This is a genomic window from Mycobacterium angelicum (genome assembly GCF_002086155.1).
In the GTDB taxonomy this organism is placed as follows: Bacteria; Actinomycetota; Actinomycetes; order Mycobacteriales; family Mycobacteriaceae; genus Mycobacterium; species Mycobacterium angelicum.
This window is the reverse complement of record NZ_MVHE01000001.1, coordinates 172265-229935: the sequence shown is the minus strand read 5'-3', so window position 1 is coordinate 229935 and position 57671 is coordinate 172265. Positions and strand designations below refer to the sequence as shown.

Annotated in this window: 48 protein-coding genes; 30 read left to right on the top strand and 18 right to left on the bottom strand. The window is 66.5% G+C overall.

Annotation, left to right across the window (positions count from 1 at the left end):
• Positions 1–112: 112 nt before the first annotated feature.
• The 8 genes from BST12_RS01030 (at position 113) to mddA (ending at position 20314) form a co-directional block, all read left to right on the top strand.
• Positions 113–1648, top strand: coding sequence for a hypothetical protein (locus tag BST12_RS01030; RefSeq protein ID WP_083111121.1), 1536 nt, complete (start codon positions 113–115; stop codon positions 1646–1648).
• Between the two features lie 166 nt (positions 1649–1814).
• Positions 1815–12314: a non-ribosomal peptide synthetase gene (locus tag BST12_RS01025; protein WP_139801426.1), complete on the top strand. Its 10500-nt coding sequence runs from the start codon at positions 1815–1817 to the stop codon at positions 12312–12314.
• Between the two features lie 36 nt (positions 12315–12350).
• Positions 12351–12983, top strand: coding sequence for a ComF family protein (locus tag BST12_RS01020; protein WP_083111119.1), 633 nt, complete (start codon positions 12351–12353; stop codon positions 12981–12983).
• A 325-nt stretch (positions 12984–13308) separates the two neighbouring features.
• Positions 13309–13986, top strand: a complete 678-nt coding sequence (gene hpf / locus BST12_RS01015) for a ribosome hibernation-promoting factor, HPF/YfiA family (protein ID WP_083111118.1) — start codon at positions 13309–13311, stop codon at positions 13984–13986.
• Positions 13987–14209: 223 nt separating this feature from the next.
• Positions 14210–17023: a preprotein translocase subunit SecA gene (gene secA / locus BST12_RS01010; RefSeq protein WP_083111117.1), complete on the top strand. Its 2814-nt coding sequence runs from the start codon at positions 14210–14212 to the stop codon at positions 17021–17023.
• Positions 17024–17187: 164 nt separating this feature from the next.
• The gene (locus BST12_RS01005; RefSeq protein ID WP_083111116.1) at positions 17188–17937 is read left to right on the top strand and encodes an MBL fold metallo-hydrolase; all 750 of its coding nucleotides are present in this window, start codon (positions 17188–17190) and stop codon (positions 17935–17937) included.
• A 7-nt stretch (positions 17938–17944) separates the two neighbouring features.
• Positions 17945–19495, top strand: coding sequence for an HD domain-containing phosphohydrolase (locus BST12_RS01000; RefSeq protein WP_083111228.1), 1551 nt, complete (start codon positions 17945–17947; stop codon positions 19493–19495).
• Positions 19496–19558: 63 nt separating this feature from the next.
• Positions 19559–20314 carry a methanethiol S-methyltransferase gene (gene mddA, locus BST12_RS00995; RefSeq protein WP_083111227.1) on the top strand — a complete coding sequence of 252 codons (756 nt, stop codon included), beginning with the start codon at positions 19559–19561 and terminating at the stop codon, positions 20312–20314.
• Here the strand turns inward: mddA and BST12_RS00990 are convergent.
• Both BST12_RS00990 and BST12_RS00985 read right to left on the bottom strand, forming a co-directional pair.
• Positions 20311–20775 (bottom strand): SRPBCC family protein, encoded by a 465-nt coding sequence (locus tag BST12_RS00990; protein ID WP_083111115.1) that lies wholly within the window; start codon positions 20773–20775, stop codon positions 20311–20313. The two genes, mddA and BST12_RS00990, sit on opposite strands and share 4 nt — an antisense overlap.
• 19 nt (positions 20776–20794) lie before the next feature.
• Positions 20795–21322, bottom strand: coding sequence for an Rv3235 family protein (locus BST12_RS00985; protein WP_372510938.1), 528 nt, complete (start codon positions 21320–21322; stop codon positions 20795–20797).
• Positions 21323–21485: 163 nt separating this feature from the next.
• On the opposite strand from BST12_RS00985, the gene BST12_RS32795 reads away from it, so the two are divergent.
• The 6 genes from BST12_RS32795 to BST12_RS00955 all read left to right on the top strand — a co-directional run bounded on the left by BST12_RS32795 (position 21486) and on the right by BST12_RS00955 (position 28316).
• Positions 21486–22907 (top strand): WS/DGAT/MGAT family O-acyltransferase, encoded by a 1422-nt coding sequence (locus tag BST12_RS32795; protein ID WP_083111114.1) that lies wholly within the window; start codon positions 21486–21488, stop codon positions 22905–22907.
• A 50-nt stretch (positions 22908–22957) separates the two neighbouring features.
• Positions 22958–23794, top strand: coding sequence for a polyphosphate kinase 2 (gene ppk2, locus BST12_RS00975; RefSeq protein WP_372510937.1), 837 nt, complete (start codon positions 22958–22960; stop codon positions 23792–23794).
• Entirely contained in the window at positions 23791–24288 is a 498-nt protein-coding gene (locus tag BST12_RS00970; protein ID WP_139801425.1) for a DUF6912 family protein, read from the top strand. Before ppk2 ends, BST12_RS00970 begins: the two co-directional genes overlap by 4 nt.
• Before the next feature lie 118 nt (positions 24289–24406).
• Positions 24407–25606, top strand: a complete 1200-nt coding sequence (locus tag BST12_RS00965; protein ID WP_083111112.1) for a ferredoxin reductase — start codon at positions 24407–24409, stop codon at positions 25604–25606.
• Between the two features lie 87 nt (positions 25607–25693).
• The gene (locus BST12_RS00960; protein ID WP_083111111.1) at positions 25694–26965 is read left to right on the top strand and encodes a fatty acid desaturase family protein; all 1272 of its coding nucleotides are present in this window, start codon (positions 25694–25696) and stop codon (positions 26963–26965) included.
• Positions 26966–27059: 94 nt separating this feature from the next.
• Positions 27060–28316, top strand: coding sequence for a fatty acid desaturase family protein (locus BST12_RS00955; protein ID WP_083111224.1), 1257 nt, complete (start codon positions 27060–27062; stop codon positions 28314–28316).
• A gap of 8 nt (positions 28317–28324) precedes the next feature.
• On the opposite strand, the gene BST12_RS00950 is transcribed toward BST12_RS00955, so the two are convergent.
• From BST12_RS00950 to BST12_RS00940, 3 genes are read right to left on the bottom strand one after another with little or no spacing between them, the layout of a single operon-like run.
• Positions 28325–28819 (bottom strand): DUF302 domain-containing protein, encoded by a 495-nt coding sequence (locus BST12_RS00950; RefSeq protein ID WP_083111110.1) that lies wholly within the window; start codon positions 28817–28819, stop codon positions 28325–28327.
• Positions 28806–29762, bottom strand: coding sequence for a nitrilase-related carbon-nitrogen hydrolase (locus BST12_RS00945; RefSeq protein ID WP_083111109.1), 957 nt, complete (start codon positions 29760–29762; stop codon positions 28806–28808). Before BST12_RS00945 ends, BST12_RS00950 begins: the two co-directional genes overlap by 14 nt.
• A 14-nt stretch (positions 29763–29776) precedes the next feature.
• Complete coding sequence (locus tag BST12_RS00940; protein ID WP_083111108.1) at positions 29777–30952, bottom strand: thiolase family protein; 1176 nt, start codon at positions 30950–30952, stop codon at positions 29777–29779.
• 88 nt (positions 30953–31040) lie between these two features.
• On the opposite strand from BST12_RS00940, the gene BST12_RS00935 reads away from it, so the two are divergent.
• The gene (locus tag BST12_RS00935) at positions 31041–31532 is read left to right on the top strand and encodes a winged helix-turn-helix transcriptional regulator (RefSeq protein WP_083111223.1); all 492 of its coding nucleotides are present in this window, start codon (positions 31041–31043) and stop codon (positions 31530–31532) included.
• Between the two features lie 53 nt (positions 31533–31585).
• Here BST12_RS00935 and rsgA read toward each other — a convergent pair whose 3' ends face one another.
• Positions 31586–32566 carry a ribosome small subunit-dependent GTPase A gene (gene rsgA / locus BST12_RS00930; protein WP_083111107.1) on the bottom strand — a complete coding sequence of 327 codons (981 nt, stop codon included), beginning with the start codon at positions 32564–32566 and terminating at the stop codon, positions 31586–31588.
• A 3-nt stretch (positions 32567–32569) separates the two neighbouring features.
• Positions 32570–33862, bottom strand: a complete 1293-nt coding sequence (aroA, locus tag BST12_RS00925) for a 3-phosphoshikimate 1-carboxyvinyltransferase (protein WP_139801424.1) — start codon at positions 33860–33862, stop codon at positions 32570–32572.
• 44 nt (positions 33863–33906) lie between these two features.
• On the opposite strand from aroA, the gene BST12_RS00920 reads away from it, so the two are divergent.
• The 5 genes from BST12_RS00920 to BST12_RS00900 all read left to right on the top strand — a co-directional run bounded on the left by BST12_RS00920 (position 33907) and on the right by BST12_RS00900 (position 40279).
• On the top strand, positions 33907–34665 hold the full coding sequence (locus tag BST12_RS00920) for an SOS response-associated peptidase (RefSeq protein ID WP_083111105.1): 759 nt from the start codon (positions 33907–33909) through the stop codon (positions 34663–34665).
• Positions 34666–34688: 23 nt separating this feature from the next.
• Positions 34689–35978, top strand: coding sequence for a PucR family transcriptional regulator (locus tag BST12_RS00915; RefSeq protein ID WP_083111104.1), 1290 nt, complete (start codon positions 34689–34691; stop codon positions 35976–35978).
• Between the two features lie 300 nt (positions 35979–36278).
• Positions 36279–37790 (top strand): long-chain-fatty-acid--CoA ligase, encoded by a 1512-nt coding sequence (locus BST12_RS00910; protein WP_083111222.1) that lies wholly within the window; start codon positions 36279–36281, stop codon positions 37788–37790.
• A 2-nt stretch (positions 37791–37792) separates the two neighbouring features.
• Positions 37793–39484, top strand: coding sequence for a PHA/PHB synthase family protein (locus tag BST12_RS00905; RefSeq protein ID WP_083111103.1), 1692 nt, complete (start codon positions 37793–37795; stop codon positions 39482–39484).
• 3 nt (positions 39485–39487) lie between these two features.
• Positions 39488–40279, top strand: a complete 792-nt coding sequence (locus BST12_RS00900) for an alpha/beta fold hydrolase (protein ID WP_083111102.1) — start codon at positions 39488–39490, stop codon at positions 40277–40279.
• Positions 40280–40291: 12 nt separating this feature from the next.
• Here the strand turns inward: BST12_RS00900 and BST12_RS00895 are convergent, their stop codons facing one another.
• A complete protein-coding gene (locus BST12_RS00895; protein ID WP_083111101.1) occupies positions 40292–41152 on the bottom strand; it encodes an SDR family oxidoreductase in 861 nt (286 codons plus the stop codon).
• Between the two features lie 186 nt (positions 41153–41338).
• Here BST12_RS00895 and BST12_RS00890 point away from each other — a divergent pair, with 186 nt between their 5' ends.
• Together BST12_RS00890 and rsrA are read left to right on the top strand one after the other, a co-directional pair.
• Positions 41339–41989 (top strand): sigma-70 family RNA polymerase sigma factor, encoded by a 651-nt coding sequence (locus BST12_RS00890; protein ID WP_139801440.1) that lies wholly within the window; start codon positions 41339–41341, stop codon positions 41987–41989.
• Positions 41986–42288, top strand: a complete 303-nt coding sequence (rsrA, locus tag BST12_RS00885) for a mycothiol system anti-sigma-R factor (RefSeq protein WP_083111099.1) — start codon at positions 41986–41988, stop codon at positions 42286–42288. The genes BST12_RS00890 and rsrA overlap by 4 nt, the downstream gene beginning before the upstream one ends.
• 5 nt (positions 42289–42293) lie before the next feature.
• On the opposite strand, the gene BST12_RS34775 is transcribed toward rsrA, so the two are convergent.
• Positions 42294–42368: a 50S ribosomal protein bL37 gene (locus tag BST12_RS34775; RefSeq protein WP_011728008.1), complete on the bottom strand. Its 75-nt coding sequence runs from the start codon at positions 42366–42368 to the stop codon at positions 42294–42296.
• A 194-nt stretch (positions 42369–42562) separates the two neighbouring features.
• Between BST12_RS34775 and BST12_RS00880 the strand changes: the two genes are divergently transcribed.
• Together BST12_RS00880 and BST12_RS00875 are read left to right on the top strand one after the other, a co-directional pair.
• Positions 42563–42778, top strand: coding sequence for a biotin/lipoyl-binding carrier protein (locus BST12_RS00880; RefSeq protein WP_073876250.1), 216 nt, complete (start codon positions 42563–42565; stop codon positions 42776–42778).
• A gap of 16 nt (positions 42779–42794) precedes the next feature.
• On the top strand, positions 42795–44297 hold the full coding sequence (locus tag BST12_RS00875; RefSeq protein WP_083111098.1) for a sensor histidine kinase: 1503 nt from the start codon (positions 42795–42797) through the stop codon (positions 44295–44297).
• A 63-nt stretch (positions 44298–44360) separates the two neighbouring features.
• Here the strand turns inward: BST12_RS00875 and whiB1 are convergent, their stop codons facing one another.
• Positions 44361–44615: a transcriptional regulator WhiB1 gene (gene whiB1 / locus BST12_RS00870; protein WP_003874607.1), complete on the bottom strand. Its 255-nt coding sequence runs from the start codon at positions 44613–44615 to the stop codon at positions 44361–44363.
• Between the two features lie 269 nt (positions 44616–44884).
• Positions 44885–45859, bottom strand: a complete 975-nt coding sequence (locus tag BST12_RS00865) for a diacylglycerol/lipid kinase family protein (protein ID WP_083111097.1) — start codon at positions 45857–45859, stop codon at positions 44885–44887.
• A 196-nt stretch (positions 45860–46055) separates the two neighbouring features.
• On the opposite strand from BST12_RS00865, the gene BST12_RS00860 reads away from it, so the two are divergent.
• Positions 46056–46487, top strand: a complete 432-nt coding sequence (locus tag BST12_RS00860) for a hypothetical protein (RefSeq protein WP_083111096.1) — start codon at positions 46056–46058, stop codon at positions 46485–46487.
• Here the strand turns inward: BST12_RS00860 and BST12_RS00855 are convergent.
• The 3 genes from BST12_RS00855 to BST12_RS00845 are packed head-to-tail and all read right to left on the bottom strand — an operon-like array spanning position 46439 to position 48614.
• Positions 46439–46921: a GNAT family N-acetyltransferase gene (locus tag BST12_RS00855; protein ID WP_083111095.1), complete on the bottom strand. Its 483-nt coding sequence runs from the start codon at positions 46919–46921 to the stop codon at positions 46439–46441. The genes BST12_RS00860 and BST12_RS00855 overlap by 49 nt on opposite strands.
• Positions 46918–48018: an isochorismate synthase gene (locus BST12_RS00850; RefSeq protein WP_083111094.1), complete on the bottom strand. Its 1101-nt coding sequence runs from the start codon at positions 48016–48018 to the stop codon at positions 46918–46920. Before BST12_RS00850 ends, BST12_RS00855 begins: the two co-directional genes overlap by 4 nt.
• Positions 48012–48614 (bottom strand): acid phosphatase, encoded by a 603-nt coding sequence (locus BST12_RS00845; RefSeq protein WP_083111221.1) that lies wholly within the window; start codon positions 48612–48614, stop codon positions 48012–48014. The genes BST12_RS00850 and BST12_RS00845 overlap by 7 nt, the downstream gene beginning before the upstream one ends.
• 136 nt (positions 48615–48750) lie before the next feature.
• Here BST12_RS00845 and BST12_RS00840 point away from each other — a divergent pair, with 136 nt between their 5' ends.
• Positions 48751–49551, top strand: coding sequence for a ParA family protein (locus BST12_RS00840; RefSeq protein WP_083111093.1), 801 nt, complete (start codon positions 48751–48753; stop codon positions 49549–49551).
• Positions 49552–49556: 5 nt separating this feature from the next.
• On the opposite strand, the gene BST12_RS00835 is transcribed toward BST12_RS00840, so the two are convergent.
• On the bottom strand, positions 49557–50771 hold the full coding sequence (locus BST12_RS00835; protein WP_083111092.1) for an Rv3212 family protein: 1215 nt from the start codon (positions 50769–50771) through the stop codon (positions 49557–49559).
• A 27-nt stretch (positions 50772–50798) separates the two neighbouring features.
• Positions 50799–52301, bottom strand: a complete 1503-nt coding sequence (locus tag BST12_RS00830; RefSeq protein WP_083111091.1) for a DEAD/DEAH box helicase — start codon at positions 52299–52301, stop codon at positions 50799–50801.
• 255 nt (positions 52302–52556) lie between these two features.
• Between BST12_RS00830 and BST12_RS00825 the strand changes: the two genes are divergently transcribed.
• Positions 52557–53252, top strand: coding sequence for a ferritin-like fold-containing protein (locus BST12_RS00825; protein ID WP_083111090.1), 696 nt, complete (start codon positions 52557–52559; stop codon positions 53250–53252).
• A gap of 4 nt (positions 53253–53256) precedes the next feature.
• Here BST12_RS00825 and BST12_RS00820 read toward each other — a convergent pair whose 3' ends face one another.
• Positions 53257–54012 (bottom strand): hypothetical protein, encoded by a 756-nt coding sequence (locus BST12_RS00820; protein ID WP_083111089.1) that lies wholly within the window; start codon positions 54010–54012, stop codon positions 53257–53259.
• Between the two features lie 205 nt (positions 54013–54217).
• On the opposite strand from BST12_RS00820, the gene BST12_RS00815 reads away from it, so the two are divergent.
• Entirely contained in the window at positions 54218–54475 is a 258-nt protein-coding gene (locus BST12_RS00815) for a DUF3107 domain-containing protein (RefSeq protein WP_083111088.1), read from the top strand.
• Here BST12_RS00815 and fasR read toward each other — a convergent pair.
• Positions 54462–55148, bottom strand: coding sequence for an HTH-type transcriptional activator FasR (gene fasR / locus BST12_RS00810; RefSeq protein WP_083111087.1), 687 nt, complete (start codon positions 55146–55148; stop codon positions 54462–54464). The genes BST12_RS00815 and fasR overlap by 14 nt on opposite strands.
• 177 nt (positions 55149–55325) lie before the next feature.
• Between fasR and BST12_RS00805 the strand changes: the two genes are divergently transcribed.
• Together BST12_RS00805 and moeZ are read left to right on the top strand one after the other, a co-directional pair.
• Positions 55326–56339 carry a DUF3152 domain-containing protein gene (locus BST12_RS00805; RefSeq protein WP_083111086.1) on the top strand — a complete coding sequence of 338 codons (1014 nt, stop codon included), beginning with the start codon at positions 55326–55328 and terminating at the stop codon, positions 56337–56339.
• A 94-nt stretch (positions 56340–56433) separates the two neighbouring features.
• A complete protein-coding gene (gene moeZ, locus BST12_RS00800) occupies positions 56434–57627 on the top strand; it encodes an adenylyltransferase/sulfurtransferase MoeZ (RefSeq protein ID WP_083111085.1) in 1194 nt (397 codons plus the stop codon).
• Positions 57628–57671: the final 44 nt, after the last annotated feature.

The following is a 57671-nucleotide window of genomic DNA, read 5'->3' as shown; positions in this document are numbered from 1 at the left end:
CCGCGATTTGACAAGTGCGGAGCGGGTGCTCCACGATTACCGGCCGGAGGCTCTGGAGCGCGCGCTCCATATGGGTCTTCGCTCGTCCAAGCCTCCCGATACAGGAGACACGTTGGAGCCGACGACCGCCGCGGGCGCCGTGGAGCGCCGGGTTGTGCTGGGGCTGCGGGTAGCCGCGCCGGCGATGATCATTGGCCTGTACCTCTGGCGGATCTTTGCCATCCGCGATCCCGCGCTGCGCTTCTTCGACGACTTCTTCTACTACCTGGTACCGGCCGAACACTGGGTCGACGGCGCCGGCTCGACGTTCTTCCCCGGCGAGTCCACCAACGGCTACCACCCGCTGTGGTTCCTGTGGGTCGCGCTGCTTTATCTGGCGTGCGGCGGCGACGGCGGGATTTTCTTCGCTTTGGTGGATCTGAGCCTGATGGCGCTGATGGTCGGGTTTTACCTGCTGTTCGAGCGGTTCCTGGTCCGGGTCACCAATGATCGCCTGGCCGCCGCACTGGGTGCCTGTGTTGCCGCGGTGCCGCTTGCGGTGACCGCCCGCGCGGGCGTCGAGACGGCGCTGACGGTGTTCGTCGCGGCGCTGGTGTTGGTCCGGTTGAGCGCCAAGCCACTGGCCGAACAGGGCGTGCGTGACGCGGCGGTGCTGGGCGCGCTGGCGGCGCTGCTGGTCATGTCGCGGCTGGACGCCCCGGCGCTGCTGTTCGGCCTAGCGGTGGTCGTGGTGCCGTGCTGGGACCGAAAGCGGTTGGCGGCCATGGCGATTGGCGCGCTTCCCCTGTATCTGTATCTGGGTGTCAACCTGTGCGCATTCGGCCATCTCGCCACGTCCTCGATGACGGCCAAGACGCTCGACTTTTTCTTGCCGCCCAACTGGTACTTCCTGCAGCAGCCGTCGGCGGCCGCGGGCATCAGCATGCTGGCGATGCCGGTGATTCTTTTCCTCATGCTGTCCCGGGTGCCGGGCGGCGATGTCCGCAGGATCGCGCTGGCGCTGGCCGCCGCGCCGCTGCTGCAGTTCGCCGCGCAGGCGCTGGGCAGCGGCTGGATGGTGTTTGCCTGGTATGAGTACTTCGTCTTCATGGGCTTGGGCCTGGCGGCGGCCCTGTTGGTGGTGCGGCTGCGGACCCGGCACACGCTGCGGCTCGTCGTCTGCATTCCACTCGGTGTCGCAATGCCCGTCATCGTGGTGCTGGGCATCGGATACGCCCTCAAGCCGGACAGCTACCAAGTCGACATAGCCGCGGTGGCCCGACGGCTGCAGGCGTTTTCGGTCGATCATCCAGGCGTCTACGCCATGGGCGATGCAGCTGGCACGCCCGGATGGATGGTCAAACGGCCCATCGTGCAACTGGAGGGCCTGATGATGTCGCACGCGTTCGTCGACCGCATCCGGCATCGACAGCCACTGAGTCAGGTGTTCCGCGACTATCACGTCGACTACTACATCGCCACCGCCCCGGCCGGCACCGGCAAAGACGGCTGCGCAGAGTTCATGGAACCTGACCCGGGGCTGAGCTCCCCGCGCGCACCACACATGGCAACCACGAGCTGCGTCGCCCCGGTCGCGGTGATCGAGCCGGGAACACGCCGTCAGGCCCGGGTCTATCGAATCGACCCGAGTACGGGCCGGCCGGGCTGACGTTTTCCCCCGCCGAATACCGCCGGCTGCGCAAGTGTGCACGTTGTCGATTTGACGCACGCCTGCGAGTGCTTGTGCCTATGGCCGCAGCTATTACGCACTGCATATTCTTTTTCCGCCGGCAGCCCGACTGCTCTGAAATTGGCGTGTATAGAAGGTGCTGCGTATGGAAAAGTTGCTCCCACTAACTCGCGGACAGCTTGGCATTTGGTTGTCCCAGGAAATAGACGGATTGAAAACAGAATGGCAGGTCAGTCAGTTCGTCGTCATCAATGGCAACGTCGACGTTGGCCTGCTCAAAAAATCGATATGTCAGGCCGTGGCGGAGGCCGAGCCGGCCAGCGCCGTATTTTTTGAGGCCGACGGCGAAGTCCTGCAGAAAACAGCCAAGTACCCCGACGTCGAATTTCCCATTTTCGACTTGACCGATCTGCACGATCCCGTGCCGGAGGCTTTTCGGTTGGGTTCATCCATACAGCGGACACCGATGTCGTTTGCCGAACCGCTCTTCCGATTCGCGTTGTTTCGCACCCGGGCCGACCAATCCTATCTATTCATCTGTTGCCACCACCTAGTGGTTGACGGATTCGGCTCGGTGCTGTGGGCCAATCGGATCGCGGCCGTCTACACCGCGATGGCCTCGGGGACGCCGGCGCCGCCGCCGCTCTTCGGCTCACTGCAAGACATGGTCGATTGCGAGCTGGAGTACGAGGGATCCGAGGAATACCACCAGGATGAGGTCTATTGGCGGGCGAACCTGCCGACGGAGACCGGGTCGGTTCACCGACTGCCGAATGTCGAGGACTGCGATCCGTGCACGGCTTCGGCTCCGATTCGGCTGGACCCCGCCGTGGTGCGACAAGTCGACGAATTCGCCGGGGAGTTGGGTATTCGTCGATCGTCGGTCATCACGGCGGCCTGCGCGCTTATCGTCCGGGCCTGGGCTGGGGGCGGATCAGAAGTGGTGCTCGATTTCCCGGTCAGCCGGCGCACCAGTCCGCAATTAATGACCTTTCCCGGAACAATTGCCGGGATAGTGCCATTGGTGTTGACGGCTCCGGCGGAATCGGCGATCGGCGTTTTTTGCCGGCACGTACACGCGCGGATACGTGAGGCAATGCAACATCAACGCTTTCCGGTGCAATTTATGCAGCCGGCGGTCAATCGAGTGGCCATTAATTTCCTGCCCAGCACGACTATCATGCCTTTTGACGGGGCTCCGGCGCAGGCGGTGTATCGGACTTTCGGCTGGGTGAGCCATTTCGGCTTCTTCTTCGTCCGAGACGGTGACCACCTCTTTTTGAGTACCGTCGGCGCGGGCCGGCCATTTGCGGATTTCGATAGCGCTGATCTGGTGAAGCGGATCGAGCGGGTGTTAATGGCGGTGACCGCCGATCCGGCTCACCGGTTGTCGTCGCTGGATCTGCTCGGTGCGGCAAACCGCGCCCGACTCGACGAGGCGGGCAACAGCGCGGTACTGACCGCCACACCGCCGGCGGCGGCGTCGATCCCGGCATTGTTCGCCGCCCAGGTCGCGCAGCGCCCGGAGGCGACGGCACTGGTGTGCAACGCTGACCAGTGGAGCTATCGCCGCCTGGATGAGGCCGCCAACCGGGTCGCCCATCTGCTGACTGGGCACGGGGTGGGCCCGGGCGACGTGGTGGCGCTGTTGTTGGAGCGCTCGGCCCAAACGGTCTTCGCGATCCTGGCGGTGCTCAAGACCGGAGCGGCGTATCTGCCGGTGGATCCCGCCTACCCGGCTGCCCGCATCTCGTTGCTGCTCGACGATGCGCAACCGAAAATCGGGCTGAGCACCGCTACCCTCGCCGCGCGACTACAGGCACCAGGCCTTGCGGTGCTCGACGTCAATGCCGTCGGCAGCCAGCCCTGCACGGGCCCGTCTTATCCGGACCCGGACGACGTCGCCTACCTGATCTACACCTCGGGCACCACCGGAACCCCCAAAGGCGTGGCGATCACCCACCGCAACGTCACCCAGCTATTCACCGCTGTGCGCGGCCAGCTGGCGCCGGCGCCGGGGCAGGTCTGGAGCCACTGGCATTCCTACGCCTTCGACGTATCGGTCTGGGAGATCTGGGGGGCGCTGCTGCACGGCGGCCGGCTGGTGGTGGTCCCCGAAGCCATCACCCGATCCCCCTCGGACCTGCTTGGTCTATTGGCGGCCGAACGGGTCAACGTGCTGAGCCAGACGCCGTCGGCGTTTTATGCCCTGCTGGCTGCGGATGCGGGACAGCCAGAGCTGCGAGGTCAACTGGCGCTGGACACCGTCGTATTCGGGGGCGAGGCGCTGCAGCCGCAACGGATCGCGGCGTGGCTGGACGAGCGGCCGGGCCGGCCGCGGCTGATCAACATGTACGGCACCACCGAGACCACGGTGCACGCATCCATGCGGGAGATCGTCGCCGGCGACGTGCGCAGCGGCGTCAGTCCGCTCGGCCTGCCGTTGGCGACTCTGGGTTTCTTCGTACTCGATGACTGGCTGCGGCCGGTACCCGCCGGGGTGGTGGGCGAGTTGTATGTGGCCGGCGCGGGGGTGGGATGTGGGTATTGGCGGCGGCCGGGTTTGACGGCGTCTCGGTTCGTGGCATGCCCGGACGGGGCGCCCGGGATGCGTATGTACCGCACCGGCGACGTGGTGCGGCGTGATGCCGACGGCCAGCTGGATTTCCTGGGCCGGGCCGACGAGCAGGTCAAGATCCGCGGATATCGCATCGAGCCCGGCGAGGTCACCGCGGCATTGGCCGAACTCGACGGGGTGGGGCAGGCGGTGGTGGTCGCCCGCGAGGACCGCGCGGGGGACAAGCGGTTGGTGGGTTATGTCACCGGGGTGGTGGATACCGCGGCGGTGCGTGCGCAGTTGGCGCAGCGGTTGCCGCACTTCATGGTTCCCGCGGCGGTCGTGGTGGTGGGTGAATTGCCGTTGACGGTCAACGGGAAGTTGGACGCGCGCGCGTTGCCGGCTCCCGAGTATGGCGAGGTGGGGCGGTATCGCGGACCGGCCAATGCCGTGGAGGAGGTGCTGGCCGGGATTTTCGCCCAGGTTTTGGGCCTGGCGCGGGTGGGGGTGGAGGAGTCGTTCTTCGATCTGGGCGGCGACAGCATTTCCTCGATGCAGGTGGTGGCGCGGGCGCGCGAGGCCGGGGTGGTGTGCCGGCCGCGCGATGTGTTCACCGAACGCACGGTGGCCGGGCTGGCGCGGGTGGCGCGGATCGGGGTGGCCGCGGTGGCCGACGCCGGCACCGGGGCGGTGGCCAGGACACCGATCATCGGGTGGTGGCTGGGCTTGACGGGTTTGGTGGAGCAGTTCAACCAGGCGATGGTGTTGCAGGCCCCGGCGCGAGTGGGATGGCCCGAGGTGCTGGCGTCGGTGCAGGCGTTGCTCGATCGCCACGCCATGTTGCGGGCGCGGCTGGTTTCAGATGGTTCGCTGTGGGTGGCTGAGGCGGGCTCGGTGCATGCCGGTGCGTGTGTGCAGTCGGTGCCGACGTGGTGCGATGCGGCGTTGGTGGCTGCACGTCGTCGGCTGAATCCGGCTGCCGGGGTGATGGTCAGCGGGTTGTGGGTGTGCTCGACGGCTCAGCTGGTCTTGGTGATTCACCATCTGGCCGTCGACGGGGTGTCCTGGCGGATTCTGCTGGATGATCTCAACACCGCGTGGGCGCAGCAGCGGGCCGGGCAGCCGGTGCGATTGCCATTGCAGGGCACCTCTTTTCAGCGCTGGGCCGCGGTGCTGGCCGAGCACGCACGCAGCACGGACGTGGCCAAGCAGCTGGACGCCTGGCGGCGCATTCAGCAGGTGCAGCCGGCTCTACCGGCCCCGCAGCCGGAAACGGACACGTTTGTCACCGCCGGCCAGCTGTCGGTGTCGCTGGATGCCGAGACGACGCGCATGTTGCTGGGCGCGGTGCCCGAGGCGTTCCACAGCGGGGTGCACGACATTCTGTTGATCGCGTTCGCGTTGGCGTGGCGCGAATTCCTCGGCAGCACTGAGCCTTTCGCTATCGATGTCGAGGCTCACGGCCGCCACGAAGACCTGGCACCCGACGTCGATCTGGCATCGACGGTCGGCTGGTTCACCGCCAAATATCCCGTCGCGCTGGTGATCGATCCGCCGCAGTGGCCCGCCGTGCGCGACGGCGGGTCACGGCTGGAGACGGTGGTCAAAGAGCTCAAGGAGCAGCTTCGAGCCCTTCCGGACGGACTGAGTTACGGTTTGCTGCGCTACCTCAACCCCGAGGCGGAGCTGGGTGGACCGGACCCGTCGATCGGATTCAACTATCTGGGCCGGCTCGGGGCTCCGGGCAACGGTGACAGCTGGCAGATCGCGAGCCCGGTGCCGGGTGCGGCGGCGCCAATCGTGTTGCCGCACACCGTAGAAGTCAATGCGCTGACCCTCGACACCGACGCCGGCCCGGAGCTGGTCGCCAACTGGACCTGGGCGGCCTCGGTGCTTGACGAAGCGGCCATCCGGCGGGTCAGCACGCTGTGGTTTCAGGCCCTGGGCGGGATCTGCGCGCAGGTTCGCCGGGGCGGCGGCGGCTTCACCCCGTCCGACCTGACCCCCCTGCGCTTGACGCAACAGCAAATCGACGACTTCGACCGCCGGTACGCGATCGCCGACATCCTGCCGCTGTCCGCCCTGCAGCACGGATTGTTGTTCCACGCCGGCAGCGCAGCCGGGCCCGACGATGCCTATGCGGTGCAGGTCGACGTCGGCCTCGCCGGGGAGATCGAACCGAAGCGGTTACGCGACGCGGTCCAGGCGGTGCTGCGCCGCCATCCGAACCTGGCGGCCGGGTTCGTCACCGACGGGCTTGGCGAGCCGGTGCAGATCATCCCGGCGGACCCGCAACTGCCATGGCGCTATCTGCGGCTCAGCCATGACGAGCAGCTACAGCAGCTGGCCGCCGAAGAACGGGCCGCGGTGCTGGATCTGGCTGTCGGAACTCCGTTCAGGGCCGCGCTGATTCGCATCGCCGACGGCCGGCACCGGTTCGTCCTGACCAACCACCACATCGTGCTGGGCGGCTGGTCGCTGGCGGTGGTGTTGCGCGAGATCCTGGCCGGCTACGACGGGCAGCCGCTGCCCGTTCCGGTGCCCTACCGCCGGTTTGTGTCGTGGCTGAACGCCCAGGATCGCCACAGCGCCCACACCGCCTGGCGGGCCGTGCTGGAGGGCCTGACCGCGCCGACGCTGGTCGGCCCGCCTGACACGGTTGGAGTGGGCGACAAGCGGGTGCGGACGTTCACGCTGCCGGTGGCCACCACCGAGGCCTTGACCCGGTTGGCGCGGGCGCAGCAGACCACGGTCAGCACCGTGCTGCAGGCGGCGTGGGCGCAGCTGCTGGCCTGGTGGACCGGCCGGCACGATGTGGTGTTCGGCAGTGTGGTCGCGCTGCGCCCGGCCGAGCTGGCCGGGGTCGAGTCGATGGTGGGCTTGTTGGTCAATACCGTCGCGGTACGCGCTCGGCTGACCGCGGCCAGCACCACCGCCGGACTGCTTGACCAACTGCAATCGGCATACACCGCAACCGTGGACCATCAACACCTGGCGCTGAGTGAGGTTCACCGAATCAGCGGACATGCCAAGCTATTCGACACATTGCTGGTCTACGAGAACTATCCGATTGACACCTCATCGGGCGTCCCATCGGTCGCCATCACCGACATCGACGGATACGAATTCACCCACTATCCGCTGGTGCTCGTCGTCGCGCCCGGACCGCGGCTGCGGCTGCGGCTCGAATACGCCACCGACGTGTTTGACGCGGCCGGCGTCGACACCCTCATCGATGGCCTGAACCGCGTCCTGGCCGCCATGACCGCCGATCCCGCCGGGCGGTTGTCGTCGATCGAGCTGCTCGACGAGCAAGCCCAGGCGCACCTCGATCAGATCAGCAACCGGGCCGCGCTGGCGGCCGTCCCCGCCGCGCCGGTATCGATTCCGGAGCTGTTCGCCGCGCAAGTGGCACGCACTCCCGACGCGATCGCCGTGGTGTTCGAGCGGAACCGGATTAGCTATCGCGACCTTGACTGCGCGGCAAACCGGTTGGCGCACAGACTGATTGGGCACGGCGTCGGCCCAGGTGCGATGGTTGCGCTGCTCGCCCCACGTTCGGCTCGGGCCGTCGCCGCGATCTTGGCGGTGCTCAAGACCGGCGCCGGATATCTACCCATCGACCCCGCGCAGCCGGAGGCTCGGATGGCGTTCATGCTCGAAGACGCCGCCCCGGTAGCCGCGCTCACCACCGCCGACCTACGCTCCCGGCTGACCGGACACGACATGGCGGTGATCGATATCGACGACCCGCAACTGGCCGCCCAGCCCACCCACGCACCGCCGGCGCCGCACCCCGACAACGTCGCCCACGTCATCTACACCTCAGGCACGACCGGTATCCCGAAGGGCGTAGCGGTCAACCATCGCAACATCATTCAATTGTTCGGCGCGCTGCCCGCCGGCCTCACCCCCGCGGCCCGACAGGTATGGAGCCAATGTCATTCGTATGCCTTCGATTTCTCGTCCTGGGAGATCTGGGGTGCGCTGCTGCACGGCGGACAGCTCGTGGTGGTACCCGCAACAGTCACTCGCTCCCCGGCCGACCTCCACGCACTGCTGATCTCCGAGCGCGTCAGCGTGCTGAGCCAAACCCCTTCGGCCGCAGCGGCATTGCCCGCGCACGGCCTGGAGTCGGCCACGCTGGTGGTGGCCGGGGAGACGTGTCCTGCCGAAGTGGTGGACCGGTGGGCCGGCGCGCGATCGATGGTCAATGCGTACGGCCCAACCGAGACCACCATTTATGCCTCGATGAGCGCCCCGCTCCGACCCGGATCCGGTGCGCCGGCGATCGGGTCACCGCTGTCGGGGACGGCGCTGTTCGCGCTGGACGGCTGGTTGCGGCCGGTCCCCGTCGGCGTCGCCGCCGAACTGTACGTCGCCGGCGCGGGGGTGGGCTATGGCTACTGGCAGCGATTGGGATTGACTGCGGCACGGTTTGTGGCCTGCCCGTTCGGCGCAGCGGGCAGCCGAATGTATCGCACCGGCGATCTGGTGCGCTGGCGAGCCGACGGGCAACTGGAATTCCTCGGGCGCGCCGACGAACAGGTCAAGATCCGCGGGTATCGCATCGAGTTGGGCGAAATCAGGTCGGCACTGGCCGGCCTTGCCGGCGTGGACCAGGCCGCCGTGATCGTCCGCGAAGATCGCCCGGGCGACAAAAGGTTGGTCGGGTATGCCACGGGCACAATCGATCCGGCGGCGGCGCGCCACGCCCTGTCCGCCCGGCTGCCGGACTACATGATGCCCGCCGCGGTGGTGATGGTTCCCGAACTGCCGTTGACCGCCAACGGCAAACTCGACACCCGCGCCCTGCAGGCACCCAGCTACGGCCGCACCGATTACCGTGCGCCCGGCAGCGCAGCCGAAACCATCCTGGCCGCTATATACACCGAAGTGCTTGGCGTCGAACGGGTGTCGGTCGACGACTCGTTCTTCGAGCTTGGCGGGGACAGCATTTCGGCTATCCAGGTTGCCGCGCGGGCGCGTGCCGCCGGTGTGGTGTGCAGACCGCACGACGTCTTCGCGGCGCGGACGGTGGCCGCGCTTGCTCGAGGCGCCGGCGTCGTGGGTGCCGAGCAGGACCCGACCGACGACGCCGCCGGGGAGGTGACCGCGACACCAATCATGCACTGGCTGCACGGGCTGCAAGGCTCGCTTGAACAGTTCAGTCAAACGGTCCTGATCCGCGCTCCGGCCGGGGTGTGTGACGCCGACGTGGTCGAGTTGGTGCGGGCATTGCTGGATCGCCATGCCATGTTGCGGGCGCGGGTGACCAATCAGCCCGGCGGCAGCGGATGGTCGCTGTCGGTGCCCGAACCGGGTTCGGTGCATGCACAAGCTTGTGTGCAGCAGGTCGCGATGATTTCCGACAATGCGCTGCTAGCGGCCCGGCGCCGGCTGGATCCGGGCGCCGGCGTGATGGTGAGTGCGGTGTGGGCGTCGGCGACGGCGGAACTGGTTTTGGTGGTCCATCATCTGGCCGTAGACGGGGTGTCGTGGCGGATCCTGTTGGACGACCTCAACGCCGCGTGGAATCAGCGCCGCGCCGGCCACCGCCCCGTGCTGGCGCCGCAGGGCACGTCGTTTCGTCGGTGGGCTTCGCTGCTGTGCGCGCACGCCCACAGCGCCGGCGTCGTCGATCAGGCCGCGACGTGGCGGCGCATTGCAGCGGTCCGGCCGGTGCTGCCGCCGCTCGACCCAACGGCGGACACATTTGCCAGCGCACAACACCTTTCGCTGACCCTGGATGCCGCCACCACCCGCTCGCTCATCGGCGAAGTCCCCGCGGCATTTCACGCCAGGGTCCAAGATATTCTGCTCATCGCATTCGCGATGGCGTGGACGCAGTTCCTGAATTGTGCGGGTACGCCGGTGTGCATCGACGTCGAGAGTCACGGCCGCGACGAAGGGTTGGCGGACGAGGTCGATCTGTCCCAGACGGTCGGGTGGTTCACCGCCAAATACCCGGTTGCTCTGCTCGTGGAAAACCTGGAATGGCAACAGGTTCGAGACGGCGCAGCGGCGTTGGCCGCGGTGACCAAGGACCTCAAAGAGCAACTGCGCGCGGTCCCGGACGGGCTCAGCTACGGTTTGCTGCGCTACCTGAACACCGATGTCGAGCTCGCCGGCTGTGACCCGTCGATCGGCTTCAACTACCTGGGCCGGCTGGGCACTGCGGACCCGGCCGCACCCGCGCAAGCATGGCAAATGACAAGTGGTGAAACGCTTTTCAGCGATTCCGCTCGCGCGGCGCTGCCCATGCAACTCATGCACAGCGTCGGCCTCAACGCGGCGACCATCGACAGCCCCGCCGGCCCCGTGCTGCACGCCAACTGGACGTGGGCGCCGTCGTCGGGCCTTGACGGCGCCCAGATCGCTGCGGTCAACCAACTCTGGTTCGACGCGCTGGCTGGCATCTGCGCCGTCGTACGACGCGGCGGGGGCGGGCTGACTCCCACTGACGTGCCCCTGACCGGCCTCAACCAGCAGCAGATCGACCGTCTCGAGATGCGGTATGAGCTGGCCGATATTCTGCCGCTGACCGCGCTGCAGCAGGGTTTCTTGTTCCACACCAGCGCCGGGCACCAATACGGACTGGGCCAGGCCGATCCGTACGTGGTACAGATCAACATCGGCCTATCCGGTCGGCTGGACCCCCGGCGGTTGCATGCCGCCGTGCAAGCGCTCCTTGATCGCCACCCCAACCTGGCGGCCAGGTTCGTTGTCGACCGGTCCCACCCGCCGGTGCAAGTCATCCTGGCTGACGCCGGACTGCCGTGGCACTGCATCGATCTGGCCGGCGAACCCGGACAGGACAGCAGGATCGAGCAGATCTGTGCCGGCGAACGTCGCGAGGTCGTGGACCTCGCCCGCTGCTGCCCGGTGCGGGCGACCCTGATCCGCACGGGTGCAGAGCAATATCGGCTCGTGCTGACCAACCACCACATCGTGTTCGACGGCTGGTCGCTGCCGATCATGTTGCGGGAGATATTCGCCGGTTACGACTCGCTGCCGTTGCCCACGCCCGCGCCCTATCGGGGCTTTCTGTCCTGGTTGGCCGCCCAAGATCGCGACGCCGCTCAAGCGGCGTGGGGCCGGCTGCTGACCGGGCTGACAACCCCCACACTGGTTGGCAAGGCCGATGTGTTCGGGTTGACCGACAAAGACGCGAAGACCTTTTCCCTGTCCAAGACCACCACCGCTGCGCTCACGAGCCTGGCGCGCGCACACCACACCACGGTCAGCACCGTGTTGCAGGCCGCCTGGGCGTGCCTGCTGAGCTGGCTGACCGGGCAGCAAGACGTGGTGTTCGGCATGACCGTCTCGGGGAGGCCGGCCGATCTGGCCGAAATGCAGTCGATGGTGGGCCTGTTCATCAACACCGTTCCGGTGCGCGCCACCTTCACCGCGCAAACCACCCCTGCACAGCTACTTGACCAACTGCAAATCGCCCATAGCGCCATCCACGAACACCAACACCTGCCACTGGTGGACATACACCGCGTCACCGGTCATGCCAGGCTGTTCGACACGCTGTTTCGCTACCAGAACTATCCCTACGACACCGGTACCCAGCCCGACGGCCGGGAGCTGACTGTCACCGGCAGCACCGGCTACGAGTTCACCCACTACCCACTGAACCTGATCGCCCTTCCAGGCCCCGAACTCGTGCTGCGGGTCGAATTCGCCACCGACATTTTCGGGGTGGAGGACATTCGAACGCTGATCGATCAGTTGACGCGGGTGCTGGACGCAATGGTTGCCGACCCGGACCGGCCGTTGTCGTCGACTGCGCGCGCCGACGGCGAGCGCACCCCGGTCGATGGTCGAGCGGCACCGATCCCGCGCTACCGGGCGCCGGCGAGCCGCACCCAGGAGATTCTGGCCGGCATCTACGCCGAGGTGCTGGCCGCGGGCCCGGTCGGCGTCGATGACTCCTTCTTCGACCTGGGTGGTGATTCCATTTCGGCGCTGCGGGTAGTCGCTGCGATCAATGCGTCCCTCGACGCCCGGCTGACTGTGCGCGAATTGTTCGAGGCCCCCTCGGTACGAGATCTGGATTCGCTCGTGCACACACCCGGCTGACCACAATTTGTCAGGGGTGCCCGCCACACTGCACATGTGCTGGACCTCGTTCTTCCATTGGCATGCGGCGGCTGCGGAGCGCCGTCGACCCGCTGGTGCGCGGTGTGCGCCGCGGAGCTGTCGGCGGCAGCCGCCGAACCGCGCGTGGTGACTCCCCGCATCGACCCGCAGGTGCCGGTATTCGCGCTGGGCCGCTACGTCGGCGCGCGGCGCCAGGCGATCCTGGCGTTGAAGGAACATGGCCGCGCCGACCTCGTCGTACCGCTGGCCCACGCCCTGGCCCTCGGTCTCCACCGGTTGCTGTGCTGGGGCATGCTCGACGCCCCGCTGACGATCGTGCCGGCACCGACGCGGCGATCGGCGGCGCGGCGGCGCGGTGGCGATCCCGTCGCCCGCATCGCGGCGACGGCGGTCGCAGACCACCCGGAGATCGCGGTCGTCCGGGCGCTGCGCATGCGGGCGCAGGCTCGCGATTCGGTGGGCCTGGACACCTCGGACCGGGAGCGCAACATCGCCGGGCGGGTGCTGCTGCGCGGCCGGCGACCGCGCCACGAAGTGATGCTCATCGACGACATCGTGACCACCGGGGCGACGGCGCGCGAGTCGGTGCGGGTGCTGGGCGCCGCCGGTATTCGGGTCGCCGCGGTGCTGGCGATCGCGGCGGCATGAACGGAGCAGCATGAACCAAAAAACGAGAACCAAAGAAGTTGCCAAGAGAACGCCAAGAACTGCAAACAGGTGTGCCAAATTGGTGGCACGGTGAGGCGAACACGAGCTAACGTCGGAAACAACATTTACTGACTCACGGTCGCGATTTCGCAGGTTGCAGTACAAGTTGACGTACACCCGCGCAAGGAGGTGAGTATTCGAAATCTTGCTCCGGCGGGCAGCCTCGGCGGTGGCATCGCAGCACCGCTCCAACCCCGTCGGCGCGTAGTTCAACGCCGTGCACGCAGGGCGCGTGTGACGTGAGAAGAGAAACGAGTAGTCACGTATGTCAAGACTTTCCGTGGGCTCCGGGCAGGCTCTGGACCAAGAACCGGCCGATTCTGAAGCGACGCCCAATGCCGAGGTCGTCGTCAAAGGCCGCAACGTCGAGATCCCCGACCACTACCGCGTTTACGTCTCCCAAAAACTCGCCCGGCTGGAGCGGTTCGACCGAACTATTTACCTGTTCGACGTCGAACTCGATCACGAACGCAACCGACGTCAGCGCAAGTCCTGTCAGCACGTGGAGATCACCGCTCGCGGCCGCGGGCCGGTGGTCCGCGGCGAAGGCTGCGCCAACAGCTTCTACGCCGCATTCGAGTCGGCGGTCGCCAAACTGGAAAGACGGCTGCGCCGCGTCAAGGATCGGCGCAAAGTGCACTACGGCGACAAGACTCCGGTATCCCTGGCCGCCGCCACCGCGGTGGTGCCGCCCCTGGAAAAGGCGTTCGACACCAACAGTGCCGAGCCCGGCGAACACGACGGTGCCGATGTGGACCACGAGCCGGGGCGCATCGTGCGAACCAAGGAACACCCGGCCAAGCCGATGACCGTCGACGACGCGCTCTACGAAATGGAGCTGGTCGGGCACGACTTCTTCCTGTTCCACGACAAGGACAGCGACCGGCCGTCGGTGGTCTACCGCAGGCACGCCTACGACTACGGCTTGATTCGCTTGGCTTAGCGGGCCGTCACCTACCATTTGGTCGCGACCCGTCCCCCGCAAGCGGGAGGTGCCCCCAGCGCCCGGCTACGCCGGGCTAGCGATCGCTCCTAGCCCATTTGGTCGCGACCCGCCGCGCCCGGCTACGCCGGGCTAGCGATCGCTCCTAGGATGGGGGGCGCTTACTAAAGAAGAAGAAGAAGACTCCTACCCACAAGGGAACATCCCAAAAGGGGACAACACTGTGCTGTCGAAGTTGCTGCGCCTTGGTGAAGGTCGCATGGTCAAGCGCCTCCGGAAGGTCGCCGACTACGTCAACACGTTGTCTGACGACGTCGAGAAGCTCACCGACGATGAGCTGAGGGCCAAGACCGGAGAGTTCAAGAAGCGCCTGGAAGACGGCGAGGATCTCGACGATCTGCTGCCCGAGGCGTTTGCCGTGGCCCGCGAGGCCGCCTGGCGGGTGCTCGACCAGCGCCCGTTCGACGTTCAGGTGATGGGCGCCGCGGCGCTGCACCTGGGCAACGTCGCCGAGATGAAGACCGGTGAGGGTAAGACCCTGACCTGCGTGTTGCCGGCCTACCTCAATGCGCTGGCCGGCAAGGGCGTGCACGTCGTCACCGTCAACGACTACCTGGCCAAACGCGACAGCGAATGGATGGGCCGGGTGCACCGGTTCCTGGGCCTGGACGTCGGCGTCATCCTCGCGCAGATGACGCCCGAGCAGCGGCGCGCCGCCTACAACGCCGACATCACCTACGGCACCAACAACGAGTTCGGCTTCGACTATCTGCGCGACAACATGGCCCACTCGCTCGAAGAGCTGGTGCAGCGCGGGCACAACTTCGCCGTCGTCGACGAGGTCGACTCCATCCTGATCGACGAGGCCCGCACCCCGCTGATCATTTCCGGCCCCGCCGACGGCGCCTCCAACTGGTACACCGAATTCGCCCGACTGGCGCCGCTGATGGAAAAGGACCTGCACTACGAGGTTGACCTGCGCAAACGCACCGTCGGCGTGCACGAAAAAGGAGTGGAGTTCGTCGAGGACCAGCTCGGCATCGACAACCTCTATGAGGCGGCCAACTCACCGCTGGTCAGCTACCTCAACAACGCGCTGAAGGCCAAGGAGCTGTTCAGCCGCGACAAGGACTACATCGTCCGCGACGGCGAGGTGCTGATCGTCGACGAGTTCACCGGTCGCGTGCTGATCGGCCGCCGTTACAACGAGGGCATGCACCAGGCCATCGAGGCCAAGGAGCACGTCGAGATCAAGGCCGAGAACCAGACGCTGGCCACCATCACGCTGCAAAACTACTTCCGGCTCTACGACAAGCTGGCCGGCATGACGGGCACCGCCCAGACCGAGGCGGCCGAGCTGCACGAGATCTACAAGCTGGGCGTGGTCTCCATTCCGACCAACAAGCCGATGGTCCGCGAAGACCAGTCCGACCTCATCTACAAGACCGAGGAAGCCAAGTACATCGCGGTGGTCGACGACGTCTCCGAGCGCTACGAGCAGGGCCAGCCGGTCCTGATCGGCACCACCAGCGTGGAGCGCTCGGAGTATCTGTCGCGGCAGTTCACCAAGCGGCGCATCCCGCACAACGTGCTCAACGCCAAGTACCACGAGCAGGAGGCCGGCATCATCGCCGTGGCGGGCCGGCGCGGCGGCATCACCGTGGCCACCAACATGGCCGGCCGCGGCACCGACATCGTGCTGGGCGGCAACGTCGACTTCCTCACCGACAAGCGGCTGCGCGAGCGCGGCCTGGACCCGGTGGAAACGCCGGAAGAGTACGAGCAGGCCTGGCACGAGGAACTGCCGATCGTCAAAGAGGAAGCCGGCAAGGAGGCCGAGGAGGTCATCGAGGCCGGCGGACTTTACGTCCTCGGCACCGAACGCCACGAGTCCCGGCGCATCGACAACCAGCTGCGCGGCCGGTCCGGCCGCCAGGGCGACCCGGGCGAGTCGCGCTTCTACCTGTCGCTGGGCGACGAGCTGATGCGCCGGTTCAACGGCGCTGCCTTGGAAACCTTGTTGACCAGGCTTAACCTGCCCGACGACGTGCCGATCGAGGCAAAGATGGTCACCCGCGCCATCAAGAGCGCCCAGACCCAGGTCGAGCAGCAGAACTTCGAGGTCCGAAAGAACGTCCTCAAGTACGACGAGGTGATGAACCAGCAGCGCAAGGTCATCTACGCCGAACGCCGCCGCATCCTCGAGGGCGAGGACCTGCAGAAGCAGGCCACCGACATGCTCGTCGACGTCATCACCGCCTACGTCGACGGCGCGACCAGCGAGGGCTATGCCGAGGACTGGGACCTCGACGCGTTGTGGACGGCGCTCAAGACTCTGTACCCGGTCGGAATCTCCCACGAGACGCTGATCCGCCACGACGACGACTCCGAGCGCGACGACCTCACCCGGGACGAGTTGCTCGACGCGCTGCTCAAAGACGCCGAACGTGCTTATGCCGCAAGGGAAGCCGAGCTGGAGGAAATCGGCGGCGAGGGCGCGATGCGTCAGCTGGAACGCAACGTGTTGCTCAACGTCATCGACCGAAAGTGGCGCGAGCACCTCTACGAGATGGACTACCTCAAAGAGGGCATCGGGTTGCGCGCGATGGCCCAGCGCGATCCGCTGGTCGAGTACCAGCGCGAGGGCTATGACATGTTCATGGCAATGCTCGACGGCATGAAAGAGGAATCCGTCGGCTTTCTGTTCAACGTCACCGTGGAAGCGGTTCCGGCTCCGCAGGTCGACGTCGCCCCGGTGGAAGCGCCCGAAGGTCTCGCCGAGCTGGCGAATGCGGCCCCGGCTGAAACCAAACGCGAAGAGGCGCCAAGCACCTTGCGCGCCAAGGGAATCGATGACGAAGCGCCTGCGCTCACCTACTCCGGTCCGTCGGAGGACGGTTCGGCGCAGCTGCAGCGCAACGGTGGCGCCAAGACGCCGGCCGGCGTGGCCGGCGGCGGCAGCCGGCGTGAACGGCGCGCGGCGGCCCGGCAACAAGGTCGCGGCGCCAAGCCGCCGAAGTCGGTGAAGAAGCGCTAGGTAGCTTTTCAGCGCCGAACGTGAAGCCAGCTTCACGTTGAGCGTCGAGCGTGAGGCTGGCTTCACGCTCGGGCGGGTGTGCGGCCCCGGCGCTAGGGCCGACTCGCAGAATTTGAGGCACCCGCCTCATGTGCGGGAGGGCGCCAGGCGCGCACCCTTTCCGCATGACCAAGTTCCGCACCCCCCTCGACGCCGTCACCGCCGTCCTGCAAAACCCCGTGTTGCCCGATGGAGCCGACGAACGGTTCGTCGGCTTCGGGGTGATGGGCCTGCCCTTCGCCAGCGGGCACTACCTCGCCCTGCGGGATTTTCCGGCGGCCTCCTTCGCGCCGGCCTATCGATCGGTCTGGCACCGCGATCCGAACGGCAGCTGGACGTTCTACGCGACGACGCCAGGGCCGCAGAGCTGCTCGCGCTACTTCAGCACGGTCACGCCCAACGCCGCCGTCCAGTGCGATATCGACGTCGCGTGGGTAACGCCGTGGTCGCTGTTCGTGGGCATCGCGGGGCTGCTCGAGTGGGAGATCGACATCCGCGCCACGGCTTCGACGCGGCTGATGACCGCGCTCGGTGGATGGCTGCCGGCCAGCGCCTGGACGAACCGGCTCGTGCTGGGTGCGCTGGGCCGGGCGGCCGGGCCGACGCTGCATGCGGGACAACTCCGCCTCGCCGGAACCGCGCCCAACGGCCAGCGCTTCATGATCGCGCCCAGCCGGGTGTGGTCGGTGGCGGGCTCACGCGCCGTGCTGGGCGACGTGGACCTCGGACCGGTGGCACCGCTGCCACAGCAGCCGCGGCTCGCCGGGTTCCGGCCGCCGCAGCGTGGTCTGTTCGTGGTGGGCTCGGGACACTTCGAGAATTTCGACGCGGCTCGTCATCATGCCGTCGACCGCACTGTCAGCTGGGCACAATAGGTTGGTGATGTCCGGCACTTCAGAGTTGCCCACGCGCGCCGAGTTGCTCGCGGCGCTGTCGGTGGCGATCGATCTGGGGTTGGGACAGCCTGCCGAACACATGCTGCGCTCCGCGCTCATCGCGACCCGGCTCGCCGATCGACTGGGGCTGAACCGAGAGCAGCGTGATTGCGCGTACTACACGACGCTGATCATGTGGATCGGATGTCACGCCGATTCCCATGAATACGCGCGATGGTTCGGCGATGACATCGCCGTGCGGCATGACTCCTACCTGATCGATTGGTCCGGGCTGCCGTACTGGCGCTTCCTGGCCGGCAATGTCGGCCGTGGGCAGTCGCTGATGCAGCGGCTCAACGTCATGGCAACGCTGTTCGTCAACGCGCGCGGCCAGCTGTCCCAGATGATCCACTCGCACTGTATGTCGGCGGCACTGCTGGCCGATCGAATTGGCTTGGGCCCCAACGTACAAGCCGCGCTGGCCTTCACCTTCGAGCGCTACGACGGCGGCGGCCTGCCCACCGGCGCGCGCGGCGATGCGATCCCCGTTCAGATGCGGGTCGCGCAACTGGCGGAGATGGCCGAGGTGCACCACCGCACATACGGGGTGGCGGGCGCCGTCGCGATGGTGCGCGGCCGCCGCGGCGGGCAGTTCGATCCTGCGGTGGCCGACACGTTTCTCACCGACCCCGAAGCCATCTTGGCCGGCCCGCTGACCGGCGACGCGTGGGCCGCGGCTCTGCAGGCCGCCCCCGATTACCGCCATCGCCTCGACGACAAGTCGCTGGACGCACTGCTCGTCGCACTCGGCGACTTCGTGGACCTCAAGTGCCCATTCACCCTCGGGCATGCGCGCGGTGTGGCACGCCTGGCCGGTGATGCGGCCTCGGCAGCGGGGCTTGACCACGATGCGGCGGCTCTGACCAGGCGTGCCGGCCATGTGCACGACCTGGGTCGCATCGGGGTATCGAATCAAATCTGGTCCAGGCCAGGGGGACTGACGGCGGCCGAGTTCGAGCGCGTCCGTCTGCACCCGTATTTCACCGTGCGGATCCTCAATCAGGTTCCGGGGCTGCGGAAGCTCGCCGAGGTCGCCGGTAATCATCATGAGTGCCTCGACGGGTCGGGATACCCGCGCGGTCTGGCCGGCACCGCGTTGAGCCTGCCCGACCGCATCCTGGCCGCCGCCGTGAGCTACCAATCCGGTTGCGAGCCAAGGCCATACCGCCAACAACTGACGCCGGACTCCGCGGCGCGGCGGCTTCGGGCGCGGGCGCAGGCGGGCGAGCTCGACTCGGCCGCCGTCGAGGCGGTACTGCATGCCGCGGGACATCGCGCGCCGCGGCCGAAGCTGCGTCCGGACGGGCTCACTCCCCGAGAGCTGGAGGTGCTGTGCCTGGTTGCCCGCGGCGCGTCCAACAAACAGATCGCGGGACAACTGGTGATCAGCGAAAAGACCGCGCGCAACCACGTCGAGCGAACCTACGCCAAGATCGGCGTCTCCAACCGCATCGGAGCCAGCATGTACGCGCTCGCCAATGGCCTAGTTAGTGCGTAACTCGTCCTGAATTGAGGCATCCGCCCCATGTTCGGAGGGGGCTTTCCGGCGGACAATCGCACCATGAAGCGCTACTTGACAATCGGCTACGGCGCGGCGGCCTATCTGATCTTCGTCGTCTCCTTCCTGTATGCAATCGGTTTCGTGAGCGGCGTCGCGGTGCCGCGCACCCTCGACCACGGGATCGCCGGCCCACTGTGGCAGGCGGTCCTGATCAACACCGCGCTGCTTGGCGTCTTCGCAGTCCAGCACAGTGTGATGGCCAGACCGGGATTCAAGAAGTGGTGGACGCGATTGGTGCCGACCCAGATCGAGCGCAGCACCTACGTGCTGTTGTCGAGCCTGGCGCTGCTGCTGCTGTATTGGCAGTGGCGAACGATGCCGGCGCTCATCTGGGACGTGCGCCAGCCATTCGGCCGCTGGGCCATGTGGGTGCTGTTCTGGCTGGGCTGGGCGATAGCATTCGGCACCACGTTCATGATCAACCATTTCGACCTGTTCGGTCTGCGCCAGGTGTACCTGGCTGGGCGCGGAAAGCCTTACACCGAACTGCATTTCAGCAGCCACCTGCTGTACCGCCTGGTGCGCCATCCGCTGATGCTCGGTTTCCTGATCGCGTTCTGGGCCACACCCACGATGACGGGCGGGCACCTGTTCTTCTCGATCGGCATCACCGCGTACATCCTGATCGCCCTGCAATTGGAGGAGCGCGATCTGGTGACTCAGCTGGGCGACAACTACCGCGCCTACCGCCGCGACGTGCCGATGCTGGTTCCCATGCCGCGCCGGCACAGCGCCGAAACGGTTGGCAACAACTAACTTTCGAGCAGGGCAGCGATGCGGTCCAGGGTGGCACGCATGCCGTTGGCGGTCAGCTCGGGCATCGAGCCGCTGGTGATCAACCACTTCTGCTTGTCCTGCGACACATCCCAGGTCTCGCGAACCAGCGTGCCCCCGTCGACGGCCTGCAGTTCATATCGCCAGATCCGGCCGCCCACAAAGCCACCCATCCCGACGGTCTGCCACGCGATGCGGCGGTCCGGTTCGAATTCGATGACGGTGTTGGTGGTTCGGTAGGGGATGAACAGGGTCTCCTTGCGGCCCCGCATGGCCATCCCGAATTTCGCGCCCTTCGACAGGGGCACCGACGCTGCGGAAGCGTGATTCACCGAATCCGAACCGTCGAAGCTGGCGTGTTTCCCCGCGTCGGCCAGCAACGCGAAGATCTGGTCGGGGGCGGCTTTGATGACGCGTTCGACGCTGACTGTGTTGCCTTCCATCGGCTCACCGTATCCCTCTTCAGCCGATGTGCAGGGCGACGACCAGCCATCCGCCGGCCGCCGTTTGCTCCACGCGGCAGGCGATCGCGTGTATCCGGCCGCCGCGGCTATAGGTGCCGCAGACCTCGGCCGCGTTGTCGCCTACCTCGCATCCGGCCGGCTGTAGCCGCATCCGGCGCAGCGTCGCCGTGCCTGTCGAGGCTGTCATTGCGCGGCTGACCGAGCGCACCGAGTCGACGAGACTGGGTGCCAGCACCGCGCGCAATTGAGCCGCCGGACGGCGACGGTCGATGACTTCCAGAACCCGGCGCAGGGCGGCGTCGGAGAACATCGCCGCCTGGCGCATCTGCACCGACCGCACCGTCTCGGCCGGGGCCACCGGCGGCCGGGGAGAAAGTTGGCGAACACTGGGAGTGTGCAACCGCGCCGGCGCGTGGGATGATGGCCCGCACTGCGGGAGGTTTCGCGTCGGGGGTTCGTAGTCGACCACGGGCATGACGGCGCGGGTCTTGCGGCGGGGCGGGCCCACGATGGGAGCAGTGGTCACCGGGCACTCTCCAAACTTCACTACCGGGACGGGGAAGGCTGCTGGAGAGTGGCAGACGGTTGTTGTTCAGGGTTTCCTGACCGCGGGAAATCATTGCACAAATGTGGCCGGCGTGTTTTCGCGCCGGAACAGTCGATGAATTGACAAGGAGGACAGCACCGTAATGGTGACCCGGTTGTCCCCGGCGGACGCGTCCTTCTATCGGCTGGAGAACACCGCCACCCCAATGTACGTGGGATCGTTGTCGATCCTGCGCCGCCCGCGCGCCGGCTTGAGCTATGAGACGCTGCTGGCCACTGTCGAACAGCGGCTACCGCAGATACCGCGCTACCGGCAGAAGGTCCGCCAAGTCAAGATCGGCTACCCGGTTCACCTGGCCCGGCCGGTCTGGCTCGACGATCCCGACTTCGACATCACCTATCACGTCCGGCGATCGGCGCTGCCCTCGCCCGGCAGCGACGAGCAACTGCACGAGCTGATCGCGCGGCTGGCCGCACGACCGCTCGACAAGTCGCGGCCGCTGTGGGAGATGTACCTCGTCGAGGGCCTGGCCAAAAACCGCGTCGCCCTCTACACCAAGTCACACCAGGCGTTGATCAACGGCATGAGCGCGCTGGAGATCGGCCACGTCATCGCCGATCGGACCCGGCGCCCACCGGCCTTCCCCGAAGACATCTGGATACCGGAACGCGATCCCGGCGACACGCGGTTGGTGCTCGGCGCGATCGGCGACTGGGTGGTGGGGCCGGGCGCGCAACTGCAGGCCGTCGGCTCCGCGGTCGCGGGAGTGGCCACCAGCTACAGCCAGCTCGTCGACGCCGGGCGGCGGGTCCTCGACGTCGCGCGCACGGTGGCGCGCGGCACCGCCCCCAGCAGTCCGCTCAATGCCACCGTGTCGCGCAATCGGCGGTTCACGGTCGCCCGCGGACGGCTCGAGGACTATCGGGCGGTGCGGGCTCGCTATGACTGCGACATCAACGATGTGGTGCTGGCGGTGGTGGCCGGGGCGCTGAGCAATTGGCTGATGTCGCGCGGTGAAGCGCTGGCCCCGACGGCGACGGTGCGGGCAATGGCGCCGCTGTCGGTCTATGCCGATGACCAACTGGACTCCACCGGACCGGGGCAGGCGATCAGTCAGGTCACCCCGTTCCTGGTCGACCTGCCGGTGGGGGAGGGTAACGCAGTGGTGCGGCTGTCGCAGATCGCGCACGCCACCGAGTCGAACCCGACGGCCGCCAGCCTGGTCGATGCCAGGACGATCGTCACGTTGTCCGGGTTTGCGCCACCCACCCTGCATGCCATGGGGATCCGGGTGGCCACGACTTTTTCGGCGCGATTGTTCAACCTGCTGATCACCAATGCGCCTGGAGCGCAGTCGCAGATGTACGTCGCCGGTACCAAGTTGCTCGAGACCTATGCCGTGCCGCCGTTGTTGCACAACCAGGCTTTGGCCATCAGCGTGACGTCCTATAACGGCATGCTCTATTACGGGATCAATGCCGACCGCGACGCGATGAGTGATGTCGATCTGTTGCCGGGGCTGCTGAACCAAGCACTGGAAGAGCTTCTCGAAGGTACCCGGTAGCTTCCCGGTAGCGGCGTGAAAACCGCTGCGTGCGGATAACATCCGTTGATGTGAGCACGGCGAAGAAAACGAAACCAGGCCGATCCGAGATACCCAAGATCTCCAATAGCGTGTATGCAGCCGAATTGTTCCGGCTCCAAACGGAATTCGTGAAGCTGCAGGAGTGGGCGCGGACTACCGGCGCGCGCATCGTCATCATCTTTGAGGGCCGTGACGCGGCCGGCAAGGGCGGTGCCATCAAACGGATCACCGAATATCTCAGCCCGCGCAGCGCCCAAATCGCCGCCCTGCCGGTGCCCACCGATCGCGAACGCGGCCAGTGGTACTACCAGCGCTATATCGCCCACCTGCCCGCCAGGGGCGAAATCGTGCTCTTCGACCGGTCCTGGTACAACCGCGCCGGGATCGAAAAGGTCATGGGATTCTGTACGCCGCAAGAGTATGTGCTGTTCTTGCGGCAGACGCCGCTCTTCGAGCAGATGCTGATCGACGACGGCATCCTGTTGCGCAAGTACTGGTTCTCAGTGTCTGAAGCCGAACAGCTGCGCCGATTCAAGGCCAGGCGCAATGACCCTGTCCGGCAATGGAAACTCAGCACGATGGACTTGGAATCGGTGTATCGGTGGGAGGACTATTCACGCGCCAAGGACGAGATGATGGTGCACACCGATACGCCCGTCAGCCCCTGGTACATCGTGGAATCCGATATCAAGAAGCATGCGCGGCTGAATATGATGTCCCACTTGCTGTCCACGATCGACTACTGCGAAGTGAAAACGCCGGAGGTCAAGTTGCCCGAACGACCGGTCGCCAGCGGTAACTACCAGCGGCCGCCCCGGGAGCTGTCGAACTACGTCGTCGACTACGCGGCAACGTTGATCAGATGATGCAGGTGTACATTCCGGCCACCCTGGCGATGCTGCAACAGCTCGTCGCCGAGGGATCGTTGTGGCCGGTCAACGGCACCGCGTTTGCGGTCACACCGGCATTGCGCGAGTCCTACGCCGAGGGCGACGACGACGAACTCGCCGAGGTGGCGCTGCATGAGGCGGCGCTCGCGTCGTTGCGTCTGCTGGCCGGTCAGGAAGGTGAGGCGCTGCCGCGGCGCGCGGTCGTGGCCGCCGAGGTCGACGAGGCCAAATACCGACCCGACCTCGACGACGCCGTCGTCAGGTTAAGCGCACCGGTGGCGATGGACCGGGTTGTGGCCGCCTATGTCGACAACGTCGGCGCAGAGCCGGCGGTGACGGCGGCTATCGCGGTCATCGATGACGCGGACCTGGGCGACGAGGACGCCGAGCTGGTGGTCGGTGACGCCCAGGACCACGACCTGGCCTGGTATGCCACCCAGGAACTGCCCTTCCTGCTCGACCTGCTCTGACTGCGCCGTGTGACGCATTCTCAGCATTTCGGTCTAGATACGCCACCGTAAGTTACGGTACCGTAGCTTTGTTGGAAGGGCGTAAAACTCGCCCCCGAGCTGGGCGGAAGCCGAACCTATGAGCAAAAAGTCCACGGCGGTCAACGCCAACGTCGTCGATACCAAGCGACCCACCGTCGTCGGGGCGGACAAGCACCCGGGCTGGCACGCGCTGCGCAAACTCGCCGCGCGCATCACCACCCCGCTATTGCCCGACGACTACCTGCACCTGGCCAATCCGCTGTGGTCCGCCAGGGAATTGCGCGGCCGCATCCTGGAAGTCCGCCGCGAGACCGAAGACTCCGCGACGCTGGTCATCAAACCGGGCTGGGGCTTCAGCTTCGACTACCAGCCCGGCCAATACATGGGCATCGGCCTGCTGATCGACGGACGCTGGCGCTGGCGGTCGTACTCGTTGACGTCCAGCCCGGCGACGGCGAGCGCCGGTACGGCGCGAGTAAGGAGCCGGGCAATCAGATCCAGCCCCGCGACATCGGGCAGCGACCGCACCGTCACCATCACCGTCAAGGCGATGCCCGAGGGTTTCTTGTCCACCCACCTGGTGGGCGGCGTCGCACCTGGAACCATCGTGCGGCTGGCCGCGCCGCAGGGCAATTTCGTGTTGCCCGACCCGGCGCCGGCGTCGGTCCTGTTCCTGACCGCCGGATCCGGGATCACCCCGGTGATGTCGATGCTGCGAACGTTGGTGCGCCGCAACCAGATAACCGACATCACCCACGTGCATTCGGCGCCCACCGCGACGGACGTCATGTTCGCCGACGAGCTGGCCGCGTTGGCGCAGGATCACCCCGGCTATCGCTTGGCGGTGCGAGAGACCCGCGCCGAGGGCCGCCTCGAACTGTCCCAGATCGGCCAGCTGGTGGGGGACTGGCGGGAACGCCAGACCTGGGCCTGCGGGCCCGAGGGCATGCTCAACCAGGCCGAGAAGGTGTGGTCGTCGGCGGGCATCAGCGACCGGTTGCACCTGGAGCGGTTTGCGGTGACCAAGGCGGCGCCGGCGGGGGCCGGTGGCACGGTCACTTTCGCCCGCAGTGGCCGGCGCGTGGCCGCTGACGCCGCGACGTCGGTAATGGACGCGGGCGAGAGCGCCGGCGTGCAGATGCCCTTCGGTTGCCGGATGGGGATCTGTCAATCCTGTGTGGTCGAGCTGGTCGAGGGCCATGTCCGTGACCTGCGCACGGGCCAGGAGCACGACCCCGGCACCCGGGTGCAGACCTGCATTTCGGCGGCCTCGGGCGACTGTGTGGTCGACATTTAAGGTTACTCACAGGTAACCTACGGAGTCGTAGGTTACGATGGCGTAGGTCAGTAGAAATCAACGACCGTACGACGCGAGGAGAGCATCATGGCGATCACAGACGTCGACGTATTCGCTCATCTGACGGACACCGACATCGAAAATCTGGCCGTAGAGCTGGACGCCATCCGTCAGGACATCGAAGACTCCCGCGGTGAGCGCGACGCCCGCTATATCCGTCGCACCATCGCCGCACAACGCGCCCTCGAGGTGAGTGGCCGGCTGATGCTGGCCGCGGGCTCCCGGCGCTCGGCGTGGTGGGCAGGGGCCGCGACCCTGGGCGTGGCCAAGATCATCGAGAACATGGAGATCGGCCACAACGTCATGCACGGCCAGTGGGACTGGATGAACGACCCCGAGATTCACTCCTCGAGCTGGGAGTGGGACATGAGCGGGTCGTCCAAGCACTGGCGCTACACCCACAACTTCGTGCACCACAAATACACCAACATTCTCGGCATGGACGACGACGTGGGCTACGGCATGCTGCGCGTCACCCGGGACCAGCGCTGGAAGCGCTACAACATCTTCAACCTGGTGTGGAACACGCTGCTCGCCCTGCTGTTCGAGTGGGGAGTTGCGCTGCAGCACTTGGAGATTGGCAAGATCATCAAGGGCCGGCTGGCCCGTGACGAGGCCCGTGCCCGGCTGCGCGAATTCTCCGGCAAGGCCGGTCGCCAGGTGGTCAAGGACTACATCGCCTATCCCGCGCTGACCTCGTTGTCCCCGGGTGCGACCTACCGGTCCACCGTCACGGCCAACGCGCTGGCCAACGTGATCCGCAACGTGTGGTCCAACGCCGTGATCTTCTGCGGTCACTTCCCCGACGGCGCCGAGAAGTTCACCAAGACCGACATGGTCGGCGAGACCAAGGGGCAGTGGTACCTGCGTCAGATGCTGGGCAGCGCCAACTTCGAGGCCGGCCCCGCGCTGCGGTTCATGAGCGGCAACCTGTGCCACCAGATCGAGCACCACCTGTACCCCGACCTGCCGAGCAACCGGCTTGCCGAGATCTCGGTGCGGGTGCGCGAGTTGTGCGACAAGTACGACCTGCCGTACACCACCGGCTCGTTTTTGGTGCAGTACGGCAAGACCTGGCGCACCCTGGCCAAGCTGTCGTTGCCGAACAAGTACCTGCGCTATGACACCGACAACGCGCCGGAGACCCGCAGCGAGCGGATGTTCGCCGACCTGGGGCCGGGTTTTGCGGGCACCGACCCGCAGACCGGGCGCCGGCGCGGGCTGAAGACCGCGATCGCGGCCGTGCGGGGTTGGCGGCGCGACCGGACGGCGAGCCGGCCAGAGGACCTGGCGGCCTAGCGCGGCTACTGTTTCATAGGCGCTCAACAAAAATTCATGGCATCGTCGTTACCGTCTGTTGCGGTCAATGGCTGCACTGCAGGAAGGTAAGACGATGGCGATCACCGACGTCGACGTGTTCGCTCACTTGACGAGCGCCGACATCGACGCACTGGCCGTCGAGCTGGACGCCATCCGCCGCGACGTCGAAGAGTCGCGCGGTGAACGGGACGCCCGCTACATCCGCCGCACCATCGCTGCGCAGCGTGGACTGGAGGTGGCGGCCCGGGTGCTGCTGGGCGCCAGCTCGCGGCGCTGGGCGTGGTGGACCGGCTCGGTGACACTGGCGCTGGCCAAGATCATCGAGAACATGGAGATCGGCCACAACGTCATGCACGGCCAGTGGGACTGGATGAACGATCCCGAGATTCACTCCTCCACCTGGGAGTGGGACATGCTGTCCACGTCCAGACACTGGCGCTACACCCACAACTTCGTGCACCACAAGTACACCAACATCCTCGACATGGACCACGACGTCGGCTACGACATGGTCCGGGTGACCCGAGACCAGCCCTGGAGGCGGCGCAACGGTTTCAACCTGGTGATCAACACCGTGCTGGCGCTCGCCTTCGAACTGGGAATCGCGTTGCGGCACTTGGAAGTCCACGAGGTCTTCCGGAAGGATCCCACCGAGCGCGACGCGGCTCGGGCGCGGCTGCGGGAGTTCTCCGGCAAGGCCGGCCGCCAGCTGGCCAAGGACTATGTCGCGTTCCCGGCGCTGACCTCGCTGTCACCCGGCGCGACGTACCGGTCCACGATGAAGGCCAATGCGATGGCCAATGTGATTCGCAACGTGTGGTCCAACGCGGTGATCTTCTGTGGCCACTTCCCCGACGGCGCCGAGAAGTTCACCAAGACGGACATGGTGGGCGAGACCAAGGGGCAGTGGTATCTGCGCCAGATGCTGGGCAGTGCCAACTTCAACGCCGGCCCCGCATTGCGCTTCATGAGTGGCACCCTGTCTCATCAGATCGAGCATCACTTGTACCCGGACCTGCCGAGTAACCGGCTTGCCGAGATCTCGGTGCGGGTGCGCGAGTTGTGCGACAAGTACGACCTGCCGTACACCACCGGCTCGTTTTTGGTGCAGTACGGCAAGACCTGGCGCACCCTGGCCAAGCTGTCGTTGCCGGACAAGTACCTGCGCGACGGCGCTGACGACGCGCCGGAGACCCGCAGCGAGCGGATGTTCGCCGACCTGGGGCCGGCTTTTGCAGGCACCGACCCGGCGACCGGGCGCCGGCGCGGGTTGAAGACCGCGATCGTCACCGTGCGCGGTTGGCGGCGCGCCAGGCGCGCCTCGGTCTAAGGTTTGGTCTAAGCCGTCACCTTCTCGGCCAGCGCGGCCAACTTGGCGTCGAGTTGCTGTGCGGCACTGAGCAATTCGGGATTTTCTTCGACAATCATGAGCGACGACGGCTTGACGTAGGTCAAGCTGCTGTGCCCGTCGGCTTGGTCGAGAAGCAGCAGCTCGACGGGGGCGAACAGGCCGGCGCTTACATCGTGGCGCAACATGGTGATTGCGATCAACGGATTACCGAGGATGACGCGCAACGCCTTGCGGTCGATGCCGGCTTTGTTGATCCACCCGCCATGCTCTATCAGGCCGAACAGCATGAAACCGCTTGGCCCTACATAAGATTCAACCTTGCCGCGGTAGGACTCCCAATCGTCGGTGGCCGCCGCGACGTCGTTGATGGGAATCGGCTTTTCGCCGATGTCGGCCAGCAGCGCGGCGACGAGTTCGGGGTAGCTCTTGGCGCTGTCGTAGCGCACCCGTACGCCGTCAAAGCGGGTTTCAGACGCTGACATGCTCGGCTTCTTCATCGACGGTTTCGTGTACATGAGCCGCCGGGATGCGATCCACCCGCAGGCTCAGCAACTCGGGCCGGCTGTAGTGACCACTGGCGTCCATCAGGATCTTGCGTGCGTCGATCAATGAGAAGTCGAGGTCGGCGATCACCTCACCCTCGCCGGAACGCAGCGGCTCGCCCAGGTATTCGCCCTGCGGTGTGATGATCGCGGTAAAAAAGCCGCCGGAGATCGGCTTGATAGGGCCCCCGGTGTCGGCGGCGATCTGCGCCTGCTGATCGGCGTCCAGCCACGCGGTGGCGTTGACGACGAAGGCGCCAGACTCCAGCGCGTGGTTGCGCGCGCTGATCTCGGTTTGCTCAGCGAAGAGGTCACCGCCGAAAGACCCGGGAAACATTGCGGAGTGGATCTGCTCGCCGTCGGCGATCAGGGCGTAGCGGGCCAGCGGGTTGTAGTGCTCCCAGCAGGCCAACTGCCCGATTCGCCCGACCGCGCTGTCGACGGCCCGCAGCCCGCTGCCGTCGCCCTGACCCCACACCATCCGTTCGTGGTAGGTCGGTGTGGTCTTGCGCCGGCGCGCAATCAGGGTGCCGTCGGCGTCGAAGAGCAACTGCGTGTTGTACAGGGACCCGCCGTCGCGTTCGGTCACTCCTATCGACACCACCATGTTGGCCGCGCGTGCCGCCGCACCGATCGCGTCGACCTCGGGCGACGGTATGGTGACCGCCTGATCCATGAGCTGCAGGTGTTGCGAGCGCATCTCGAACGGGCGCTGGACAAACGAGAAGTACGGATAATACGGAATCACCGTCTCTGGAAAGGTCGCGAACTGGACGCCCCGGGCGCCCAGCTGCGCGATCTTGGCAATCACCTTCTGGATCGTGCCCTCGCGGCTGTATAGCACCGGACTGAGTTGCACTGCGGCGGCACGGATTACGGTCATTACCCTGTCCTTCGCTAGTTCAGCCGCTCGATGATGGTGGCATTGGCCATACCGCCGCCCTCGCACATCGTCTGCAACCCATAGCGTCCTCCGCGTTGATGCAAGGCGTTCACCAGGGTGGTCATGATGCGTGCCCCGCTGGCGCCCAGCGGGTGGCCGATCGCGATGGCGCCGCCGTTGACGTTGGTCTTAGCCAGATCGGCGCCGACGTCCTGAGCCCAGGCCAGCACGACCGGCGCGAACGCCTCGTTCACCTCGAACAGGTCGATATCGGCCAACGTCAGTCCGGCGCGCCGGAGCACCTTCTCGGTGGCCGGAATGACCCCGGTCAGCATGTAGAGCGGGTCGGAGCCCACCACGGTCGTGGTGTGAATGCGGGCCAGCGGGCGCAGCCCCAGCTTCCTGGCCACCTCGCTGGTGGTGATCATGACCGCCGCGCTGCCGTCGGACAGCGGCGACGAGTTGCCTGGCGTGATCGACCAATTGATCTGCGGGAAGCGCTCTTTCATCGCCTCGCTGTAGAAGGCCGGCTGCAACGCGGACAGGGTCTCGACGGTGGTGCCGGACCGGACGATCTCGTCGGTGTTAAGCCCGGCAATCGGCGCTAGCTCGTTGTCGAAGAGACCGTCTTTGGTGGCGCGCGCCGCCTTGTCATGGCTGGCCGCGGAGAACTCGTCGAGCTGGGCGCGCGAGAACCCCCAACGCGCGGCGATCAGCTCGGCGCTGATCCCCTGGGGCACCAGGCCCTCGGGATAGCGCTGGCTCATGTCCGCGCCGAACGGGTTGCTGCCCGGCAGCACGGAGGTCCCCATCGGGACGCGGCCCATTGATTCCACACCGGCGGCCACGACGATGTCATAGGCGCCGGCGAGCACGCCCTGGGCGGCGAAGCTGATCGCCTGCTGGCTGCTGCCGCACTGCCGGTCGATGGTGACGCCGGGCACCGACTCCGGAAACCCGGCTCCCAGCAACGCATTACGGGCGATGTTGATCGCCTGGTCACCGACCTGGGTGACGGCGCCGGCAATGACGTCGTCGATGTGGACCGGGTCGACGCCGGTGCGGTTCACGACTTCGCGCAGGCTGTGTGCCAGCAGGTCGGCGGGCAGCACCTCGTGCAGGGCACCGCTGGTCTTGCCCTTGCCGATGGGTGTGCGCACAGCGCCGACGATCACGGCGTCACGTGTCATGGCTCCTCCTTGATCTGGGTATCTATCGCTATACCCAGCTATAACACCTAGGTATAGTGAAAGCAACCCAGACCGGGAGGTGATTTCGATGACAATGCTTCAGGGGCGACTCGCCGATCGCGAGGCCTGGTCGGCGGTCGGCGAGTGTGCGATCGAGAAGACCATGGCGGTGGTCGGCACCAAATCCGCGATGCTGATCATGCGCGAGGCCTACTACGGCACCACCCGATTCGACGATTTCGCTCGCCGGGTGGGCATCACCAAAGCAGCCACCTCGGCGCGGCTGGCCGAATTGGTCGACCTCGGGTTGCTGACCCGCCGGCCCTACCAGGAGCCCGGGCAGCGCAGTCGCGACGAATATGTGCTCACCAACGCCGGCGTGGAATTCATGCCGGTGGTGTGGGCGATGTTCCAGTGGGGCCGGCGCCATCTGCCGGGCCGCGACCGGCTGCGGCTGACCCATTTGGGCTGCGGCGCCGACGCCGAAGTCGAAATGCGCTGCAGTAAAGGCCATTTAGTCCCGCCCGACGAACTCGGCATGCGGCTGGCGCCCACACCCACCCGGCGCGAGCGTGCGTAGATGTACACAATTAGCGGCGTGTCGCTGTGCCGACACGCACGCTCGGCGGGGCCTTAGGTCTCTCTGAGGGTTGCGAGCAACCGCCGGGCGGCGGCCACGCGTCGCAGGGCCGTGCCGCTCAACGTGTCCAGCGCGCATTCGGGATCGGCGGGTGGCCCCATGTGCCCGCAGCCGCGCGGACAGCCTTCCGTGGCCTCGGCCAGGTCGGAGAATGCCATCAGTACGTCGTCGGCGTGGATATGCGCCAGCCCGAACGACCGGATGCCGGGCGTGTCGATCACCCAGCCGCCCGAGTCCAACGGCAGCGCGACAGATTGCGTGGAGGTGTGCCGTCCGCGTCCGATGTCGGTCACCTCACCGACCGCCCGATCCGCTTCGGGCACCAGGCGATTGACCAGTGTCGACTTGCCGACGCCGGAATGCCCAAGCAGTACTGTGATCTTGCCGTCGAGCAGATCGGCCACCGCGAGCAGCGGATCGTCGACGCCGGCGGCGATCACGGTCAGGTCCAGGTCGACGAACTGCTCGGCGAAGGGCTCGGGTGGGGCGAGATCGGTCTTGGTCAGACACAGGATCGGGGACAGCCCGCCGGCATAGGCAGCGATCAGCGCGCGGTCCACCAGGCCGGTGCGCGGCGGAGGATCGGCGAGTGCCACCACGATCAGCAGTTGATCGGCGTTGGCCACCACCACCCGCTCGGTGGGGTCGGTGTCATCGGCCGTGCGCCGCAACACAGTTCGCCGCGGCGCCCGTCGCACGATACGGGCCAGCGTATCCACTCGGCCGGACAGATCACCGACCACGTCAACGTCGTCGCCGACCACGATCGGGGTGCGGCCCAATTCGCGCGCCCGCATGGCGGTAACCCGCCGGTCGACGCGTCCGTCCAACACACAGCCCCAGCGGCCGCGGTCCACGCTGACCACCATGGCGGCCTCGGCGTCGGCGTGCTGGGGGCGGGTCTTGGTCCGCGGTCGCGAACCTCGCCCGGAACGGACCTTGACGTGTGACTCGTCGTAGTCGCCGGGTCGCAACCGCTAAGCCCCTTTCACCATGTCGGCCCAGAGCTGTGGGAACTCGGGCAGCGTCTTGGTGGTGGCGGCGATGTCGTCGACCTCGACCCCGGCTACCCGCAGCCCGACGATCGCGCCGGCCATCGCCATCCGGTGATCGGCATAGGCGCGCCACCTGCCGGGCCGTAGCGGTGTCGCGGTAATCACCAGGCCGTCGGATATCTCCTGGCAGTCACCGCCCAGCCGGTTGATCTCGGTGCTCAGCGCGGCCAGCCGATCGGTTTCGTGGCCGCGCAGGTGCGCGATGCCGGTCAGCCGGGACACCGCTCCCGGGGCGGCCAGTGCCGCGAGCGCCGCGACCGACGGCGTGAGCTCGCCGACGGCGCTCAGGTCGACGTCGAACCCGCCATAGCCCGCCGAACCCTGCACCTTTAGAGACGAATCGAACTGGCGCACAACGGCATTCAGCGTATCCAAGATGCTCAGAATGTGTTCGGCCGGTTGCACGCTGTCCGCCGGCCAGCCGGTGATCCGTACCGTGCCACCGGTCACCACCGCGGCTGCCAGAAACGCGACCGCATTGGTCAGATCCGGTTCGACCTCCCAGTGCCGCGCCTTGACCGCACCCGGGCGCACCTGCCAGCGATACGGGACCGAATCGTCGACGTCCACGCCGGCTTGGCGCAGCATCGCCACCGTCATCTCGATGTGCGGCGCCGACGGCAGCGTCGAGCCGGTGTGCTGCACCGTCAGACCGTCGCGCAGCGCGGCCCCGGACAGCAGCAGGCCCGAAACGAACTGCGACGAGGCCGACGCGTCGATGGCGACGGTGCCGCCGGCAACCGATCCGGTGCCCTGCACCCGAAACGGCAGCCCGGTGCCGTCCCCCTCACTTTCGACGGGGACGCCGAGCCCACGCAGCGCATCCAGCAGGGGCGCGATGGGCCGGGCCCGCGCCTGCTCATCGCCGTCGAAGGTCACCGGCACGGCGCTCAGCGCGGCCAGCGGCGGAACGAACCGCAGCACTGTGCCCGCCAGGCCGCAGTCCACCCGCGCGTCGGGCCCAGGTTGGATGTGCCCGCTCACCGTCAGTTCCGGGCCGTCCCCGTCGACCTGCAGGCCCAGCGTGCGCAGCGCTCCGATCATGAGGTCGGTATCGCGGCTGCGCAGCGCTCCGGCGATGGTTGAGTTGCCCTGTCCCTGCGCGGCTGCCAGCGCGGCCAGCACCAGGGTGCGGTTGGTCTGCGATTTCGAGCCCGGAACGGTCACGGTCGCGTGCACCGGTGTCGGTGCGAAGGGGGCCGGCCATGCGTTCACCGGTCCATCATTGCCTGTCGCATGGTTCTGCCACCATGGGAGTTATGTGCGGACGGTTTGCGGTCACTACCGACCCGGCCTTGCTGGCCGAGAAGATCAAGGCGATCGACGAGGCCACCGGCACCGACGGCGCGTCGGCGCCCAACTACAACGTGGCTCCCACCAACACGATCGCCACCGTCGTCAGCCGCCACAGCGAGCCCGACGACGCGGCCACCCGCCGGGTTCGCCTGATGCGCTGGGGACTGGTCCCGTCCTGGGTCAAGGCCGGACCCGACGGTGCCCCGGATACCAAAGGGCCGTTGCTGATCAACGCCCGGGCCGACAAAGTCGCCACCTCGCCGGCCTTCCGGAATTCTGCCAAGAGCAAGCGTTGCCTGGTGCCGATGGACGGCTGGTACGAGTGGCGCGCCAACGAGGCCGGCCCCGGCAAGAAGGCCGCCAAGACGCCGTTCTTCATGCACCGCGACGACGGCGGCCTGGTGTGCATGGCCGGGCTGTGGTCGGTGTGGAAGCCCGCCAAAGACGCCGATCCGCTGCTGAGCTGCACCATCATCACCACCGACGCGGTGGGCGAGTTGGCCGCCATCCACGACCGGATGCCGTTGCTGCTGGCCGAAGAGAACTGGGATGCCTGGCTGAATCCGGACGCCGCGCTGGATGAGGAGCTGTTGGCCCGCCCGCCGGATGTGCACGGCATCGAGCTACGTCCGGTGTCAACGCTGGTGAACAGCGTGCGCAACAACGGACCCGAGCTGCTCGCCCCGGCCGAGCCCGAGCCTGAACAGATCACGCTGCTCTAGGGTGAGCGGCTAACGTCTAGTCCGTGGAAAAGCCGCGCCTCGCCAGCGGAGTCGAGGTGAAGCACTACGCCGCCGAGGTCGCCACCCGGCTACATGAGCGGCTGTCTGCCGTCACGGCCGAGATCAATCGTGCGCTCGAGGAACAGATCCCTGATTTACGCCGCGATCCGCGAATCCTGGAGCTGCTCTGGCCCAGCATCAAGGACAACGTGGACACCATGCTGCAGGCGTTGCGCTACGACATCCCCGTCGAGCGGGTCGAGGCGCCCACCACGGCATTGGATTACGCCCGTCGGCTGGCTCAGCACGGCGTGCCCGTCCACGCGCTGGTGCGCGCCTATCGGCTTGGCCAGCGCCGGATCAACGAGCTGATCTTCGCCGAATTGCGAGCTGCCGACATCCCCGATGCGACGCGGGTGGCGCTGATCGAGGCGATGAGCGCCGCGATCTTCGAGTACATCGACTGGATGTCGCAGCAAGTTGTCACCGTCTACGAGGACGAACGCGAACGCTGGCTGGAAGCCCAGAACAGTCTGCGCGGGGTACGGGTGCGCGAGATCCTGGTCGCGGCCAAGGCAATCGACGTCGATGCGGCAACCACGTCGATCCGCTATCCACTGCGGTGGCACCACGTGGCGCTGGTCATCTGGAACCCCGACCAGGCCGCCGACGGCGACGAACTCGCTTGGCTGCAAAGCTTTCTGCGCGAGCTGGCAGACGCCGCCGGTGCCGATGCGAGCCCGCTTTTCGTCGCCGCCGACCGTAGCTGCGGATGGGGTTGGCTGCCATTTCGTGCCGCGGCCGAGGACGTGGTGGCGCGAGTTCGCCAGTTTGCGGTGAACCGCAGGGATTCGCCAAGCGTGGCCATCGGAACGATGGCTAACGGTGTCGACGGCTTTCGTCGCTCACACCGGGAGGCCCAGGGCGCGCGCGGCGTCGCGATTCTCGGCAATCGCAGCGGACCGTCGGTGATCGCCGCCAGTGACCCGGGCCTATCCATAGCGGCCCGGCTGGGCGGCTCGCCAAGCTCAGTGGCCGGCACCCGCGATTGGGTGGCCAGAGTGCTCGGAGACCTCGCCTGCGACGACGAAAACGACGCGCGCCTGCGCGAGACGTTGCGGGTGTATCTGAGTTGCGGCTCCAGCTACAAGCAGGCCGCCGAGCAACTCAATATGCATTTCAACTCGGTGAAGTACCGAGTCGGCCGCGCCGTCGCCCGGCGTGGTCGGGAGATCGGCAGCGACCGGCTCGAGGTCGAACTCGCGCTGCTCGCCTGTCACTGGTACGGCAGTGCGGTTCTGCAGCCGAGCTAGCTCACTCGGTAATGCGGTGCACGACGGTGATGATCACCGGTAGCAGTATCGGCGTCAGCATCAGCATCAGAATTAGGGTAATTGCCAACATGTTTCGTCTCGATTTCTCCGAATAACCGGCACGGTGGTGGGGAAGCGCCACGCTGCGCTTGCCGGAAAAAGTAGCGGTGGAGCTCTGCGACGAGCATGTCTGCGGGCAATCAACTTCGGGCGCAGTTTTGTTTTCCGGAGACAAAAGATCTGCAGATAGCGCCCGGCATCATGGGTCCAGACGTCCCGACCACACCCTTGGAGCAGCCCGTGACCGCTTTGAGTGCCAACCTCGTCGCATCGAGGGACCGCCACCCCGACCGCATTGCGCTGCGCTGTGACGACGTGGCGCTCTCGTTCGCCGAACTCGATGCCGCGGCCGCCCGGGTGGCGACGCTGCTGGAGCGGGCCGGAGTCGATCCCGGTGACCGGGTCGGAATCATGTTGCCCAACACCCCCGCGTTCGTCATCGCATATTTCGGGATCATGTATCGCGGCGCCGTCGCGGTTCCGATGAACCCGTTGCTCAAGTCCCGCGAGGTGGCGTACTACCTGTCCAACAGCGGCGCCAAGGCATTGTTCGCGACACCCGCCTTCGCCGAAGAGGCCACTGCCGGCGCCGATGAGGTGGGCGCCCAGTGCTGGCTGGTGGATGACGCCGGGCTGGCTGAGCTGATCGCCGACCTGCCCGGCCAGGATGCGCCGCAGGACCGCGCCGACGACGATGTCGCGATCATCCTGCACACCTCCGGGACCACCGGAAAACCCAAGGGCGCCATGCTCACTCACGGGAATATGAGGCGCAACGCCGACGTGAGCGTGCGCACCCTGATCCAGACAGGGCCCGACGACGTCGTGATGGGCTGCCTGCCGCTCTTCCACGTCTTCGGCCTGACTTGCGGGCTCAACTGCTCGATCCTGGCCGGTGCGACCCTGACGCTGATACCCCGGTTCGACCCGCGCAAAGCGCTCGAAGTGATCCAACGGGATGCCGTCACGGTGTTCCAGGGGGTCCCGACGATGTACTCGGCGTTGCTCGGTTTGGCCGACGAAGCAGCGCCGGGCGCCACCGACACCCTGCGGACCTGCACTTCCGGCGGCGCGTCGCTGCCGGTACAGGTTCTCAACGACTTTGAGAACGCCTTCGGCTGCGTGGTCCTGGAGGGCTACGGGCTGTCGGAGACCTCGCCGGTGGCCTCGTTCAATCATCCCGACCGGCCGCGCAAGGCAGGCTCGATCGGGACGCCGGTCGAAGGCGTGGAGATGCGGGTGGTGGACCCCAACGGTGCTGAAGTCCCGCCGGGCGAGCCCGGCGAGATCCAGATCCGCGGCCACAACGTGATGAAGGGCTACTGGAATCTGCCGGAAGCCACCAAGTCCACCATCTCTGAGGACGGCTGGCTGTCGACCGGAGACGTCGGCCGCGTCGACGAGGACGGCTACTTCTACATCGTCGACCGCACCAAGGACATGATCATTCGCGGCGGCTACAACGTGTACCCCCGCGAGATCGAGGAAGTGCTCTACGAGCACCCCGCTGTGGCCGAAGCCGCCGTGGTCGGCATGCCGCACGACTCACTGGGCGAAGAAGTCGGCGCCGCGGTCGCCCTCAAGAAGAACGCGACCGCCGATCCCGACGAACTGCGCGACTACGTCAAGGCCAGAGTGGCCGCCTACAAATACCCCCGCCGGATCTGGCTGGTCGACGCTCTGCCCAAGGGGCCGACCGGCAAGGTTCTCAAGCGCGAAATCACCGTTCCGACAACCGAAAGCACCCCGTAGCAATGGCAACCCAGACGACCAAACCAGACGAACTCGCAGCACCCCTGGACCTGCTGCTGACCAGCGCAACCCGGCCGTTCGTCAGCCGGATGATGCCCGACGCCACCTGGAGCCGCGTCGGCGCGAACCTTGCCAAGCGGCCGGGCGCGCTGGCCAACCGCGCGGGCGTCCTGACCCGCGAGCTCGGCAGCATCGTCGCGGGCACGTCACACCGCGTGCCGGGGCGAGGCGATAAGCGCTTCGCCGACCCAGCGTGGCAGCAGAATCCGTTGCTGCACCGCATCATGCAGGCCTACCTGGCGGCGGCCGAAACTGCCGACGGGTTGCTTGCCGACGCCGAACTCGACTGGCGCGATGCGGAGAAGATGCAGTTTGTCGTCGACAACATTGTCGAGGGCCTGGCGCCCAGCAACAACCCGCTGATCAGCCCGCTGGGCTGGAAGGCGCTGATCGACACCGGCGGCCTGAGCGCGGTCCGTGGCGCCAAAGCCTTTGCCCGGGACATGCTTTCGCAACCCAGGGTGCCGGCGATGGTCGAGCCCGACGCGTTCGCGGTGGGGGAGACCGTCGCCGTCAGCAAGGGTGCGGTGGTTTTCCAGACGTCGATGTTCGAACTGATCCAGTACGCACCGCAGACGTCGAAGGTCCGCGCGGTTCCGCTGCTCATGGTGCCGCCGGTGATCAATAAGTACTACATCATGGACATCGCGCCGGGGCGCAGCATGATCGAATATTTCGTCGGGCAGGGCCAGCAGGTGTTCGTCATCTCCTGGCGCAATCCGCAAGCCCGGCATCGCGATTGGGGATTCGATGCCTACGGCGCAGCGCTTATCGAGGCGCTGGACACGGTGCAGAAAATCGCCGGGACCGACAGCGCGCAGCTGTTCGCCACCTGCTCGGGCGGGATTCTCGCGGCCATGACGGCCGCCCATCTCGCCGAGATCGGCGAATCCGACCGGATCGCGGGCCTATCGATGGGGGTCACTGTGCTCGACGAGAACCGGGCCGGCTTCGCGGCTGCGGCTATGAGCGACCGCGCCGCGCAGGCGGCGATCCGGGTGTCGAGCAAGAAGGGCTACCTCGACGGGCGTGCCATGGCCGAAATGTTCGCCTGGTTGCGGCCCACTGACCTGGTCTGGCGGTACTGGGTGAACAACTATGTGCAGGGCAGGCGTCCGGCGGCGTTCGACGTGCTGTTCTGGAACGCCGACACCACCCGGATGACCGCCGCGCTGCACCGCGACATGGTCTTGATGGGATTGCGAAATGCTCTGGTCACTCCCGGCGCGGTCAGCATGCTGGGCACCCCGGTGGATCTGTCCAAGGTCACCAACGACGCGTACGTCATTGGTGGCGTCGCCGACCACATCTCGCCGTGGCAGGCCACCTATCGCAGCGCGCGTCTGCTGGGCGGCAAGGACAACCGCTACGTGCTTTCCACCAGCGGCCACATCGCCGCACTGGTCAACCCGCCCGGCAACGCGAAGGCTTCGTACCGAACCGGCCCGGTCGACGTCGACGACCCCGGACAGTGGCTGGATTCCGCCCAGAAGTTCACCGATTCGTGGTGGCCGGACTACGTGGACTGGCTGGCCGAACGCAGCGGACCGGAGATCGACGCACCTAAACTGCTTGGCGGGGAGGGATTTCCGCCCTTAGGTCCGGCGCCGGGCAGCTACGTCATGGAGAAGTGAGCCATGCGCTACGTCTGCACCGGAGGGCAGCGCATCCGGGTGGACGTGCGCCCCGGATCCGGTGTGCCACTGGTGCTGTGCAACGGCATCGGCGCCAGCCTGGAGGTGCTCGATCCGCTGGTGGAGCAGTTGGATTGCCCGGTCATCAGATTCGATGTGCCCGGCACCGGTGGATCGCCGACTTCGGTTCTGCCGTATGGCTTCCCGTATCTGGCCTGGTTACTGGGCCGGGTGCTGTCCAAACTCGATGTCGGCGTGGTGGATGTACTCGGTCTCTCCTGGGGTGGCGCACTTGCCCAGCAATTCGCCTTCCAGAATCCGCGGCGGTGCCGCCGGCTAGTGTTGGTGGCCACCGGCACCGGTGCGCTGATGGTGCCGGCGCATCCTCGGGTACTGGCGAAAATGGTTACCCCACGCAGGTTTTCGGATCCGAACTACGCCGCATCGATCGCCGGCGAGCTGTACGGCGGCACGGTCCGCGCGCACGGCGAGGACGTGGCGCAGCTGTTCGTGCGGCAATTGCACGCCGGGTCGAGGAGGGGTTATCTGCATCAGCTGCTCGCCGGTTCGGTGTGGACCAGCCTTTTTGCCTTGCCCGCGGTGCGTCAGCAGACATTGATCGTGGCGGGCACCGACGACCCGATCATCCCGGTAGTCAACGCCCACATCATGAACGCGTTGCTACCGCACTCCCACCTGTACCTGCACGACGGCGGGCACATCGACCTGGTGCACAACGCCGTCGAACTCGCGCCCGTTATCGAGGGATTCCTCGCCCGGCCGAATCCGCCGTGATCGCAGCCGCGCTCAGGGCTGAACGTATCCCGGTGGGTTGACGCCGTCCACCCAGAAGTCGACGCCCAGCTGCCCACCGGGCACGCAGTCGTACACCGACAAGTCGGTGACGCCGGATTCCAGCAGCACGTCCTCACACAACAACGTGTTGCCCGTGTACTCGCGGGAGTTCTTGGTGAGGATCACATAGGCCGCGTCGGAGTACACCTCGGGTTTGCGCGCCCGCCCCATCGCCTCGTCGCCGCCCAACAGGTTCTGCACCGCGGCGGTGGCCACCAGGGTGCGCGGCCACAACGTGTTAGACGCGATGCCGTCGGCGCGCAGTTCCTCGGCAATCCCCAACGCGCACAACGTCATTCCGTACTTCGCCATCATGTAGGCCGTCGGCTTCAGCCACTTCTTCTCCAGCAGCACCGGCGGCGACAGCGTGAGGATATGCGGGTTCTCCCGGCCCTTCAGGTGCGGTATGCACGCTTGCGACACCGCGTATGTGCCGCGCACCTGAATGCCGTTCATCAGGTCGAAACGCTTCATCGGCACGTCGCTGATCGATCCCAGGTTGATCGCCGAGGCGTTGTTGACGCAGATGTCTATACCGCCGAATTGCTCGACGGTCTTGGCCACCGCGGACTCGACGGACTCCGGATCGCGGACGTCCCCCACGATCGGCAGCGCCTGACCGCCGGCTTCCTCGAGCTCCTTGGCCGCGGTGTAAACCGTCCCCGGCAGTTTGGGATGCGGCTCGGCCGTCTTGGCGATCAACGCGATGTTGGCGCCGTCCTGCGCGGCGCGCTTGGCGATCGCCAGGCCGATACCGCGGCTGGCGCCGGAGATGAACATGGTCTTGCCCTGGAGGGAGGTGGCATGGGACATGGCGTCACACTAACGCAGGCGTCCCGGGAAATAGCGCGCTGGCCGATGCTGTTGATTGGTGCGGTTTCTACTGTCGGTTTCAGCCTCTATGTTGGGAGGAGGGGTCAGGTGTCAGCGACTAGCCTGCTAGCCGAGCAGCGGTTGGCGTTCGTCGACACCGCAACCGAAGGGACCGTGTTAATCGAGATGGCCGACATCGACGGTGTGACCGGGTCGGACGGGTCCGAGCCTGGGCCGCCTGGCGAGACGGACGAGGAACTGACGGCGCGCTTCGAGCGCGACGCGATTCCCCTGCTGGATCAGCTCTACGGCGGTGCGCTGCGCATGACCCGCAATCCCGCCGACGCCGAGGACCTGGTCCAGGAAACGATGGTGAAGGCCTATGCCGGGTTCCGCTCGTTCCGGGAAGGCACCAACCTCAAGGCGTGGCTGTACCGGATTCTGACCAACACCTACATCAACGGCTACCGCAAGAAGCAGCGGCAACCGGCGGAGTATCCGACCGAGGAGATTACCGACTGGCAGCTGGCCTCCAACGCCGAGCATTCCTCCAGCGGCCTGCGGTCGGCGGAGGTCGAGGCCCTCGAGGCGCTGCCGGATACCGAGATCAAAGAGGCGCTGCAGGCGTTGCCCGAAGAGTTCCGGATGGCCGTTTACTACGCCGACGTCGAAGGTTTCCCCTATAAGGAGATCGCCGAGATCATGGACACGCCGATCGGCACGGTCATGTCCCGGCTGCATCGCGGCCGGCGTCAGCTGCGTGGTCTGCTGGCCGACGTGGCAAAGGACCGGGGTTTTGTTCGCGGCGAGCAGACGCACGAGGAGGTGTCGTCATGAGCGAGTTGTCCGGCCAGTCCGGTTCGTGCCCGGACGGCAGCGACCTCGGGTACTACGGGTGCGCGGAGGTCATCGCCGAGGTGTGGACCCTGCTTGACGGTGAGTGCACCCCGGCGACCCGGGAAAAGCTGCGCCGCCACCTCGAGGCGTGCCCCGGGTGCTTGAAGCATTACGGACTCGAGGAGCGGATCAAGGCGCTCATCGCGACCAAGTGCCAAGGCGAAAAGGCCCCGGAGGGCCTACGGGAGCGGCTCCGGCTGGAGATCCGCCGGACCACCATCATCCGTGGTGGGCCGTAACGGTGCTAAGCGTTGGGCCGCTTGCCGTGGTTGGCTTTGCTGTGCTTGCGGTCACGCTTCTTGCGGCCACGCTTGGCCATGTCAAAACCTCCGTAGGTCGTCATACGCGGGGCGGTTAGCGTCCACCCGATTGCTGAACAGTGTCTCACGCGACCCGTTCGGCGCCCTCGGTAGCCCGCATGCCGCTGTACCGGGCAGTCTTGTGGTTCGATATATGGCAGCCTGATGGACCAGCAGTCAGCGTGCGCCAGTGGTCGAAACGAGTGGGGTGAAGATGGCCGAGGATGTTCGAGCCGAGATCGTGGCCAGCGTGCTCGAAGTTGTCGTCAGCGAAGGCGATCAAATCGGCAAGGGCGACGTCGTGGTGCTGCTGGAATCGATGAAGATGGAGATTCCCGTGCTGGCCGAAGTCGACGGCACCGTCAGCAAGGTCAGCGTCTCGGTGGGTGACGTCATTCAGGCCGGCGACCTCATCGCTGTGATCAGCTAGGGTCTTTCCCACCTGCATGTCGACTCTGGGTAACCTGCTGGCCGAACACACGGTGCTGCCGGGCAACGCGGTCGACCATCTGCACGCGGTGGTGGGGGAGTGGCAGCTGCTGGCCGACCTGTCGTTCGCCGATTACTTGATGTGGGTTCGCCGCGACGACGGGGTGCTGGTGTGTGTCGCCCAATGCCGGCCCAATACCGCGCCGACGGTGCTGCAGACCGACGCGGTGGGCAGCGTCGTCACCGCCGAACGGCTGCCCCTGGTAGCCGAGACCTTCGCCGCCGGTGCAGCCAGGCGGGAAAACGATGGGGGCCAAGGGCATTCGTGGCAACTGCCCGGCCCCAATGTCGAGTCTTCCCCGGTGCGCTACCGCGAGCAGGTGGTGGCGGTGCTGACCCGGCATCAGACCGAAGTCGCTGCCCGTCGCAGTTCGGGAGGACTCGAGACGGCCTACCGCGAGTGCGCCACCGACCTGCTGCACATGCTGGCCGAGGGCACCTTTCCCGACGTGGGTGACGTGGCCATGTCCCGATCCACTCCGCGGGCCGGCGACGGCTTCATTCGCCTCGACGTCGACGGCGTGGTCGCCTACGCCAGCCCCAACGCGCTGTCGGCCTACCACCGGATGGGGCTGACCAGCGAATTGGAAGGCCACAACTTCATCAGGGTGACCAGGCCGCTGATCTCCGACCCGTTCGAGGCGCAGGAGGTGGCCGAGCATGTGCTCGACCTGCTGGCCGGCGGGGCCAGCATGCGCATGGAGGTCGACGCCGGTGATGCGACTGTGCTGCTCAGAACGCTGCCACTGGTGGTCCATAAGGCCAACGCGGGCGCGGCGATCCTGATCCGCGACGTCACCGAGGTCAAGCGGCGCGACCGCGCCCTGATCTCCAAGGACGCCACCATCCGGGAGATCCACCACCGGGTGAAGAACAACCTGCAGACGGTGGCGGCGCTGCTGCGGCTACAGGCCCGGCGGACGGCCAACGCCGAAGGCCGCGAGGCCCTGATTGAGTCGGTACGCCGGGTGTCCTCGATCGCGTTGGTTCACGACGCGCTGTCGATGTCGGTGGACGAGCAGGTCAACCTCGACGAGGTCATCGACCGGATCCTGCCGATCATGAACGACGTGGCGTCGGTGGACAGACCGATCCGGATCAACCGGGTGGGCGACCTGGGCGTGCTGGACTCCGACCGGGCGACCGCGCTGATCATGGTGATCACCGAGCTGGTGCAGAACGCCATCGAGCACGCCTTCGATCCGTCGGCCGCAGGCGGATCTGTGACTATTCGGGCCGAGCGTTCGGCTCGCTGGCTTGATGTCGTGGTGCACGACAACGGGCGTGGGCTGCCCGAAGGATTCAGTCTGGAGAAGTCCGACAGCCTGGGCCTGCAGATCGTGCGGACCCTGGTGTCGGCCGAGCTGGACGGCTCGCTGGGCATGCGGGAAGCGCCCGATCGCGGCACCGACGTGGTGCTACGGGTACCGATCGGCCGGCGCGGACGGTTGGTGTTGTGAAGCCGTACACAACAGTGCGGCCCCGACCATGGTCGGGGCCGCACTGTGCGGAGATTGAGTTGTTCAGACTCCGCTTCGGGCCTTCGTCCGGGCGTTGCGACGCTTGAGTGCGCGCCGCTCGTCTTCGCTCATGCCGCCCCAGACACCCGAGTCCTGGCCGGTGTTCAGAGCCCAGCCGAGACACTCTGTGGTCACCGGACACCGATTACAGACCAGTTTCGCGTCAGCGATCTGCGCGAGCGCCGGACCGCTGTTCCCAACCGGGAAGAACAGTTCGGGATCCTCGTCACGGCAGACCGCCTTGTGGCGCCAATCCATTAGTAGTTACTCCTCACTATGTGCGCAGCAGTGCGCACGGGCGATTTCTCTTGGCGTGTTAACGCGTGCACAAGAAAGGTTTCCGTACCTCTACATTTCTGCATGCAACCTTTTGATCGTTTCACAGGCTCATCGGATGTCAATAGTGTTACGGGAGCCCGTGGGCTATCTCACTTTCACGATCTGTTCCCGAACCCCTTACTCCGTTGTACTACACTCCCGGCTGAATTGCGCCCTACATTTGCGTCGCAAGCTTGTCACAGCTCGGATTACCCCTGGTCGGAGACACTTTTTGCGAGCGGGGCGACGACCGGTAGCACGTCCGGAACCGCGCGGAAAGTCATGGTCTCGCGCTGGCCCAGGTAGTCCCCGTCGAACTGGCAGGCGGCTGGACCGGCCGTGGCGGTAACCCGCACCCAAGGTACGTCGTCGTCTGTTACCAGATGTTTGAACTCGAACCGCGGCCGCTTGGCGAACATCTGCCGGACGATTCGCAGGGTGGGGATCAGCTTCATGGTGGTCGGGGCGAAGACTCCCAGTCCCCGTTCGAAGGAACAGGTGGGGTTGGTCCACACCGGGCGTTCGTTCGCGTATGTCCACGGGCTCGCGTTGGATACGAAAACGAAGCTCACGCCCGTAATCGGCTCTCGTCCAGGAAGTTCCAGTGTGAGAGCGGGTTCGCGGCGGGTGTACCCGTACACGAGGGGCACGGCGGTGCGGATGTAGCGCCACGCTGACACCTTGCCGCCTTTGTCGCGCTCCGCCTCGACTCCGGCGACCACCTCGGCATCCACGCCCATCCCGGTATTGAACACGGCCCAGCGCTCGCCGCAGTCGATCAACCCGATCCGGCGCCATTGCCGGTGCTGGTCGTAGTCGTCGAGCAGCCCGATGAGCTGGTTGGTGGCGGCAATCGGGTCGCGAGCGATCCCCAGGACTCTGGCCAGCACATTCGCCGAGCCACCCGGCACGATCGCCACCGCCGGTATGGGTCCTTGCGGAGGGGTGGCGGGGCTGCCGAGCATGCCGTTGACGACTCCGCTCACGGTGCCGTCGCCACCGTGCACGACCACCAGGTCCACTCCGTCGGCAACGGCTGCCTGGCCGAGTTCAGCGCCGTGGCCACGGTGTTTGGTGTGTTCGATGGTGAGTTGGACGCGGCTCTTAAGCGCGTGTGCCACCAGGTCGCGGGCGGCCGGCGTGATGGTGGTGGCGGTGGGGTTCACGATCAGCACGGCACGCATGAGCCATGAGCTTAGGCGGGATGCTTCAGTGCGCCACGCAGCGGCGTAAGCCACGGCCCGTCGAGTGTGTGCCGGCGCGGCATCGAGTGTGTTTGCAGGGCGGGCAGATCGCGATATGACAGCCCAGACGACACAGTCAAAGCCGCCGGCGCACACTCCACGGGCCGTCACCGGCTGCCCTGACTACTCTGACGCTGTGACTGTTAGCGCCCCGAGGACCGTACGTGCCGCGGGAGTGATCGTCGCTGTTGAGGGCGCGGCGGCCCTGGGGATCGCCGCGGTTCTGGTGGTCCGCGGGCTCGCCGGTGCCGACCAGCACATCGTCAACGGCCTGGGTACCGCGGTCTGGTTCGTGCTGGTCGGCGGTGGGGTGCTGGCCGGCGGATGGGCTTTGATTGTCGGCAAGCGGTGGGGCCGCGGGCTTGCGGTATTCGCCCAGCTATTGCTGCTGCCGGTGGCGTGGTACCTGGCCGTGGGGTCGGGCCAGCTGGGGATTGGAATTCCGGTGGGGGTTGTGGCGCTGTCGGTGCTGGCATTGCTGTTCAGCCCGCCGTCAGTGCGCTGGGCCGCCAGCGGTCATCAGCGCGGGTCTGCCAGCGCCGCTAACTCCGGGCCCGACAACCGATAGGCAGTCCACTCCCGCTGCGGCTGGCCGCCGATCCCGTCATACAGCGCTATCGCATCGACATTCCAATTCAGCACCGCCCACGACAACCGCGTGTAGCCGTTGTCGAGGCATTCCGCCGCCAGCGTCGCCAACAACGATCGGGCCAGGCCGCGGCGGCGAAAGGGCGGCCGCACGTACAGGTCCTCTAGATGGATCCCCGCGACGCCATCCCACGTGGAGAAGTTGAGAAACCACAGCGCCATGGCCGCGACCTGGCCGTCGATCTCAGCGACGTGACCGTGCAATGTTGGCAATCCACCGAAAAGTGCTGTGGCTATCTGCTTTTCGGTGACGGTGCATTGATCGGCGGCGCGCTCGAATTCGGCGAGCTCGTGGATCATGTTCACAATATCGGCGACGTCGCCGCGACGGGCCCGGCGGATGTCGTGGGTCACTGCGATACCCCGAGTGCGGTCAATATGGTGGCGAATTTCGTTGTGGTTTCGTCGACTTCGTCGTCGGGATCCGATTCGGCGACAATGCCACCGCCGGCGCGCGCGACGGCGCCGCGGCGATCGGCCGACAGCTGCGCACAGCGAATCGACACCACCCAGCGCCCGTCGCCCCGCTCGTCGCACCAGCCCACGGCACCGGCGTAGAAGCCGCGGTCGCCTTCCAGCGCGGCGATGAGTTCGACGGCCTCCCGGGTCGGAACCCCTCCGACGGCCGGAGTGGGGTGCAGGGCCAACGCCAAATCGATTGCGGTGGTTGAGGTATCGCGCAGCCGGCCTTTGATGGGCGTACACAGGTGCCAAACCGCCGCCGTGCGGCTCAACTGCGGCTCGGCGGCGATTGTCAGGTCCGCGCAGAGCGGCTCGAGGGCCGCGCGCATGGTGTCGATAACCAACCGGTGCTCGTGGCGGTTCTTGGCCGACGCGGCCAACGCGGTACCGTTGGCGGCGTCGAGTTCGGGATCCGCGGATCGAGGTGCTGAGCCGGCAAACGGCTGGCACACAACGCGGTCGCCGAATCGTGCAACCAGCAGTTCCGGGCTGGCCCCCACCAGAGCCGCTCCCGCATAGTCGCCACCCGCGGCGCTCAGGTCGACCAGATAAGCATTGGCGGTTGGGTCGGCCGCGACCAGTCGGCGCAGAATCATGCGCGCATCCAGCGGTCCGTCGGCGGCCAGCTCCAACGCCCGCGCCAGTACCACCTTGAGCAGCGGGTTGTCCGGCGCGGCGAGTTCCTCACGGGCGCGGCTGATCCGGTCGCGGTAGTCGTCAACCGGCGGGACGATCGCGCCGATGTGCACAGCCGGCAGCGGACCGGTGGGCCAGTTGGGCAGCGCCTCGAGGCGGCGCACCCCGCGCGGGGTCATCAGTGCGGCCGGACTGTTACCGTCGAAAGGCAACGCGCCCAACACTATTGGCGCCGCTCCGCAGCGCAGTGCCGCCTGCGCAGCCCCGATGTCGCAGTACCGCGTCCGCACCCCGTCGGCAATCAGGGCCCCGCCCGGCCCGGCCAGCGCGAACGGCGGTTCGCCGGTTAACAACTGACCGGATGACCGGTCAGCCCGAGCAACCGAAGCTGGCGCACTCCGTGCTCGAACCCGCAGACTGCGATCGACCCGGTAACCATGCCGAAGCGGCTGCCCTCGATGAGCGGCAGCTCGCCCCAGCGGGTGATCACCGCACGAGAGAAGTGGCCGTGGCTGACGAACACCACGTCACGCGATTGCATATTCTCCAGGGCCAGCGCCACGGCGCGGTCCGCGCGATCGCTGACCGCGGCGACGCTTTCGCCGTCGGGACATCCGTGCGTCCACACCAGCCAATCCGGATCGGTTTGCTGGATCTCAGGTGTGGTCAGGCCCTCGTACGCGCCGTAGTCCCATTCGGCAAGCAGCGGCGACACCTCGTCGATGTCAAGACGGGCCAATTCGGCGGTGACCAGGGTGCGTTTACGCGGACTGCTGATCACCAGCGGGTCCTTGAGATTGAGCTGTTCTAGGACCTGCGCAGCCGACTTGGCCTGGGCGCGGCCGGTTTCGGTGAGCTCGATGTCGGTGCGGCCGGTGTGCTGACCAGATTTCGACCACTCGGTCTCGCCGTGGCGGAACAACAGCAGTCGATGGTTGTGCACGCTCATGTAGACCGATTCTGCCTGAGACACGCCGGAGCCATGCCGGGCCTGTCGCCCGAACCGCGGCGGGGAGAACATGCCAGGATGGGCAGTGTGCGCACCGGCGACGATGCAGAGCCAGTGACGGGGAGGAGCGGCGCTTGTGGCTGAGATGAGGGTACTGGCGGTTGCCAACCAAAAAGGTGGAGTGGCCAAGACGACCACGGTTGCCTCGCTGGGTGCGGCGATGGTGGATATGGGACGGCGGGTGCTGCTCGTCGATCTGGACCCACAGGGTTGCCTGACCTTCTCCCTTGGCCAAGATCCCGACAAACTGCCGGTGTCCGTGCATGAGGTGTTGCTCGGGGAGGTCGAACCCAGCGCCGCATTGGTCGACACGGTCGAGGGAATGACGTTGTTGCCGGCCAACATTGACCTGGCGGGCGCCGAGGCGATGCTGTTGATGCGTGCCGGGCGTGAGTACGCGCTCAAGCGCGCGCTGGCCAAACTCTCCGACCAGTTCGACGTGGTGATCATCGACTGCCCACCGTCGCTGGGTGTACTCACCCTCAACGGCCTCACCGCTGCCGACGAGGTCATCGTGCCGCTGCAGTGCGAGACGCTGGCCCACCGCGGCGTCGGACAATTCCTGCGTACCGTCGCAGATGTCCAGAACATCACCAACCCAAAGCTGCGGCTGCTGGGTGCGCTGCCCACGCTGTACGACTCGCGGACCACGCACACCCGCGACGTGTTGGTCGACGTCGCCGACCGCTACGAGCTGCCCGTGCTGTCCCCACCGATCCCGCGCACGGTGCGCTTCGCCGAGGCCAGTGCGTCAGGCTCCTCGGTGCTGGCCGGCCGCAAGAACAAAGGCGCGGTGGCCTACCGTGAGCTGGCCCAGGCGCTGCTCAAGCACTGGAAGTCCGGCAAAGCACTGCCCACGTTCGCCGTCGAGCTGTAGAGCGGTCAGCCCAGCACTACCAGGGTGTCGCCGCGCTGCTCGATGACCTTGGACCCCGAGACGACCGGAATCACCGCTGAGCCACTCGGCGGCCGGTCAACCGGGATGTAGCGATTGTTCGATCCGCTGACCGGGTCGTAGACGCCGATCGCGTCCGTCACCGGCACCAGCAGCTGACCCGCCATCATCACGCCCGGCCCCAACGGAGCCGTCGTCTCGCCCGCGACGATGGTGTAGCGCGGCGCCAGGCTGCCGGCGTCGAAGACCATCAACGTGTCGCCCGTCCACCAGGTCACCAGATTTCCGGACTGTGACACGACCGCCGAGGGCGACGGCGGCTTGGCCAACAGGGTGCTCGACACCGTGGTCCCGGACTGGTCGATCACGTCGACCCGGGGTTGCGGTGCCGGCAGGTACACGGCGGTGTTGTTCTGCGAGACGACGAGTACGCGGGCCCCGGTGCCCGGCCGAATCCCGGGTTCGGGCACGAACTGCTGCTGAGGTTCGTCGTCTTCCTTGCCCGGTCGCAGCAGGACGAGCCGCAGGTCGGCCTGATTAGCGCAGGCCTCCAGCACCGCTACCGCCGACGAGCTTGCCGTGGCCGATTCCAGCGTGCACCCGGAGTGCAGGCCTCGATTCGACGGCTTCACCCGGGCGTCCGTTTCGCCGTAGGCCATCATCCGCACCATGTCCGAGCGCCACAGCTCCAGCCGGGTATTGCCGGCCGACAAGACCGTTGTGCCGTCGGAAGACAGGCGCACCTGCGGATCGGCGTAGCTGCTGCGGGCGGGCCCGCGGTTTCCGGTGGATCCGTCGATGGTGCTGACCTGGCCGCAGCCGCGGCCGTCCCGGTAAACCGCGACGGCGTAGTGGTAGACCCAGCTCACCCCGCACAAATCGGTGTCGCGGGTATAGCTCCACAAGGACTCACCGGTGGCCGGATCGCGTCCTTGCACCTGGCGCCCGCCGGCGGTGACCACCGTCCCGCCCACCGCGACCGGGACACGGGTCGCCGGGCTGGGAGCCGTCCACAGCTGCTTGAGTGAGGCGGGCACTTCCCGGGCCGGAGTCGGACTGGGCACCGGAACCGCGGCCGGTCTGCTGATCGTGGCCCGGGCATCGCTGGTCCACCAGATCAGAGCCGCGACCGTGGCGACGACGACCGCGATCGCCGCGGCCGCCAGCAGATCAACCTTGGTACGGCGTTCGGGTTTGACCATGCGCGAGCGCGGCTCAGTCGGGCCGGCTCAGTTGGCCGGCGCCGCGGCATCCGCCGGCTTGCGGCGACGACGGCGCCGTCGAGCCGTGCCTGCGCTGCCGGACGGCGCGTCGGGCGCGCTGCAGGATCCGCCCTCCGGTGCGCCGTCGCCGGCGGCGGTGTTGGTGGCGGGATGCCCGGTGACCGGCTTACCGCCGCGAGTGCGCCGCCGCCCCCGAGAGCTGCGCGCGCGCTGAGTCTTCTGACCGTCCTGGCTGGGCTCGCGGCGCTTGGCCGGTGCTTTGTGGGGCGGGCCGACGTTGCCGGCGGCGTCGTCCGGGATGGCCAGCTCGGTGTACAGGTGCGGTGAGTTGGAGTAGGTTTCCGCCGGATCGGGGGAGCCCAGGCCAAGCGCCTTGTCGATCATCTCCCAGCGCGGCAGCTCGTCCCAGTCCACCAAGGTGACCGCCACGCCGGTGCGCCCGGCGCGGCCGGTGCGCCCGATCCGGTGGACGTACATTTTCTCGTCCTCGGGGCACTGGTAGTTGATGACGTGGGTGACGTCGTCGATGTCGATGCCGCGCGCGGCCACGTCGGTGGCGACCAGCACGTTGATGTCGCCGCCGCGGAAGGCCTTGAGCGCCTTTTCACGCGCTATCTGCCCGAGGTCACCGTGCACAGCGCCCACCGCGAAGCCGCGCTCGTTCAATTCGTCGGCCACCTTCTGCGCGGTGCGCTTGGTGCGAGTGAAGATCATCGTCGCGCCGCGTTCGCGGGCCTGCAGGATCCGGCTGACCAGCTCCACCTTGTCCAGCGCGTGGGCGCGGTAGACGAACTGCTCGGTGGTGTCGTGTACCGCCAGGGAGTGTGGGGCCTCGGCCCGGATATGAGTGGGCTGAACCATGAACGTGCGGGCCAGCGTGATGATCGGGTCCGGCATGGTCGCCGAGAACAGCATCGACTGCCGGTCGGCGGGAATCTGGCGCAGGATGCGCTCGATGTCGGGCAGGAAGCCCAGGTCGAGCATCTCGTCGGCCTCGTCGAGGACCAGCACGGACAGCCCGCCGAGCTGAAGGTGGCCCTGCTGGCACAGGTCGAGCAGCCGGCCGGGAGTACCCACCACGACGTCGGCGCCCTTGTGCAGCGCCTCGATCTGCGGCTCGTAGGCCCGTCCGCCGTAAATGGACACCACGGCAAGTGGACGTTCGTCGTCGGCGATGAGGTATTTGGCGGCGGTGGCCAGGTCATCGGTCACCTGTAGGCACAGCTCGCGGGTGGGCACCACGACCAGTGCTCGCGGCGTGCCGTTCAGTGGCCGTACTCCGGTTCCCGAGGAGACGCGGTGCAGCAGCGGCACGCCGAATGCGAAGGTCTTGCCCATACCGGTGCGGGCCTGTCCGATGAGGTCCTCACCGTTCAGGGCCAGCGGCAGGGTGAGTTCCTGGATAGCAAACGGATGCTCGATACCCTTTTCGGCCAGTGCGCGGACTATTTCGTCGCGCACTCCGAGTTTGGCAAACGTAGGTTCAGTTGTGCTTTTGAGTGCGGTCATACGCGGATGGAGAGCCTTTCGGTGACGGTATCGGTAATGTGTCGTTTTCTCTGTCGCGGTTCACGCGCGCACGAGTTCCGACTCCGATACGTCGCCGAGTCGCCGGTCCAACAACACCATCCGGGCGGGCCAGCTACGTGCACGCACATTTCTTCGGTAGAAGCAGCACAGAGACGCAGCCTCGACCTTTAACCATGATAACCCGTCGCCAGCAGGCGACCATTTGCTTTTGCTCCTGACGACTAGAGTGTTGCCATGCCCTCGCCCTCATCCGCCGACCAGGTGGCCGATTCGCCCAGGCCACGCCTAGCGGCGGATCATCCCGGCGTCAACGAATTGTTTGCGTTGCTGGCCTATGGCGAGGTGGCGGCTTTCTACCGGCTGACCGACGAGGCGCGCATGGCGCCGAACCTGCAGGGCCGCATCTCGATGGCGAGCATCGCCGCCGCCGAAATGGGGCATTACGAGCTGTTGCGCGACGCGCTGGTGACTCGTGGCGTGGACGTGGTGCCGGCGATGGCCAAGTACGCCTCGGCGCTGGAGAACTATCACCGCTTGACGATGCCAAGTACCTGGCTGGAAGCCCTGGTCAAGACCTATGTCGGCGATGCCCTGGCCGCAGATCTGTACCTGGAGATCGCCGACGGGCTGCCCGACGAGGTCGCCGACGTGGTGCGGGCCACGCTGTCGGAGACGGGGCACTCCCAGTTCGTCGTCGCCGAGGTGCGCGCCGCGGTGACCAGCAGCGGCAAGCAGCGCAGTCGACTGGCGCTATGGTCTCGGCGCCTGCTCGGCGAGGCGATCACCCAGGCCCAGTTCCTGCTCGCCGACCACGACGAGCTGGTCGATTTGGTGGTATCCGGCACCGGTGGCCTGAGCCAGCTGAGCGCATTCTTCGACCGGTTACAGAACACCCACGACAAGCGGATGCGCGAACTCGGTCTGGGTTAGCTGTTCAGCGCGTGCAGGTCGCCATCATCCCGTCGCTGGTCGAGGCCTTAACCAACTGACCCTGCGCGTTGACGATCGCGCAGTTGAGATGACCGTGCAGGCTGGTCGCGATGACGGACTCGGTTTGCACCCCGGGATTGAGGACCACCACCCGGGTCCATGGCAGTGCCACGTTGAACTCGGTCTTGGGGAAGCCCCGCTCGTCGGTGTAGACCACGGTCACCAGGTCGAGCAGCTGCTTGGTTCCCGACACGCTGTAGACGACGGCGCGTGGGTTCAGGGCGGCACCCGGGGGTAGGGCGACTTGCGGCGGCGCGGCGTCCGGCGTTCGCGTCGGCACGACACTGGGCCATGGGCTGGTGGGTGTCAGGGTGACCACCGTCTCCGGGGGAAGCTGCGGGCGCACGCTCGTGGTTGGCGGGGCGGTGGTTCCGGGTGGTGCGGCGCTGGGCGACGTGCTCAGGGTCGGGTGCGGCGTCGTGGACAGCACTGGCCGCGGCGTCGGCGCCCCGATTGTCGCCTTCGTGGTGGCGCTATCGCCGCTGTTGATGATGACCGCGGTGGCGATCGCGCCGATCGCGACCACGCCGCCGACCAGTGCGGTGACTGGGCGCCAGCGCCGATCGGCCGGCCAGGCCAGCTCTTCGTAGCCGCCCTCGAATTCAGAGTCGGCTTCGTCGATGGCATAAGCCTCGTCATAGCTCTCGTCGTCCGGGTAGTCCCGGACGCTGTCGTAGAGGCTGTTAACTGTGTTACTGATGTTGCCGATGGTATAGACGTGAAACCGCTGGCAGGGCCGTCGCGCGGAGTGTCAATCTGGCTGGGACCGAACCGTAATTAAGCCGTTTCGCTAACCGCGAAGCGTCCGGGGGGCCCGGGGCGCAATGCGTCCGGGGCGGGTCCACTAGCCTGCTGCTGACACCGCTGCGACGAAATGGCGCGATTTTTCAGGAAGGGGCCCACTCGTGGAGGTCAAGATCGGTATCACGGACAGTCCGCGTGAGCTGGTGTTCGCCAGCACACAGACGCCCGGTGAGGTCGAAGAACTCGTCAACAACGCGCTGCGCGAGGGTTCGGGCGTGCTGAGCCTGACCGACGAGCGGGGGCGTCGCTTCCTGATCAACACCACCAAGATCGCCTACGTCGAGATCGGCGTTGCCGATGCCCGCCGGGTTGGCTTCGGGATCGGGGCCGAAGCGGCGGCGAAGGCTACGAGCGGGTAAGGGGCACGTGCGACAGTCCGCCCCAGGCGAACTGCACGGTGCCGTCGACGGCGTCTGATTTGGAAATCGGACGGTCCGAGTCCAGCCAGTACCGGGCGCAGTCCACGCTGACGCCGACCAGCCCCACCGCGATCATCCGGGCGCGATGCGGATCCAGTCCGGAATCGGCGCTGATCAGGGCGAATACCGCGTCGGTGCAGGATTCGGTGGCCACCCGCACCTCCGCGGCCACCTCCGGCTCGGTCACGTAATCGTTCTCGAAGATCAGCCGGTAACCCTGGCTGTCGTGCTCGATGAAGTCGAAGAACGCCTGGACCGCCGCGTGCAGACGCTGGCGGTTGTCGGTGGTGGTACGCAGTGCCTGCTGCACGCCGGAGACCAGATTCTCCACATGCCGGTGCAGCACCGCCAGGTACAGCTCCAACTTGCTGGAAAAGTGTTGGTACAGAACGGGTTTGCTGACGCCGGCACGATCGGCGATCTCGTCCATGCCCGCCGCGTGATACCCGTGGTCGACGAAGACGTCGCTCGCGACGATCAGCAACTGCCCGCGGCGCTCATCGCGGGGTAACCGGTTGCCGCGCCGGTTGGAGGGCGCTGACGCGTCGGTCGAGCGAGTGCGTTCGGCCGATCTGACGGCACGCCGCTGCGCCGCCTTGGCGAGATCGCTCATCGGTCCTCAATCTGATTCGCGCCGGATATCCATCCCCGCGGCCCGCACGTTTGTCGCAACGACATTACTACCCGAGGTGTTGGTAACCGATGTTTCGGTGCCCACAGAAGTCAGTCAGAAGCCGTATTCGGGCGCGCCAGGGGTCGCCGCCACGGTCAGCTGTGTAATCCTGGGAAAATGACGTCCCCACGCCCCGGGCGAGTGCCTGTGCTGCGTGAGGAGTGGCGCGAACCGCTGCGGGCCCAGCGCGACCCGCTGGCCTCCAGTGCCGGACGGACCCGCGCCGACCGCGAACGCCCACGTCAATGGCGCAAACAAAGCTGGCTGGGACGGTTCGTCTCGACGTACGGCTGGCGCGCGTACGCGTTGCCCGTTCTGGCAGTGATCACCGTGGCGGCGGGTTACCAGACAGTGAGCGGCATGGGTGCGGCAAAGCCGACGGCGGCCCACGCCGTCCACGACCAGCCGGCTATCGGTGCGGTGGGCACGGCGATCATCGACACGCCGCCCAAAGGCCTGTCCGCCTTCGACGCCAACCTGCCGGCCGGGACCCTGCCGGATGGCGGTCCGTTCACCGAAGCCGGCGACAAGACCTACCGGGTGGTTCCGGGCACCACGCCGCAGTTCGGTCAGGGCACCGCAAAGGTGTTCCGCTACACCATCGAGATCGAGAACGGTCTCGACCCCACCATGTACGGCGGCGACAACGCTTTCGCTCAGATGGTTGACCAGACGCTGGCCAATCCCAAGGGCTGGACGCACAACCCGCAGTTCGCCTTCATCCGGATCGATAACGGCAAGCCGGACTTCCGGATTTCACTCGTCTCACCGATGACCGTGCGGGTGGGATGCGGCTACGAATTTCCGCTGGAGACGTCGTGCTACAACCCCTCCTTCGGGCCGGACCGGCAGTCGCGGGTCTTCATCAACGAGGCGCGCTGGGTGCGCGGTGCGGTCCCGTTCGAAGGCGACGTGGGGTCCTACCGGCAGTATGTGATCAGCCACGAGGTTGGGCACGCCATCGGCTACCTGCGCCACGAGCCATGCGAGAGCCAAGGTGGCCTGGCTCCGGTGATGATGCAGCAGACGTTTTCCACGTCGAACAACGATGGGGCGAAGTTCGACCCCGAGTTCGTCAAGCCCGACGGCAAGTCCTGCCGGTTCAATCCCTGGCCGTACCCGATCGCCTGACGGCGATGAGTGCAGGGAAGCCTGCCGAGATGATTGCCGTTGATTCGGGCAACTGCTGTGATGGTTAGAGCTGATACAACCGAGGAGATATCCGGTGTCATCGTCATTGCCGCCGCTAGTCGAGCCCGCGGGTGAGCTCACCCGCGAAGAGGTGGCTCGCTACAGCCGTCATCTGATCATTCCCGACCTGGGCGTCGACGGGCAGAAACGACTCAAGAACGCGCGGGTGCTCGTCATCGGTGCCGGCGGGCTCGGCTCACCGACGCTGCTCTACCTGGCGGCGGCCGGCGTCGGCACCATCGGCATCGTCGACTTCGACGTCGTCGACGAATCCAACCTGCAGCGCCAGATCATTCACGGCTCGGCCGATGTCGGGCGCTCCAAGGCGCAGTCGGCACGCGACTCGATCGTGGCCATCAATCCTTTGATCAACGTGCGGCTGCACGAGTTCCGGCTGGAGTCCGACAACGCCGTCGACCTGTTCGGGCAATACGACCTGATCCTGGACGGCACCGACAACTTCGCGACGCGCTATCTGGTCAACGACGCCGCGGTGCTGGCCGGCAAGCCGTATGTGTGGGGGTCCATCTACCGGTTCGAAGGACAGGTATCGGTGTTCTGGGAGGACGCTCCGGCCGATGAGGCCGGCAACGAGCGCGGCCTCAACTACCGCGACCTGTACCCCGAGCCGCCCCCGCCGGGCATGGTGCCGTCGTGTGCCGAAGGCGGCGTGCTGGGCATCATCTGCGCCTCGATCGCGTCGGTGATGGGCACCGAGGCGATCAAGCTCATCACCGGGATCGGCGAAACGCTGCTTGGCCGGTTGATGATCTACGACGCGCTCGAGATGAGCTACCGCACGATCAAGATTCGCAAGGACCCGTCGACGCCGAAGATCACCGAGCTGATCGACTACGAGAACTTCTGCGGAGTGGTGTCCCCCGAAGGCGCGGCCCTCGCCGCCGATTCCACCATCACCCCGCGGGAACTGCGCGAGATGCTGGACTCCGGCAAGAAGCTGGCGCTGATCGACGTTCGTGAGCCGGTCGAGTGGGACATCGTGCACATCGATGGCGCTCAGCTGATCCCGAAATCGTTGATAAGTTCCGGTGAGGGTTTGGCTCAGCTGCCGCAGGACCGCACGACGGTGCTGTATTGCAAGACCGGGGTCCGCTCGGCCGAAGCGCTGGCCGCGGTGAAGCAAGCCGGCTTCTCGAATGCGGTCCACCTGCAGGGTGGGATCGTGGCGTGGGCCAAGCAGATGCAGCCCGACATGGTCATGTACTAGCCGAAAGCCCGAAGTACCTCCGCTAGGCACATCGTCGCGCTCCT

Coding starts and splice junctions, on each gene's coding strand:
- BST12_RS01025 (WP_139801426.1), top strand. CDS start 1,815: ATGGAAAAGTTGCTCCCACTAACTCGCGGACAGCTTGGCATTTGGTTG.
- hpf (WP_083111118.1), top strand. CDS start 13,309: ATGTCAAGACTTTCCGTGGGCTCCGGGCAGGCTCTGGACCAAGAACCG.
- BST12_RS01005 (WP_083111116.1), top strand. CDS start 17,188: ATGACCAAGTTCCGCACCCCCCTCGACGCCGTCACCGCCGTCCTGCAA.
- BST12_RS01000 (WP_083111228.1), top strand. CDS start 17,945: ATGTCCGGCACTTCAGAGTTGCCCACGCGCGCCGAGTTGCTCGCGGCG.
- mddA (WP_083111227.1), top strand. CDS start 19,559: ATGAAGCGCTACTTGACAATCGGCTACGGCGCGGCGGCCTATCTGATC.
- BST12_RS00990 (WP_083111115.1), bottom strand. CDS start 20,775: ATGGAAGGCAACACAGTCAGCGTCGAACGCGTCATCAAAGCCGCCCCC.
- BST12_RS32795 (WP_083111114.1), top strand. CDS start 21,486: ATGGTGACCCGGTTGTCCCCGGCGGACGCGTCCTTCTATCGGCTGGAG.
- BST12_RS00970 (WP_139801425.1), top strand. CDS start 23,791: ATGATGCAGGTGTACATTCCGGCCACCCTGGCGATGCTGCAACAGCTC.
- BST12_RS00965 (WP_083111112.1), top strand. CDS start 24,407: ATGAGCAAAAAGTCCACGGCGGTCAACGCCAACGTCGTCGATACCAAG.
- BST12_RS00960 (WP_083111111.1), top strand. CDS start 25,694: ATGGCGATCACAGACGTCGACGTATTCGCTCATCTGACGGACACCGAC.
- BST12_RS00955 (WP_083111224.1), top strand. CDS start 27,060: ATGGCGATCACCGACGTCGACGTGTTCGCTCACTTGACGAGCGCCGAC.
- BST12_RS00950 (WP_083111110.1), bottom strand. CDS start 28,819: ATGTCAGCGTCTGAAACCCGCTTTGACGGCGTACGGGTGCGCTACGAC.
- BST12_RS00945 (WP_083111109.1), bottom strand. CDS start 29,762: ATGACCGTAATCCGTGCCGCCGCAGTGCAACTCAGTCCGGTGCTATAC.
- BST12_RS00940 (WP_083111108.1), bottom strand. CDS start 30,952: ATGACACGTGACGCCGTGATCGTCGGCGCTGTGCGCACACCCATCGGC.
- BST12_RS00935 (WP_083111223.1), top strand. CDS start 31,041: ATGACAATGCTTCAGGGGCGACTCGCCGATCGCGAGGCCTGGTCGGCG.
- BST12_RS00920 (WP_083111105.1), top strand. CDS start 33,907: ATGTGCGGACGGTTTGCGGTCACTACCGACCCGGCCTTGCTGGCCGAG.
- BST12_RS00905 (WP_083111103.1), top strand. CDS start 37,793: ATGGCAACCCAGACGACCAAACCAGACGAACTCGCAGCACCCCTGGAC.
- BST12_RS00900 (WP_083111102.1), top strand. CDS start 39,488: ATGCGCTACGTCTGCACCGGAGGGCAGCGCATCCGGGTGGACGTGCGC.
- BST12_RS00895 (WP_083111101.1), bottom strand. CDS start 41,152: ATGTCCCATGCCACCTCCCTCCAGGGCAAGACCATGTTCATCTCCGGC.
- BST12_RS00890 (WP_139801440.1), top strand. CDS start 41,339: ATGGCCGACATCGACGGTGTGACCGGGTCGGACGGGTCCGAGCCTGGG.
- rsrA (WP_083111099.1), top strand. CDS start 41,986: ATGAGCGAGTTGTCCGGCCAGTCCGGTTCGTGCCCGGACGGCAGCGAC.
- BST12_RS00880 (WP_073876250.1), top strand. CDS start 42,563: ATGGCCGAGGATGTTCGAGCCGAGATCGTGGCCAGCGTGCTCGAAGTT.
- BST12_RS00875 (WP_083111098.1), top strand. CDS start 42,795: ATGTCGACTCTGGGTAACCTGCTGGCCGAACACACGGTGCTGCCGGGC.
- whiB1 (WP_003874607.1), bottom strand. CDS start 44,615: ATGGATTGGCGCCACAAGGCGGTCTGCCGTGACGAGGATCCCGAACTG.
- BST12_RS00865 (WP_083111097.1), bottom strand. CDS start 45,859: ATGCGTGCCGTGCTGATCGTGAACCCCACCGCCACCACCATCACGCCG.
- BST12_RS00845 (WP_083111221.1), bottom strand. CDS start 48,614: ATGAGCGTGCACAACCATCGACTGCTGTTGTTCCGCCACGGCGAGACC.
- BST12_RS00835 (WP_083111092.1), bottom strand. CDS start 50,771: ATGGTCAAACCCGAACGCCGTACCAAGGTTGATCTGCTGGCGGCCGCG.
- BST12_RS00830 (WP_083111091.1), bottom strand. CDS start 52,301: ATGACCGCACTCAAAAGCACAACTGAACCTACGTTTGCCAAACTCGGA.
- BST12_RS00825 (WP_083111090.1), top strand. CDS start 52,557: ATGCCCTCGCCCTCATCCGCCGACCAGGTGGCCGATTCGCCCAGGCCA.
- fasR (WP_083111087.1), bottom strand. CDS start 55,148: ATGAGCGATCTCGCCAAGGCGGCGCAGCGGCGTGCCGTCAGATCGGCC.
- BST12_RS00805 (WP_083111086.1), top strand. CDS start 55,326: ATGACGTCCCCACGCCCCGGGCGAGTGCCTGTGCTGCGTGAGGAGTGG.